The following is a 57,671-nucleotide window of genomic DNA, read 5'->3' as shown; positions in this document are numbered from 1 at the left end:
CGGGGTGCGATTTCCTGCGTGGAACGGTAGATCTGGCTTCGCCGTGCAAGAATTTTCGCGCCGTCACGGTGATTTCGCGATCGCGGGCGCAGTAATCGGCGTTCAAGTCGATGAACAGCACCGGGTATCTCGCTGCGCCATCGGGCTGCTGGGCCTAGGCTCCACACCACGGCGCGCGATGTCAGCCGAATCCGCACTCATCGGCCGCCGGGTTGGCGAGCTGGCCCCGGAAGAGGTCGGCACCGCCGCGATGTCAGGGCTTGACGACATCCCGTCAGACTTGCAGGGGTCGGAGTCCTATCGCACCCAGGTGGGCGCCGTCATGGTGGCGCGAGCCTGGACCCAAGCCGTCCGGGAAGCAAACGCGGGAGCCAACGATGCCTGAACGACCAATCCGTTTGTCGGTCAACGGAAGTGATGTCTGCGCAAGTGCCGAACCGCGCATGACCCTGGCTGATTTCCTGCGCGAACGGTGCAGACTCACCGGTACCCATCTCGGTTGCGAACACGGGGCGTGCGGGGCCTGCACGATTCTGGTGGACGGCGACGCCGTCCGGTCGTGCCTGTTGTTTGCTGTTCAGGCAGACGGTATGGAAGTGACGACGGTTGAGGGCATCGCCTCTCCCGACGGGGAGCTTTCACCGGTGCAGTCCGCCTTGCGCGACTGCCACGGACTGCAGTGCGGCTTTTGCACGCCGGGTTTCGTCGTGTCACTAACCGCGTTCTTACGCGACAACCCATCCCCGACCGATAACCAAATCCGTGAAGGCCTATCCGGAAACTTCTGCCGTTGCACCGGCTACCAGGGCATCGTCGCGGCCGCACGACGGGCCGCGGGACATGACGGGGCACTAACGGCACGATGACGCGCTGATTCCAAGGCGCGTCACTGCGCACACTTGTGTTGCCTCGTGCGTAATCTGAGTCCGAGTATTTCGACTGTTCGGGGAGCAACGCGTGCGGCTATCGCAAAAGGCTCGGTGGGGCCTGTTGGCCCTTTCGGCGGCCGCGGCACTGGTCGCCGGATGTCAAACCACCGTCGACGGCAGGCCGGTGGCCGAACCGGGCTCGGGACCGACCGAGCCTTCTTTCCCGACGCCGCGCACCAGTACTTCACGACCGACCACGACGGCGCCCGCCCAACCCTCCACGCCTAACCCCACCGCGCCGGCCGGTGCCATTCCGCTGCCACCCGACCAGAATGGCTACGTCTTCATCGAGACCAAGTCCGGGCAAACACGCTGCCAGATCAACAAGGACAGCGTCGGCTGCGAGGCGCCGTTCACCAACTCGCCCATCAAGGACGGAGAACACGCCAACGGCGTGCACATCACCGCCGCCGGCGCCGTGCAGTGGGTGCTTGGGAACCTTGGTGCCATACCGACCGTCACCATCGATTACAAGACCTACGATGCGCAGGGCTGGACCATAATCGCCAGCACCGATGGCACTCGCTTCCAGAACAACGGCACCGGACACGGCATGTTCGTCAGCGTCGAGAAGGTGGAAACCTTCTGAACTGATCAGTCCCGCACCATCAGTACCATCGGTTGCGTGGCACGTTATGGCCCACCCGAAGACTTCCACAGCCAGCCGACTCAATATGGCGGCTTCAAGGCGGGTGGGTACCGGCCGCCGGGCGCACCGCCGCCGGGCCCGGCGGGCCCGCCACCTCAGGCCCCACCGGACCTGCCACCGGGCTCATTGCCGCCATCGGGCCAGGTCGAACCACCCGAGCCAGCCGATCCGGAGTCGGAACGCAGGCCCTGGTACCGAAGGCCGGTGACGCTCATCGGCTGGGCGCTAACAGTCGCGATCCTGATCGCATTGATCGTCTACGGCATCGTCGAGTTGATCCGTGATCAGCAGGCCGGCCCGACGACGACAAAAACCCCAGCACCCACCACCACCACAGTTTCACCGACCACGACCGCCACAACAACGCCGCCGCCAACGACAACCACGACTGTTCCACCAGCAGCAACCACCCCCAGAGTCCAACCACCGCCCCCGCAACCCCTGCCCCCAACGCTTCGCCACCCGCATCTACCCCAGATCCCATCAACGATCACCATCCCCGGGATACCGACGACGATCACCCTGCCGCCCCTTCCGTAAAGCTGCTGATTGGTAACGGCTCGCGTGGCTGGGGTTGCCAGGTGGCGGCGACGGGCTAGCATCGGCGGCCGTGGCAAGGTACGACCCGCCGGATTACGGTGCCGAGGACCCATCGGTCTACGGCAACTACGGCTATGGAGACAACCCGGGCGGATACGGACAACAGCCGCACCCTGATCCCACCCCCAACTGGCGCAAGCCACTGGCATTGGTCGGTTGGGGCGTACTGATCGCGGCCCTGATCGCAGTGATCATCTACGGCATCGTCCAGCTCGCCCACGGACGTCCCAATCCCGCCTCGGTGACGACGACCGTTACTGCCACCACCACAAGCACCGCACCAACGACCACCAGCACGACGCCGCCGACCACCACCACGAGAACGACGACCACCACCACACCAACCACAACCACAACCACAACAACGACGACCCCGACCACCACCACCACCACAACGACCTCGACGACGCCCCCGACGAGCTCGGCGACCACGGCACCAACCAGCACAACCACGACCAACTCGGCGGTGCCCGGCGCGTTACCCACATTGCCTGCACAGCTACCGCTGCCGTCAATGCCCACCGTGATCAATCTGCAGCCGGGTCTTTGACCCGAACCCGCCAGAATGTCGGCGGCTATGGTGGGGACGGCCGGTGACCAACGTCGGGTGGCAAAGCAATGGATACAGAGGTAGGGAATATGAGCGAGGCGCTCGGGATGTCGATCGGGGTGGCCAACCTGGTCGCGGCCCGGGTGGGAGGCATCCCGGTGCGACGCGCATCGGTGTTGCAGTTTTCCGCCAGCGGCGCCGCCGAAGTCGGGCTGCCAGAAGAGAACCCGAACCTCTCCACGTCCGGCCTGGTGCTCCGCGGATTCGTGGAGCGCGTCGGAGACCGGGCGCCACTGGTGGCAGCCGACGGGTCGAAGTACCGGGGTGAGACGCTGACGGTCGACGCGCTCAACGCCATGGCGCGCACGGTTGGCTACGGCGCGCCGGTCACTGTCGCCGCTCCCGCATATTGGTCGCAGAACCAATTCGGGGCACTGCGTGAGGCACTACTGACCCAGCCAGCGCTGATACCCAACGGCTTTCCCCCGGCGGTGATCTCAGATGCCACAGCAGCCCTGTCGACGCTGCCCGCGACGCCAGGTTTTCCAACCAGCGGCATCGTCGCAGTATGCGACTTCGGCGCCGGTGGAACCAGCGTCACGCTCGCCAATGCGGGTGCGAGCTTTCAGCAGATCGGCCCGACCATCCGATATCGAGAGTTCTCCGGCGATGAGATCGATCAGCTCATCCTGAGTCACCTTCTCGCGATCACCCCTGGAGTCGACAGCGCCGACACTTCCGGCACCGCAACACGAATGGGCTCTGTGACCCGCCTGCTCCGCGGATGCCAGCTCGCCAAAGAACAACTGTCGACGACAACGGTGACCAGCATTCCGACCGGCCCTGCCGGCCCAGAAACCCGACTGTCTCGCAACGAATTTGAACGAATCATCACCGAACCGCTGGACCGATTCATCGGCTCCGTCGAAGAATTGCTACAGCGCAGCGGAACTAAGCAGAACGACTTGGTGGCCGTCGCGACCGTCGGCGGCGGTGCCGGCATCCCGCTTGTCACCACTCGGCTGTCGGACCGCCTGCAGGCGCCGGTCTTTAGTACGCCGCAACCCATGTTCAGCGCTGCGATTGGCTCGGCACTGCATGGTCAGGAGCAATCGTCGGCAGGCGCCCCGACGGGTGCGGGACCCGCCGTGGACGCCCCGACGAACCTGGTTGGCACTTCCGGTGCTTCGACAGAGGTATCGCCGACGGCGTGGGCAAATCAAGCCGCCGCCGCGGCTGCCAGCGAATCGGCCTCCGACAACGCCAGATCGGCCACATACCGAGCGCTGGCCTGGTCCCAGGACACGGACACGGACAACGAGCCGGTTCCCTACACCGGACCCGACACAACGGGCGAATACGGCAGCGCGGCAGCAACTACGGATTACGCGGCCGGATACGACCCCGGATATGACCAACCCAACCAGGAACGCTACGCCGAAGCCGAACCCCTACCGTGGTACAAACGCGCGGCCGTGGTCTTTAGCTTGGCCGCCGCCGGCTTGGCCATCTTGGTTGCCGTGGTGTTGGGGCTGACGCTGGGGCCTAGTGGCAATAAACCGGTCAACACCACCGAAGTCCCTGCGCCAGAACCGATCACAACAACGGTGATCGGGCCGAACAATAGCCCCACCGTTACGGTCATCACCCCGCCGCCACCCGCCACCACTGCGACAACACCCACGCCCAGCACCACTGCGACAACCACGGCACCAACGACAACGACAACCACGACTTCACCAGCCACGACCACAACGACCACCACGAGTCCCCCACCGACCACGACCACCACCCAACCCACTACCACCACCCGCCCGACCACAACGTCGCAGGTAACGACCACTCCACCACCGACGACCACGCAGCCACCGACGACCACGGCGGCCCCCATCACACCGACCGCCGTGGCCCCGGACGGTTCGACCGGTTAGCGGCGACCCGCGAATTCCGCAACGATCGCCTCGGCACTGCGCACCGCCGCCCGACACGCCCTGGTGGTGAAGGGATCGTTGAGCGGATGCTCGGCGCGACGCCGCCACCGTTGCGCCGCCGCAAACGCCGCACGCGGGACCTCCTGATCATTTTCGGGATCCAGACCCAGCCGGGCGGCAGCACTGGTGCCCGAGCCGCCGACGATGCGGCGCAGCGAAACGATTTCATCCTCATTCAATGTTGTTGCGCAAGAAGCCAATAGACTCAACAGTCGGAGTTCCTCAAACGCGTGCGTGTCGGCCAGCAACGGGTCGATATCGGCAATGACATACGGCGTTGCCATGACCGGGTGCGCCTGCACAAACCTGCGTAACGACACCAGCGCGGTATGCGCCTTGAGCATGTCAGAACGCTGGGTGAACTGCTGATCGATGACCTTGCGCAGCGCCGCCAACCCGCTGCGCTCCAGAAGTTCGGCCGCCAGCCCGGTCGAATCGACGATACCGGCCGCCAGAACGGCAAGGGAGATTCGGATGCCGAACATCCCGAATCGCTCCAGCAATTGTGCGCGGGTGCCGGCATCTATCGGCAACGGAATATCCGGCCGGACAAAACGATCCACGCTCAGCAGGGCCTTGTTGAGTTCGGTACTGTCGGCGCCGGCCAGCTTCTTCAGTGCGATGAACTCACTCTGCCGCAGCGTGCGTGCGGTCAATGCGAGCAACCCGGACACCGGGAGCACGGCCTGGCAAATGCCCGTCTGGGTCATCTCTCGGGTGAATCGCTTGGCCACGTCGCTGGCCGAAAGCATCGCGTCAATGCGGCCCGCGCCGATCTCGTCGGCCCGGGAGGCCACGCCGATGATGCCCAACGCTCCCGCCGAACCTCCCACCAATCCGCCAATCTGTTTGAGCAGCGCGATGTCTGCGGCGTTCAGTGTGCGCAGCAAGAACACCACCGCATCGACACGCGGCACCCCGTCGGCGGGAACCAGCAGCCGCAATGTGCGCTCGGAGGCATCACGGTTCAACGACGATGTCCCCGGCGTATCGATGATCGTGGTGTCAACCAGTTCATCGGCGGGCCATTCGACATCCAGGTCGACGATCTCAGCGGGATTGAGCCGACGCAGGTCAAAGCTCAGCCCGCCCCTATGGGTGATCGGGACATTGCTTCGCCGCCCGCCCCGGTGACTGGCCGTGACCCGCGGAGTGGGACCGTGCCGGAACCAGGTCACGATACGGGTCGCCTCAGTGGCGTCGGTGGGCGCAATGTCGTCGCCCACCAGCGCGTTGACCAAGGTGGATTTACCCGCCTTGAGTGTGCCCGCCAGCGCAATGCGGATCGGCTCGGCCAGACGCGCACCGATGCGGTCCAATTCGTAGAACACGTCTGCTCGTTGGCGGTAGGCGGGCTCACCGCGGTAGGCCTGGATGGTTCCACCCAGAATCGCGCGGACCCTATCGGTGGTGCTCACACTGGCCTCATCGGCGCCTGGGGTGTCAGGCTTGGCCGCAGCTTGTTGAGGTTGTCGATGACCTGGTGCAAGATATCCAGCTGCCGCTCGAGCTCGCGAACTCTGGTGTCCCGCTCGGCTTCTTCCAGGCCCGCGGCGGTAACGGTGGCCTGTAGCGATTCGTTCAACGACCGGGTGAGTTCATTGGCGATGTCGCGGTAATGGTCGCGTAACGTGCGTTGAATCATCTTGAGTCGGTCGCGTGATTCCTTGCTGACCACGAACGAAACCTCATCAACAAAACGTCGCACATTGGTCTTGGCCTCACTGCGCGCACGCAATAGCCGGTTCTCTTTGTCCTCCTTGTAGGCCATGCGGCCCAGAATCAGCCCGGCCCCCACCGAAACGGGGTTGAACAGCCCCAGCCCGGCCACCGACGACAGCATGCCGATCATCACGACGCCGCCGTAGGAACCACGCAAACCGGTGACCACCTTCTGTGCCTTGCCGGCCGGCTTGGATTCGAGCTGAGCCAGGGCTTTGAGTTGCCCGAAATCGGATCCCATCGCACGTTGGCTCAACTCGGCGGATATCACCGCATCCAGCCCGACATCGGAAAACGAGCGAGCGACGTCATCAGCCAATAACTCGGCCCGCTGATATGCCCAGACAAAGTTGTCCCCGACGGCGGTAGCGATCGCGTTCTCCACGTCGGTGCCGATCTCTGCCCAGTGTAACGTCGGGTCACACGAATCGATCTGGCGCTCCGCATCTTCGGTGACCGCACGGAACCGTGCCCGCAGATCATGGTCGACATCCGTGCTCAAGTCGGTGAATCCGTCGTTGAGCACCTGCTGCCACAGCGAGGTCTGTTGCAAGGCATCCTGGGCCTCTCGCTTACGTCGCTCCAAGTCGTCGGCCAGCCGGTCGCGCAGCCCCGGATCGTTGACGACGGACAATTCTGATCCGGCAGTACTCGCGAGTTGTTCTGCCGCTGAACGTATTTCCCGTAGCACCTCATCACGGACCCGGTCGGTCTCGCGGGAAAGCACCTTCTCACTGAGGAACTTGACGATCGCCGGGAAGTTGGACTCCTCGTTGAGTTCTTTGTCGTTCAGCGTGACGGCGTGACTCCGCAACAACGATGAGACCCCAATGATCGGCATCGGCACCCGGGCACGGTGCAGGTGCGCGGCGTTGGTGTTGACGATCTCGCGCCAGTGCGGGTAGAGGTCAATCTTGGTGGCCACCACCACCCCCACCGGGCAGATCTGGTGCGCCTTTTGCACGAACCACATCTCGGGTTCGGTGAATTCCTGGCTGGCGTCACTGACCATCAACACAGCGTCGGCATCCGGTAACAACCCCAATGTCGCCGAAAGGTGGGGCTGCCCGTGACCACCCACACCGGGGGTATCAATGAACACCAACCCGCCTTGCAGTAGCGGGCTGGGCGCTCCAATCTCAACTCGCAGCACTTCGCGGCCCGCCGCCTGCGGCGCTCGGCGCAGATCGGTGTTGATGTCATCGACTGGGACATCGACCGCTGTGGTTTCACCGTTGGGCCCCGCTGACACGACAATGCGGGCCGACGGCTGGGTGCTATAGCTGACGACGGTGATCAGCACGGTGGCTTCGTCGTCACCGACGCGACCTACCGGCAGGTTGAGTAGCGCGTTGAGCAGTTGGCTTTTGCCCTGTTTGAGCTGACCTGCGATCACCACGCGGATCTGTGGATCGGTGATCCGCTCGCGGGAACGCTGGAGCCGCCGCACCAGGTCACCGCGCCCGTTGAGTTCTGCGATCGCGATGGTGTGGTCTATCAGTTCGACGATCACACTGACCCGACGCGGGTCATCGGCTTGAGTCACCGTTGTGCCCCACTTTCTCGATCGCTTTACTGCAACTCACGGTATGCGCACGAACCGGCGGGGACCACGAGGATCCCCGCCGGTTCGCGGTACGGATTCTGCAGAATCAGAACCCGTGCGGGCCGAACGGGCCGTGCGACGGCGGCTCGGTGTGCACCGGCGGCGTGTGTGCCGCTGGCGGCTCATGACCGAACACCGAGGGGCTCGGCGGCTCGTAGTGCGCCGGCGGCTCGGCCGGCGCGTGCTGCGGCGGCGTCATCACCGGCGTGTGCTCCACCGGTGGAGTGTGCGCCGGTAGTGGCGTGGGCATCGGAGCGTGCGGCACCGGCGCATTGATGACCGGCGGGTTTATCCCACCGTGGCCGACGCTGTCGCCCGGGCTCTGGATCACCGGGCCGCTCGACGGCGGACTCACGTGACCACCCGCCCCGGAACCGGCGGCGCCGCCACCCTGGATGACCGGACCCTCGCCAGCGGGGAAACTCGGGCCATGCTCAGCCGGAGTCTCACCACCCGCGGGTGCGCCACCAGCAGAGACGCCACCGCCTCCCAGCGCGGCACCCTCGTACCCGAGAATGTCTCCGTGTGCCCCGGCGCCTCCGCCGGCACTCGTTGCGCCGCCCGTCCCAGCCGAGGTACCGCCGCTGACCCCGGCCGCAGTTCCAGCGTCGAACCCGGCCGACGCGCCACCTCCGGCACCAAAACCGGCTCCGGCGCCCGCGCCGGACTGGGCTGCGACGCCGGCCCCCACCGACTGAGGATTCAGGTGGGCCCCCGGCAGGTTGCTTTCACCGCTCACGGCGCCGCGGCCGCTCGCACCGATACCCAGGCCTGCGCCGCCAGTGACACCGCCCTGACCGCCCACGCCGACTCCTGCTAGGGGACCGGAAATATGCGGAGTTGCCGCGCCGTTGATTGCGGCACCCTCGCTGGCGATCAATCCGGCCTGACCGCTTGCCCCCAGCGATGCATTGCCGCCTATGCCGGTGATGCCGCTGACATTGCCCACACCCGCGAGTCCGCCACCGACCGATCCACCGGCCTGGCCGCTCAACGCGGCCTGACTGCTAATTCCCAGGCCCGCTTGGCTGGCGATACCTGCCGAACCGCCGGCAGCAAGACCCGCTTGGCTAACGATGCCCGCCTGACCAGCAAGACCCGCTTGACTAACGATGCCCGCCTGACCAGCAAGACCGGCCTGACCGGCAACGGCGCCCGCGGCACCAACCGCACCACCTGCCTGGCCGCCGACTCCAACGCCACCTTGGCTGCCAACCCCAAACTGAGCGCCCGCCCCGCCGCCAGCCTGACCACCAACGCTGATTTGGCCGTTTCCGGCTACGCGGCTGCCGATACCAGCGCCAGCACCAATCACACCGCCGGCCTGACCACCAAACCCGGCACCGGCACCAAGACCACCACCGATCGCACCGCCAGCCGGACCACCAACACCCGCACCAGCACCAGCACCAGCACCAGCACCAGCACCAAGGCCACCACCGATCGCACCACCAGCCTGACCACCAAACCCGGCACCAATCACACCGCCAGCCTGACCACCAACACCAACACCAGCATCAAAGCCACCACCGATCGCACCACCGGCCTGACCACCAACACCCGCACCAGCACCAGCACCAGCACCAGCACCAAGGCCACCACCGATCGCACCACCAGCCTGACCACCAAACCCGGCACCAATCACACCGCCAGCCTGACCACCAACACCAACACCAGCATCAAAGCCACCACCGATCGCACCACCGGCCTGACCACCGAAACCAACGCCTGCTTGGCCACCTAATCCGGTAGCCCCGCCGATTCCAGCCAGACCACCCAGACCGGCACTGCCGCCGAAGAGGGCCCCTCCGCCGATCTCGCCACCAATACCGGCCTGACCACCGATACCACCACCGAGGCCCAGGCCAGCACCGCCGCCAACACCCAGCCCAGCACCAACCTGGGCGCCAATTCCAGCTTCAAAACCCGCACCGAAAGCCAGACCGGCCTGAGCACCGACACCCGTCTGAGCTCCTAGGCCAAGACCCAGTCCGGCGCCCAGTTGAGCGTCGAACCCAGCCTCAAAAGCAGCCCCAATACCCAGACCCGCCTGAGCACCCACACCCACCTGGCCGCCAAAGCCACCCGTTGACTCGGCGAACGCAAGACCGGGAATGAATCCACCTGTAGCACCCGTTTGCCAACCAAGCCCGCCCTGGCTCCAAAGCCCGGAACTCAGACCGCTAGTCAGCCCACCGGCCAATCCAGCACCTATATCAGTCGCGACGACATTGGCCATGGAGGCGCCGGCGTCTCCCGCGAACAGGCCCGCACTACTCGCGATGACTCCCGCATCACTTGCGGCAGCTCCGACGTCGCCTGCGATAACACCGGCATCCTGAGCGACAAACGTAGAAGCGCCCGCATCAGAAGCCGGGGCGAAGCCGTACTGATCGGCCACCGCCTGCTGCAAACCGCCGATCGGGTCGCCAGCGCCAAGATTCAGGAAGGGCAGCGCGCTGACCGCAGCAGAAACCTCTGCGGGCGACACATCGATCAACCCGGCATTGGTCATGGCCTGCCCAGGCGCCGACACGAATGACCGTGCCGCATCTTCGCTACGAAACAGGCTCAGGATGTAGTCCACCAGCGAGGTCATTTCATGTCCCTTCAATCGAATCGGTGAAGTTGTTCGCCGAAACGTCCGGCGCTCTGCCATAGACGTTATGGATTCAGCCCACCCCCGAAATCGGGGTCAGATCCCCCAGCCGGTCGAGCACCCACCGGGATCGACCGGGACTCCCCATTAGGGGATTAGGGGAAATCAGGCTTACCCCCAATGCCTGTGTCGAAGCCACCCCCATTAACGGCATCTCTGCACGTCAAAGGCTAATAGCCCGCCACTACAAACCAGTGGTCAGATCAGTTCGGATCGATAACGAAAGGTGAAGTCACCCGTGGATGTCGAACCCGTGGTGATCGGGGTCGACCGGGTGTGGATGACTGACCGAATGGTCCCAGATAGCCGGATCGTCGGCCGGTAAGGCACCATGATCAACGGTCGGGTCAGCGGTCTCAGCACCCGTGAACAGCACTGACGGTTCGTGCGGCTCGATCGCCGCGGGATACCCATCACGGGGCGCCAGGTCAGGCGCGGGGGCAGCCGGTTGGTTGATCACGCTGGTCATCGGTTCCTGATGATGGACCACGTCCGCAGCTTGGTGCGGCGAGAACGCATCCAGGGCAGCTGCCGCCGCGCCACTTGCCCATACGTTGTCGTGGTCAGCAATTTGCCCTCCGCTAGCGGCGCCGGCCGGCCCGGCCATCGACAGCGAATCCGACACCATAGGGATCAGATTGTTCACGTCGGCGCTGGTCACGTTGGCAAGATGAGCATCGGCGATGGCCTGCGCAGGGTCCGCCGCATAGCGCGCCGCGGCCTCCGGGTCACGCACGAGCGCGATGACGAAGTCGAGTAACGAGTTTGCCATCTCGCGCCTCCAAACCGAACATCGCTCGCGTTAGCACGATGCTATCGGTTGTCGCCGGCTCTGCATTCGGTGTCTAACCCGCCCACCCCTCGACCCCATTAGGGGGTGGCCCATTAGGGGAATGGTGGGGTTTCGGGGCAACACCGGATATGGTGAGGAAGCCGCCTTTGACCGCCTGCGGAGCACCCGGGGGGGATGAAATCTGAGCCACTCGCTGGTCGCGCGCAATCTGGCGACGTATCCGTGACCGATTCCCGCACCGAAGTCCCCGGGGCCGTGCGCGACGTCGTCGAGGAACTGGCAAGCACCGGCACGACACCGGTCAAGGTGCTGATCGGCGGAGGCATCGGAACCGGCAAGACGACCATCCTGGCCGTCCTGCGCGACGCCGCGCGCCGAGCAGGACTAACCGTTCTCACCCACCCGGCAGCAGATGGTGATCCCTGCGATGCCGCCCTCGTCATCGACGACGCCCACCTGCTGGCCGACGCCGAATTGCGGCGACTGATCGAGCGGGTTGCCGATCCCCAGGCGACGGTGGTCGTGGCTACCGAAATTCACGAACAACGCTCCGCTCTGCGTGACCTGATGACAGCCATCGAACGAAACCGTCCTCGAATATCGCTTGGACCACTGACGGTGGCCGCGGACCTACGGGACAGCACCGCTGGAGTGCCGTTTTTGGTTCACGCGGTCTCCGAAGCACCGCACCCACCTGCGAAAGCGGCCAAGTTCGCTCTTATCCAGCGGTTGCGCCGACTCGACGAACCAACCCTGGACGCCTTGCTCATCATGTCGCTCACGCACGAACTAGGCGCTGCCGATGTGAGCGCCGCACTTGGGGTGTCCGTACCGGACGCTCGCCAGCTGGTCGATCGCGCGTGGGCCAGCGGGCTCCTTGAGCCGTCGTACAGCTCGGCATTCCGGCAAACCGTTCATGATGCCGTCGCCCAACTCGTGGGCAACGCACATCACCACGAGGTTGAAAGCGCGCTCTTGCGTTGCCAACTCGACATCGCGGCGGTGCCAGAGGATCTGGCGCTACGGCTGGCCGAACACGGGCTGCGTGACGACCGATTGGCGGACATCCTCTCCCACTATGCCGCCGAAGCAAGCGGCGAATCCGCCTACACCGCACGGCTATACGGGGCGGCGGTTGATGCCGGCGCCAAACGGCTGACGTCCCGCTGGGCTGATGCGCTCGCCCTCGCCGGAGATTGCGCAGCGGCGGCAGCACTCGCCGACGATCTACTCGGCTCGCCGGATACCGCCGAACGCGCGGCCGCGGTGCGGATCGCGGCCAGCGTCGCGGTCCATGACGGCAACACCGGCCAGGCGGCGGAGTTGTTCGGTTGGCTGGGCTCACACCCAGACACGGTGGTGGGCTCGGCGGCGGCAATCGCGCTCACCGCCGCGGGCGAGTTGACGGCGGCGCAAAGTGCTCTGCACCCCAAGGACACCAGCCCGCCGACCATGGCGGCGCGCGCCGCACGCAGTCTCGCCGAGGGACTGCTGCTGACCATGGATCAGCCGTACCCAACCGCCATGGCGAAGCTGGGGCAGGCTATCGCGGCGGAACAATCGATCAGGGAAGTCATTCCGGACAGCCCATCGGCACTGGTGACCATGGTCGCGATACACGGCGGCGATCCGGCCCGCGCCCGCAGTGTGATCGGGCGTGCCCTGCGAATCGATGCGGATACCGTGTTCCACAGCCGGCACCTGCTGTTGTCCGGATGGATCAAGATGCATGACGGTCAACTCCCGGCGGCCGCCGCGGATGTCGCCGCCGCCGGCTCCGGCACAGAGCTGCACCGACGAGATGCCTTGTGGGCGGCGGCACTACAAACCGCGCTAGCGCGTCGCAGCGGCGACGCCGGGGCGCTGCAAAAGCATTGGTACGCCGCCATGGAGGTGCTAGCCGAATACTCCGTCGACCTGTTCACACTGCTGCCCCTGGGTGAATTGTGGGTCGCCGCAGCCCGAATGCGTCAGGTGGACCAGCTCGACCACTTCTTGGGGCAGGCGTTCGCGCTCTTGAATTCGCTGGGCAATCCCGCGTTGTGGTCGACCTCGCTGCGTTGGGCTGGGGTACACGCCGGAATCCTTGCCAATTCGCCAGAGTCCGTGGCGCCGCACGGCCAGGCGCTGCGGGCGGCGGCCGCGCATAGCCCCCTCGCGCAGACCCTGTCCGGTGCCGGCAGGACATGGCTGCGGGTGCTCGCCGATCAAGTGGACATCGATGAGGTAACCGTGGCAGCTCGGTCGCTATCGCACGTTGGCCTGACCTCTGACGCGACCCGCCTTGCCGGTCAGGCCGCACTGCAGGCTCCCGATGCCCGGGTCTCGGGAGCCATGTTGCAACTGGCCCGGGATCTCAAGGCGGGCGCTGACATCGGCGAGTCCACCGATGCAGAGCCGGCTACCGCCGCAGCCCCGCTACCCGGGGGGCCGCGGACGGGTTCGCCACTGTCCAATCGCGAACGCGAAGTCGCCGAGTTGCTGGTGCTGGGCATGCCGTACCGCGATATCGGCGGTCAGTTGTTCATTTCGGCAAAAACCGTCGAGCATCACGTCGCGCGCATTCGCCGGCGGCTCGGCGCGGGCTCTCGATCGGAGATGTTGTCGATGCTGCGAACGATGTTGGCACCACCGGAGTGAGCCACACCACGCCTAAGAGAGCCGGCCAGGCCGAGGCGTAGTCGGGTTCGTGTGCGCGCCACGTTATACAGGGATGTCGGCGCACACGACGCAGAGGTGGAAGTGCGGGATCTCGACACGTGTCGGCGAAGCGGTGTCGGATTGCACTTGTCGCGGGCCGTGTCGCGGGGCGCCGCCCGATCGGCCCCTTTAACGTCGACGGCAGTGTGAGTGGGAGGAAACGACGTATGGCCCAGCTACCGGATCCGACCGACCAGCTGGAGGCCGAGGACAAGGCCATCTTCGACCGGATGGCATCGGTACGCGCCCATGCCGAGGGCCGCGCCCGGCTCGGTGAGGTGTACGTACGGATGTTCAATAACCCCGCGTTGGCCGGCAAAGTCGGTGCTCTGGGCGAACACTTGCGCTTCCATGGCACGCTGCCCGATGACATCCGTGAGCTGATAATCCTGCGCTTCGCCACTAGGCAGGGCTCCGGCTACGAATGGAGCCACCACCAGCGCCCCGCTCAACAGGCAGGCGTCTCCGCGGACACGATCGCGGAACTCACCGCCGGCGCGGTGCCAGCCACCCTGCCAAACGCGTCCCAAGCCGTACTGCAGGCAGTCGACGCGGTAACTGCCAAAAGGTCAATCCCGAGCGGCATCCAGGATCGGATCGTGGCTGCCTACGGAGAAGCCGGGGTGGTCGAACTTGTGGTGTTATGCGGGCTGTACGCGACGATGAGCTACATGGTGTTCGCGTTCGACATCCCGATCGAGGACGGCCTGCCGACACCGCCCGATCCACTGCGCTAAGTGCCGCCGGATGCGGATGCCACCGTCAATCGTGTCGAGATCACGCCGATAAGCGATCACCGGCCAGCAATACTGTGAGTCAACTTAGGACAACCTATCTCGCGCGCAAAGCGGTACGGATGTCACGATGGGCAGGTTAACCAGGCAGCAAAGACGCAGCGCCCGTAAACCGACAACGAATGGGCGTGGCTTGGTGAAGCCGGAATGACTACGAATTGGGGTGACCTTCGGTGACCACGCAGATGCTCATCAGGCTGATAGTGGGAATGGGCATGACCGCGTTGGTGGTCGTGTTCGCACTGCGCCGGGTCTGGTGGCTGTACAAGCTGACGATGTCTGGGCAGCCGGCCTCCGGGCGCACCGACAACGTCGGCGCCCGCGTCTGGACGCAAATCAGCGAGGTTTTCGGGCAGCGCCGGCTGCTGAAATGGTCGATCCCGGGTGTCGCGCACTTCTTCACCATGTGGGGCTTCTTCATCCTGCTCACGGTCTACATCGAGGCCTACGGCTTCCTCTTCGAGGAGCAGTTCCACATCCCGATCATCGGTCGGTGGGACGCACTGGGCTTCCTGCAAGACTTCTTTGCCACCGCCGTCTTTCTCGGCATCGCTACCTTCGCCGTCATCCGTATCGTGCGGAACCCCCGCGAGATCGGTCGGAGTTCACGGTTCTACGGCTCACACAATGGCGGCGCATGGCTTGTCCTATTCATGATCTTCAACGTCATCTGGACCTATGTGCTGGTCCGGGGTTCGGCGGTCAACAACGGGACGCTGCCCTACGGCAAAGGCGCTTTCCTTTCCCAACTCTTCGGCGCCATCCTGCGTCCGCTGGGCCAGCCAGCCAACGAGATCATCGAAACCACGGCGCTGCTCCTGCACATCGCCGTCATGCTCGCGTTCTTGATCATCGTGCTGCACTCCAAGCACTTGCACATCTTCCTGGCGCCGATCAACGTCACCTTCAAACGACTGCCCGATGGGCTCGGCCCGTTGCTGCCGGTTGAATCCGACGGCAAGCCGGTCGACTTCGAGAATCCGCCCGATGAAGCGGTTTTCGGCCGCGGGAAGATCGAGGACTTCACCTGGAAGGGCATGCTCGACTTCGCCACCTGCACCGAGTGCGGCCGCTGCCAATCGCAGTGCCCGGCCTGGAACACCGGCAAGCCGCTGTCACCCAAGCTCGTCATCATGGACCTGCGCGACCACTGGATGGCCAAGGCCCCCTACATCCTTGGCGAGAAGACTGCAGATCCGATCGAGGGTCTTGACCTGGAGAGCGCCGCCGAAGAGGGCCACCATGTGCCGGAATCCGGGTTCGGCCGGGTCCCTGGGCACGGACCCGAGCAAGCGGCTCGTCCGCTGGTCGGCACCGCCGAACAGGGCGGTGTCATCGATCCGGACGTGTTGTGGTCGTGCGTGACCTGCGGCGCCTGCGTCGAGCAGTGCCCGGTGGATATTGAACACATCGACCACATCGTCGACATGCGCCGCTACCAGGTGATGATGGAGTCGGAGTTCCCCTCCGAGTTGTCGGTGCTGTTCAAGAACCTGGAAAACAAGGGCAATCCGTGGGGCCAGAATGCCTCGGACCGGACCAACTGGATCGACGAAGTCGATTTCGACGTCCCGGTCTACGGCGAGGATGTCGACAGCTTTGACGGCTACGAGTACCTGTTCTGGGTGGGCTGCGCGGGCGCCTACGACGACAAGGCCAAGAAAACCACCAAGGCCGTCGCCGAGCTGCTCTCCATCGCCGGGGTGAAGTTTTTGGTGCTGGGCAGCGCGGAAACCTGCAACGGCGACTCCGCCCGCCGGTCCGGCAACGAGTTTTTGTTCCAACAGCTGGCCCAGCAGGCCGTCGAGACCCTCGACGGGCTGTTCGAAGGCGTCGAAACGGTCGACCGCAAGATCGTCGTCACCTGCCCACACTGCTTCAACACCCTCGGCAAGGAGTACCGCCAGCTAGGCAGCAACTACACCGTGTTGCACCACACCCAACTACTCAACCGGTTGATCCGGGACCACAGATTGGTCCCTGTGACTCCCGTATCTCAGGACATCACCTACCACGACCCGTGTTATTTGGGCCGACACAACAAGGTCTACGAGGCACCCCGTGAGCTGATCGGCGCCGCGGGGGCGAACCTGACCGAAATGCCGCGCCACGCCCAGCGCAGCTTCTGCTGCGGCGCCGGCGGCGCTCGCATGTGGATGGAAGAACACATCGGCAAGCGGATCAACCACGAACGCGTCGACGAGGCACTGGCCACTAACGCCTCCGCCATCGCTACCGCGTGCCCGTTCTGTCGTGTGATGGTGACCGACGGCGTCAATGACCGGCAGGAAGAGGCCGGTCGCACCGGTGTCGAGGTGCTTGACGTGGCTCAGGTGCTGCTCGGGTCACTCGACCGCGACAAGGTGACGCTGCCGGCGAAGGGCACCGCCGCAAAGGAGGCCGAGAAGCGAGCCGCCAAAGCGGAGAAGGTGGCACCCAAAGCCAGCACGGCAACCGCACCGACTGAGGCAACCGCCGAGGCTCCGACCGAGGCCGAGACACCAGCGTCCGCTGCCCCCGTGGCACCGGTCAAAGGTTTGGGCATAGCGGGTGGCGCCAAGCGCCCTGGCGCCAAGAAAGCCCCGGCACCGGCCAGCTCGGCAGCTGAAGCCAAGACAACCGAAGCCCCGGCGGCACCGGCTAAAGGTCTCGGCCTTGCCGCGGGCGCCAAGAAACCGGGCGCCAAGAAAGCCCCAGCAGCCCCGGCAGCAGAGGCTCAATCCGGCGCGCCGGAAGCACCGGCCGCCCCCGCCGCGCCGGCCAAAGGCCTGGGTATCGCCGCCGGCGCCAAACGGCCAGGCGCCAAGAAGGCTGCACCCCAGGCCGCTGCGGCTCCGGAAACGGCCGATGCAGCGCAGGCAAACGAGGCACCGGTCGAACCGGCCAAACCTGCCGCACCGGTCAAAGGCCTGGGTATCGCCGCCGGCGCCAAGCGACCGGGGGCCAAAAAGACACCTGCCCAAGCAGCACCGGCGGCACCCGCCGAAACGGAACCCGAAGCAAAATCCGAGCCGGAGCCGTCCAAGCAAACCGACGGGGACTCCACCCCATCCGCTCCGCCGACGGCGCCGGTGAAAGGGCTAGGTATGGCGCCCGGCGCGCGTCCACCGGGCAAGCGCTGATCACGGTTTGGCACCCATCAGCAAATATCGGTGGACAGCGATGAGACCATGGTGGACGTGACTACCCACCAGCTGCCCGGGCACGCTTCCAGCCATCAGCGCCAGCGCCCCTTCGCGCAGTCGTCCAAGCTTCAGGACGTCTTGTACGAGATCCGCGGCCCCGTGCACCAGCACGCCGCGCGGCTGGAGGCCGAAGGGCACCGCATCCTCAAGCTCAACATCGGCAATCCGGCGCCGTTTGGCTTCGAGGCTCCCGACGTGATCATGCGCGACATGATCCAGGCGCTACCGTACGCACAGGGCTACTCCGATTCCCAGGGCATCCTGCCTGCCCGGCGCGCCGTCGTAACCCGCTACGAACTCGTCGACGGCTTCCCCCGGTTTGATGTCGACGACGTCTATCTGGGCAACGGGGTATCCGAGCTGATCACCATGACGCTGCAGGCCTTGCTGGACAACGGCGATCAGGTGTTGATCCCGGCGCCGGACTACCCCCTGTGGACGGCGTCGACCTCCCTGGCGGGTGGCACGCCGGTGCACTACCTGTGCGACGAGACGCAGGACTGGCAACCGGATATTGCCGATCTGGAGTCCAAGATCACCGAGCGGACCAAGGCGCTTGTCGTGATCAACCCGAACAACCCCACCGGCGCGGTCTACAGCCGCGAGATCCTTACGCAGATGGTGGAGTTGGCGCGCAAGCACCAACTGCTGCTGCTAGCCGATGAGATCTACGACAAAATCCTCTACGACGATGCCAAGCACATCAGTGTGGCTTCGCTTGCCCCGGATATGTTGTGCCTCACGTTTAATGGCCTGTCCAAAGCCTACCGGGTGGCCGGGTACCGGGCGGGGTGGTTGGCAATCACCGGGCCTAAGGACCATGCCAGCAGCTTCATCGAAGGAATCAACCTGCTGGCCAATATGCGGCTGTGCCCCAATGTGCCGGCGCAGCATGCGATTCAGGTGGCGCTGGGTGGCCACCAAAGCATCGAGGACTTGGTACTTCCTGGGGGCCGCCTACTCGAGCAGCGCGACCTCGCCTGGACCAAACTCAACGAGATTCCCGGAGTGTCATGCGTCAAGCCGACCGGTGCGCTGTATGTGTTTCCGCGGCTGGACCCCGAGGTCTACGACATCACCGACGATGAGCAACTCGTGCTGGAACTGCTGCTGTCGGAGAAGATATTGGTCACGCAGGGCACCGGGTTCAATTGGCCGACACCGGATCACCTGCGCTTGGTGACGTTGCCGTGGTCACGCGAACTTGCCGCCGCGATCGAACGGCTGGGCAACTTCCTGGTCAGCTACCGCCAGTAGACCCGAAATCGGTTGCGTTCCAACAGCAGCGAATAGCCGCCGCCGTATCTGGACATGCGGGCAACCCCGGTTGTCGTCAATCCAACTTATCCGCCGGTGCCACCCACGTTGACGCCGTCGGTGGCGCACCGCCGGCTATACGACGGTGCCGTCCGAGCCGTCCGGGCCGTTCTTACCCATCAATCCGGGGCTACCGCCTTTGCCGCCACCACCGGGGATGGGACTGCCCGCGGAAGCGTGGGCGTTGCCGCCGGCCCCGCCGGCGCCGCCGCTGGCGAACTGTGTCGTACCGTTGCCCCCGCGGCCGCCATCGCCGGCGCTGGCGGTTCCGGTTCCCACGGTCGAGGCATAGCCCCCGACGCCGCCATCTCCGCCAGAGGAACCCCTGGCGGTGCCGCCATCGCCACCGTTCCCACCGATGCCGCCGGTGGCATTGGCAGTCGAGGCGCTATTGACGATGTATGCGCCCCCGCCGCCCCCGCCGGCCCCCCCGACGCCGGTGGTTCCAGCGGTGCCGGCCGCGCCAGCGCTGCCGGTGGCGTCACCGGTTCCGCTGCTGTACGCGGCACCACCTTGGCCACCGTCGCCCCCGACCGCGCCGCTGCCCCCGACACCTGGGGCGCCGCCGATTGCTTTTCCGCTTCCGTTGTTGATCCCGACACCTCCGACGCCGCCGCTGCCACCGTGGCCGGTGCCGCCGTTGCCGCCATCGCCACCGGCGCCGCCGGTGGCGGTGAGCGCTGAGGCGCTGCTGTCGATTTCCGTGAATCCACCGGCACCGCCGGCGCCGCCATCGGTGGCGCCGGCGCCGCCGTGCCCGCCGGCACCGCCCTGCGGGACAACCGTGGAGACGCCATTGTTGATGTCCGCGCCGCCGCCGGAACCGCCGGTACCACCGACTCCGGTGCTGCCGGTGCCGCCATCACCGCCGGCGCCGGCAACGATATTTCCGGTCCCGGAGGTGTAGGCAAAACCGCCGGAACCCGCGTTTCCGCCGTCGGTACCGTCGCCACCGGCACCGCCGCTTCCGCTGGTGGCAGTGGCGGTCGAAGCGCTGTTGAGGACGCTTGCGGCGCCTCCGGTCCCGCCGGCCCCGCCGGCTCCGGTGGTGCCGTTGGTGCCGGCCGCGCCGGCGGCTCCGGTGGCGTTTCCGGTTCCGTAGTTGTACGCGGCACCGCCCCAGCCACCGTTGCCGCCGACGACACCGGCGCCGCCCGTCCCGGCGGCGCCACCGAAGGCGTCGCCGGCTCCGTGGTTGACAGCACTGCCACCGGAACCGCCGCCCCCACCGTGACCGGTACCGCCGATGCCACCGGTCCCGCCGTTGCCGCCGGTGGCGTCGGCCCTGGAGCCAGCGCTATCGATAGATGCGCCGCCGCCGTCGCCACCTGCGCCGCCGTCGGCGGCACCGTCACCGCCGTGGCCGCCGGCGCCACCGACAAGGGAAACCGTAGAGGCATCGTTGTTGATCTCCGCTGCGCCGCCGGCGCCGCCGGTGCCGCCGGTGCCGATGCTGCCGGTGCCGCCGTCGCCGCCGGCGCCGGCGGCGACGTTTCCGGTCCCGTTGGTCGACGCAGCACCGCCCGCCCCGGCGTTGCCACCATCGTTCCCGTCGCCACCGGCCCCACCGGCGCCGCCCGTGGCAGTAGCGGTCGAGGCCCCATTGAGGATGTTTGCGGCGCCGCCCGCGCCCCCGGAACCGCCCACACCCCCGGCGCCCCGGGTGCCGGCGCCGCCCACGCCACCCGCGCCCCCCGCGGCATTTGTGGTTCCGTAGCTGTTCGCGCTGCCGCCGCCGCCGCCGTCACCACCGTTGCTACCGGCGCCACCGTCACCGCCTCGACCGCCAGTGCTACCCATTGCACCGCTATCGCCACCGCCGCCGCCATCGCCACCGGTCCCGCCGCCGGGTGCCGCGTTGCCACCGGCCCCGCCAGCACCGCCGTTGCCATACATGCCGCCAGCGCCGCCCTGTCCACCGTCGCCACCGTCCGCAATGGCTGGGCCGCCACCGCCATCAGCGGCATAGCCGGCCCCGCCGGCCCCGCCATTGCCTCCGTTACCCGCAATGATGGTGCCGGCCACACCGTTGGCGCCGGCAACTGCGCCAACGCCACCTGCCGACCCGCCGCTGCCGCCGGTGCCGGCCGCGCCCGGGTCACCGCCCGTACCGCCCATGCCCCCGGAGGTGGCCGCGTCGGGGCCAACCCCACCGGTGCCGCCGTTGCCGGGTGCCCCCGGATTGCCGCCGGCACCACCCGCCCCGCCGTTGCCGTTGGCGCCAGCCGTGCCAAAGAGCGCCGAACCATGCCCGCCGGCCCCACCCATGCCCCCGTTGCCGCCAGCACCGCCGTTGCCGCTGTCGCCGCCGTCACCACCGGTGGCGCCGGGCACTCCGGCGGCGGTGGCGTCCCAACCGGATCCGCCGGCCCCACCGGTCCCGCCGGCCCCACCGACGCCGCCTTGACCACCGGCGCCCCCGGTCCCGAACACCAGCCCCCCGTTACCACCCGCCCCGCCGTTGCCGGCGTTGCCCCCGTCGCCACCGGGATCGCCGACACCGCCGACCGACATCGACGTCCCCGCGATTCCTGCGGCGCCGACCGCGCCGGCGGCGCCCGCCCCACCCATGCCCCCTGCCCCGCCGTTGCCGAGCAGCACCGCGTCGCCACCAGCTCCGCCGACTCCGCCGCTCACACCGGCTCCGCTGACTCCACCGGACCCGCCGACTCCGCCGTTGCCGTACAACCAGCCACCGGTGCCACCGATCCCGCCGGCCCCACCGCCGGCCCCACCCATGCCCCCTGCACCTCCTGCGCCGATGAGGCCCGCGTCTCCGCCGGCACCGCCGGCCTGCCCCGCCGCGCCAGACCCGCCGTCACCGCCATTGCCCCACAAAATCCCTCCCGGCCCACCGTCGGCCCCGCTTCCGGCCGCCCCGTTGGTGCCGTCACCAATCAACGGACGCCCCAGCAACGCATTTGTGGGTGCATTAATCGCCGCCAGCACCTCCCGCTCCACGGTCTGCAACGGCGAGGCGTTGGCCGCTTCGGAGGCCGTGTAGGCGCCTCCTGCCCCGTTCAACGCCCGCACAAACTGGTCATGAAACGCCGCCGCCCGAGCACTGAGCGCCTGATAGGCCTGGCCGTAGCCAGAAAACAGCGCCGCAATCGCCTCCGACACCTCATCACCGGCAGCGGCCACCACCCCGGTCGTCGACCCGACGGCCGCGACGTTGGCCGCGCCTACCGAGGAGCCAATGCCCGCCACGTCCGCCGCCGCCACTGCCAACGTCTCCGGCGCTGCCATCACATACGACATCACAAGCCTCCCAGCCGATTAGCCCCGCGACCACCAGCGACACACCCAGAACACGCAAATCGTATCCATAGCAAAACCACATGATTGGCTACTCAGGTTCTTCTACGCGTTCACACAGGTACCACGCAGAAACACGGCAGCACGTCGGCGATAGCAGCAAGTTCTATGTGCAAAGCCTTAGAACCACTGCGAAGGCGGTCCAGGGCCCCGCCCACGCGAGGACGATAGATTCCGCTCCCACCGATTGATGGTTGAGCGGCGATCGTTGGGCGGCATCGACAGTGCATCGTTGGTCGCTACGTATTGGTTAGGTATCGAAATGTCTTTTGTGATCACAGCGCCGGAGTCGCTGGCATCGGCAGCCAGCAATCTCACCAGCCTCGGGTCTGCGATCGACGCGGCAAACACGGCCGCCGCGGCACACACCACCACCGTGCTTGCCGCGGGTGCCGACGAGGTGTCGGCGGCCGTCGCGGCGTTGTTCGGCGCGCAGGGCCGCATCTACCAGGCGATAAGCGTGCAAGCAACAGCGTTTCATGAGCGGTTTGTGCAGGCCTTGACCGCCGGTGGGGCCTCGTACGCGGCGGCCGAAGCCGCTGCCGCATCGCCGCTGCTCGATGCGATCAACGCCCCTATCCTGGCCGCTACCGGTCGTCCATTGATCGGGAACGGCGCCAACGGCGCCCCAGGGACGGGGGCGGACGGCGGGGCCGCCGGTTGGTTGATCGGCAACGGCGGGGCCGGTGGGTCCGGAGCTCCCGGGCTGCCCGGTGACAGCGGGGGCAATGGCGGCAATGGCGGCGCCGGCGGACTGTTGTTCGGCACCGGCGGAGCCGGCGGGGCCGGCGGGAGCTCATCGAGCATCGTCGATCCGGTGCCGGGCGGGAACGGCGGGGACGGCGGGGCCGGTGGGCTGTTGTTCGGCCGCGGCGGAGCCGGTGGTGCCGGCGGATTCGGCAACAGCTCCACCGGCGGGGACGGCGGGCTCGGCGGCGCCGGTGGACTGTTCGGCACCGGCGGCGCCGGGGGGATCGGCGGGTTCGGCACCTTTGGTGGTGCGGGCGGGCCCGGCGGCACTGGCCTGCTCGCCGCCGGCGGAGCCGGCGGCACCGGGGGATCGGGCATGACGACCGGCGGCAACGGCGGGGCGGGCGGGGCCGCCGTTGGGATCTTCGGCGCCGGCGGTGTCGGCGGCAGCGGTGGGGAGGGCGGCCTCTTCGGCGGGAACGGCGGGGTAGGCGGAAATGGCGGTCTGCTCTCCGGTAGTGGCGGGACCGGCGGCGACGGTGGGCCGGCCACCATCGGCAACGAGGCCGGGGCTGGCGGAGCGGGCGGCAACGCCGGCATGCTCTTCGGTGCGGGCGGGGCCGGCGGGGACGGCGGATTCGGCCTCAGCGCGGCCGACGGCGGGGCCGGCGGGAACGGCGGCAACGCCGGCATGCTCTTCGGTGCGGGCGGGGCCGGCGGGGCCGGCGGGGACAGCGTCGGCGGCGCCATCGGCGGAGCCGGCGGGAACGGCGGCAAGGCTGGACTGATCGGCCAGGGTGGTGACGGCGGCGCCGGCGGGAGTAACAACACGGCACCGGGCACCGGCGGTGTGGGCGGTAAGGGCGGCGACGCCGTGCTGATCGGGAACGGCGGTAATGGCGGCAACGCCGGGATCGGCAAGGCGGGGCCGGGCAGCGCCGGCGCCGGCGGTATCGGCGGGCTACTGATCGGCGAGGACGGGCTGGCCGGCCAGGTGCCGTAGTCGTCGGTCCGGTCCGAAGACGGCTCCGGGCGGGCACGGGGTGTGGCGGCGGTGCGCCCACACAGTCTCGCGTGCACGCCGCAAGTTGCTTCTCGGATGGTGTACGACGACACCAAGGACATCGGCCTGGCCAGCCGTAGCGCGCCCAACCGTTGCTGGCCTGGCGAAAAAATGCGGTCTTGCCGGATACCCGGCCTGTTGGCTGGCAATCGCCGGACGGCGCCGGCCGCTCGAGCAACGCGACGCCGATTCTGGTCGCCCACGGTGCCGGGTTCCATGGACCAACACCGGATATCGTGCGCCTGGGGCCCAAGAAATGGCAGGTGACTCGTACCGTCGACGGTCGGGCACAAGCGCGCTGAATTTATCGCGAAAACCCCGCAATTTCGCTGCGCAGCGAGCGAAGATGTGTTTCTGCCGATCGCTCGGTGGTGACGGGGCGATCACCGGTCTCATGACGTCATGGTCATGACGCATTTGTGAGGTGCCACATGTCGTTTGTGATCGCAGTGCCGGACAACCTCGTTACGGCAGCTTCAGATTTGACCGGTATCGGATCGGCGCTCAGCGCTGCCAACGCAGCCGCGGCCACCCGGACAACCGGGCTGCTGGCCGCGGCCGAAGACGAGGTGTCGTCGGCCATCGCGGCGCTCCTTTCTGCGCACGGCCAAAGTTTTCAAGCCTTCAGCTCCCAAGCGGCGGCGTTTCACGCCCAATTCGTGCAGTCTTTGACCGCGAGTGCGGGCACATATGCCAGTGCCGAGGCCACCGCAGCCTCACAGTTACAGGGCGTGCTGGATCTGCTCAACGCGCCGACCCAGGCGCTGCTGGGACGCCCGCTGATCGGCAACGGCACCAACGGGGCCCCGGGAACCGGGGCCAACGGCGGCGACGGCGGGATCCTGTTCGGCAACGGAGGTGCCGGCGGCTCCGGAGGGGCCGGCCAGCCCGGCGGCAAGGGCGGCGCTGCGGGAATATTCGGCAACGGCGGAGCCGGTGGCACCGGCGGGAAGGGCGGAGTCGTCGGCGCGAACGGCGGTGCCGGCGGGAGCGGAGGGCTGTTCGGTACCGGTGGAGCCGGCGGTACCGGCGGGACCGGCACCAACGCCGGCGGGCTCGGCGGCGACGGCGGCACCGGCCTCTTCGCTCCCGGCGGGGCGGGAGGCACCGGCGGGGAGGGCGGCACCAGCGGTGGCGACGGCGGGATGGGTGGCACCGGGCTCTTCGCACCCGGCGGCACCGGCGGGACCGGTGGCAATGGCGGTACTGCCGGCGGTGTTGGCGGGGCCGGCGGCACCGGAGTGTTTGCCCCCGGCGGCGCCGGCGGCACCGGCGGGCACGGCAATACCAGCGCGGGACCAGGCGGCACCGGCGGTACTGGGGTGTTCGGCGCCGGCGGAGCCGGCGGCGCCGGCGGGGCGGGCGGAGCCTTCGGCGGAAACGGCGGCGAGGGCGGCACCGGGATGTTTGCGGCCGGCGGTGCTGGCGGCATCGGCGGGGCGGGCACTACCGGCGGCGGCGAGGGCGGGGCCGGCGGGAGCGCCGGCATGCTTTACGGTGCCGGCGGCAATGGTGGCGACGGCGGGTACGGCGGCGTATTCGGCGGGAAGGGCGGGAACGGCGGTACCGGACTGTTCGCTACCGCCGGCGCCGGGGGGACCGGCGGCGCGACCGGTCCCGCCGGGACCGTCGGCGGGACCGGCGGAAACGGCGGCAACGCGGGCCTGTTCTTCGGCAACGCCGGCGCCGGTGGCGCCGGCGGGTTCGGCAAAGCCGGCGGCGCCGGCGGGGCAGGTGGGACCGGCGGCACGCTCATCGGCGCGGGTGGTAACGGTGGCGCCGGCGGCGCCGGCACCACCGCGGCGGGCGGGGCCGGCGGGGCCGGTGGTGCCGCCGGCCAGATTGGCAACGGCGGCAACGGCGGTACCGGTGGCACCGGTACGACTGGGGGCACTGGCGGTAACGGCGGCAAGGCCGTGCTGATCGGCAATGGCGGCAACGGTGGCAGCGGCGGCGGGCCGGCCGGAACCGCAGGCACCGGAGGCACCGGCGGGCAATTGCTCGGCCAGGACGGCCTGCCGGGTTGATGCCGTAACCGCGGCAACCAACACCAAACCCTCTCCTGCATCGGTCGAATACGCCTCGGCAATTTGAGGCCGATGCCTCATGCGATGCAATCGGTTTAGCGGCGACCATTTCTCCCACGCTTATCGATTGGAGATGTCAGATGTCGTTTGTGATCGCTACTCAGGAGATGTTGTTAGCGGCGGCTTCAGACTTGGGCGGTGTCGGGTCGGCTCTTAGTGCGGCCAACGCGACCGCGGCCGCTCGGACGACGGCCCTGCTGGCAGCGGGCGCCGATGAGGTTTCGGGGGCCATCGCGGCACTGTTTTCCGGGTACGCCCAGGATTATCAGGCATTGGGCGCACAGGTAGCGGTGTTCCACGAAGACTTTGTCCGGACGTTGCGCACGGGTGCGGGTTCATATGCCAGCACCGAGGCCGCCGCTGTCACGGCCTTGCAGGATCCGCTCAGCTCGGTCAACGCGCCCTTCCAGAGGTTGTTCGGCCGCCCGCTGATCGGCGACGGCACCGACGGGGCTGCGGGGACCGGCGCCAACGGCGGGGCCGGTGGACTCCTGATCGGCAACGGCGGAGCCGGCGGATCGGGAGGGCCGGGCCTGCCGGGCGGCAATGGCGGGGCGGCCGGGCTATTCGGCAACGGTGGCGCCGGCGGCGCGGGTGGAGACCTAGCCAACGGCAACGCCGGAGCAGGCGGCACCGGCGGCGCCGGTGGCCTGCTATTCGGTAACGGCGGGGCCGGCGGTGCCGGCGGGAACTCAACGACCGGCATCTACGCCGGCAATGGCGGGATCGGCGGGGCCGCTGGTCTCTTCGGGGACGGCGGCACCGGCGGGGCCGGCGGCAAAACCGGCGGCACCGTTGGGGGTGACGGCGGGGCCGGCGGGACCGGCGGCATGTTCCTCGGCTCCGGCGGGGACGGCGGCACCGGCGGGTACGGCACTATCGCCGGCGGGTCCGGCGGCGACGGCGGCAACTCCAGGGCGCTCTACGGCTCCGCGGGCGCCGGCGGCACCGGAGGATTCGGCACTTTCGCCGGCGGGTCCGGTGGGGCCGGCGGCACTGCCACCGGCTTCCTGGGTGGCGGGGGTACCGGCGGAGCCGGAGGATTCAGCGGCACCACTGACAGTGCCAACGGTGGTGCCGGCGGCGCCGGCGGTGATGGCGGATTGCTCTTCGGGGCCGGCGGCGATGGCGGTGTCGGCGGAAGCTCAGCCGGTAAGGGCGGGATCGGTGGCGCCGGCGGCACCGCTGGCCTGCTCTGGGGCGACGGCGGGGACGGCGGCCTCGGCGGGTCCGGCTACTTCTGGGGCGGCGCCGAGGGGGGCGACGGCGGCAAGGCCGGAGCCATTGGCAACGGAGGTGCGGGCGGCGATGGCGGCAGCGCCGGCGCCGCCTCGACCAGCGGCGGCAAGGGCGGCGATGGCGGCGCGGCCAGGCTGGTAGGCAATGGCGGTGACGGTGGCAACGGCGGAACCGGGCCGTACCCCGGCCAGGCCGGGGACGGCGGCACCGGCGGACGGCTCCTCGGCCTAACCGGCGCCAAAGGGTTACCGTAGTCGCGAAATCACTTGCGCTCCAACAATTCCAGCAGGTAACTACCGTACCCGGACTTGACCAGGCTGTGGGCGCGCTGGGCCAGCTGATCGTCGTCGATCCAGCCCAGCCGCCAGGCCACTTCTTCGGGAATGCTGACCTTGAGACCCTGCCGGCGTTCCAGCGTCCGAACGAAATCGGCGGCGTCCAGCAAAGAGTCGAATGTTCCGGTGTCCAGCCACGCGGTCCCGCGCGCTAGGACCTCCACCGCAAGGCGACCCTGGTTCAGATAGACCTGATTTACTTCGGTGATCTCGTACTCACCACGTGCGGATTTCTTTAGCCCTTTGGCGATCTCGATCACGTCGTTGTCGTAGAAATACAGACCGGGCACGGCGTACTGAGACTTTGGCGTGGCCGGCTTCTCCTCGAGCGACAGCGCCATGCCGTCAGCACCGAACTCGACAACACCGTACGCCGACGGGTTAGCCACCCAGTACGCGAATATTGCCCCGCCGCTGACGGATTGAAACCTCCTCAAACTGGTTCCCAGGCCCGGGCCATAGAAGATGTTGTCCCCCAACACCAATGCCACCGGATCATTGCCAATGTGATTGGCGCCGATGACGAATGCCTGCGCCAGTCCGTCAGGCCGATCCTGGGTTGCGTAGCTGATATTCACGCCGAGGTGCTGCCCATCACCGAGGAGGCGGTGGAAGCCCGGCGCGTCGTGTGGCGTGGTGATCAACTGAATATCACGGATACCGGCCATCATTAGCGTGGTCAGCGGGTAGTAGATCATCGGTTTGTCATAGACCGGCAGCAGCTGCTTGCTGATACCCATGGTGATCGGGTACAGGCGAGTACCCGAACCGCCGGCCAAGATAATCCCGCGCATGAGTGACTCCCGATTGCCTTTAGCCGACCTCAATCGACCGCGTCGGCCTGGGTCAAATCCGTGGCGGCCAGCGCCGACGCCAGGTCGTGATGGCGGAACACCGAGGTGACATGGTCGCGGACCACCCGGAATGCCGCGGCGCCGGTGGTAACCGCACCGGGATCCTCGCGGCTGATGATCTTCTGTTCGACAACGACGACACCGTCGTGCACGTACATCCGGCCCAGTTCTGCCGTCGTTGCCAGCGAACTGGCCCACCTGCGCAGCGCTTCGTGCCCCTGGACAGCTCCATGCGCGTCACCGACATCAATGTCGTCGCTGGACAGGCTGACCAGGGTCTCAAGGTCGGCAGAGTTGAGAGCGTCGGTCCAGGCCAGCACGGTGGCGATCTCCGATGTGGTCATGGTCTGCAAATTACCGTGTACCCCGGCTGGTCCCAAGATTAGAGGGGCGTGCGGTCCAGCCACTTCTGGAATACCGCGTCGTCACCGAACAGTTCGATAGCGGTGTCGGCGAGCGCGACTCGGCGAACCATGGCCAGCAAAAGCTCGGTTGCGCTCCCCCGGAGCGCCACCGCACCCTTGTCGTGCTCGTGTGACCAGGTGATCCTGCCGTCGGCGGCACGAATCGTCCATTCGCCGGCCGAACCGAGCCCGGGATCGTTGGCGTGCAGATGTATATGGTCGCCGCCTTCGAGCGGTAACGCGGCGCCCTCATTCCCGGCCTGCACCGCTATCCGCTCCAGAAACTCGCTGATACCGTCGGCTGCGACGTCGGGGTCGAGCGTGAATTCGCTGCCGGTGGCGATCGCGGCATCGGCCCGATGCACCACCACCTCGTGCAGGCGGCGGCGAATCCACCAGTATGCCGGGCGCGACCCGAGGAACGTCCAGACCGGCGTTTCCATCCCGGTGCGCTCGACGGCGTCCACCAACCGTTGTGCGCCACCGCGCAGCCAAGAGATCACGCCGTCGGAGTCCACCGGCGGCTTTCCCCCCTCGACGGTGCGCGGATCGAGGAACTGATCGGCGCACTCGATGATGAGCTGCGCCGCCCAAAGATCACCCCGCCCCACGTGCCGGACCAGTTGCTTAACCGTCCAGCCTGGGCAGGTCGGCACGGATACGGACGGATCGGCATCGCGGATCAGCTCGGCAAACGCGCGGTTCTCCTCGAGAAATGCCGCCGTATGGTCCACGCCGACAGGCTACGCCCCGGCACAGCACGGTTGACGGCCAGTGGACTATCACCGGCGCCCGGCAATGAAGCCGCAGCCGGCCGACGCGACCGCCGCCGCGTCCTGCCACGCCGTGTCGATCACTAGGTTGCGCGCGGTCGCCCCGGCGAGCAGCGCCGCGACGGTGGCGTCCCCGTAACCCGTCGAACATCGCCGTGCCGTGCGCCTGCGCCGACGCAAGACACAGCGCGGCCAGGGCCGCTGCCATCCCGCCGAATTAACACTCGTTGCAAGCCCACGCGTTCCGGCTTGGTCGTCAGCGCCGGACCCAACATCGCATTTCCATTCACCAATGAGCCACACCGCCTGCGCATTCCCCAGCCGGACAAGCGAACACGACCAACCCGGGCTCTAGCCGGCGCGCTCGACCGTCGAGTCACCGGCCACTACGGCGCCGATGTCGGCAAGCGCCTGAAGAACCTCGGCCGATCGCGGGGTGGCCGATGGGTCGGCGATCCACTGCATCATCAGGCCATCGATGACAGCCATGAGCACCGAAACCATGGTCGGGAGGCGTTCCGGCGGTTCCCTGTCAGTGCCGGCCAGCGCGGCACGGACCAGATCGACCGAATGTTGGCGCACGTCGGCGTAGCCCGCGGCGAGCCGTTCCCGTAGCGCCTCCGACCGCAGCGCCGGAGCGTAGGACTCCACGCATGCGTAGACGGCGGGCCGGATCTGCTCAAACGAATCGACGGTGGCTTCGAGAACAGCCCGAATCTGTCCGACGGGACTGGTGCAGGCGGACTGATTGAACGCCTCTTGGACGCGCTCGTTCCAGGTTGCGAAACACCGGCTGAGCACATCGTCGAGCAGCGCGTCCTTGCTGCCGAAGTGGTAGTTGATCGACGCGACGTTCACCCCGGCAGCGCGTGCGATGTCGCGCGAGCTGGTGTTGCGATAACCGCGCTCCGTTAAGCAAAGGAGCGCACCGTTGAGCAGTTTGTCTCGGTTCGTGTGCGGCTGTTGCACAGCTGCATCTTAACGTGATAAACAATCGTTTACATCAAACATTTGTTTGCGATTTTGGGGAGCGGCATGGCAAACAGGGTGGTGCGGCTCATCGGGGTCTTCAACGCCGACGGCGGCTGGCGCAATCACCACACCACAGTTCGGCGAGGCGGCGCGGTGACTTCCACCTTGCCACCCGGACCGCGGCTACCCCGCTACCTACAAAGCGTGCTGTACCTGAAGTTTCGTGACAGATTCCTGCCGGCGGTACAACGTAGGTACGGCGACGTGTTCTCGCTGCACGTGCCCCCGCACGCGGACAACCTTGTGGTCTTCACCCGTCCGGAACACATCAAAGAGATCTTCGCGGCCGATCCGACGCTGCTGCACGGGGGCGAAGGAAACCAGATCCTCAGCGTCGTCATGGGCGAACACTCCGTCCTTACCACCGACGAAGCCGAGCATGCGCGGATGCGATCACTACTCATGCCCGCGTTCACCCGCGCGGCGCTGCACGGCTACCGCGACATGATCGCTTCAGTCGCACGCGAGCACATCGCACGATGGCCGGTCGGCACCAGCGTCCCCGCCCTGGATCGCATGAACGCGCTCACCCTGGACATCATTTTGCGGGTGGTTTTCGGGGTCACTGATCCCCAGGTGACATCCGAGTTGACCGATCGCTTGCAGGGCATCATCACCGCCCATCCCCTGATCCTTGCCGGCAGCCCATACCCGCTGCTGAAACGGGTGAACCCATGGAAGCGATTCTTCGACAACAAACACCAGATCGATGCGATCCTTTATCGCGAAATCGCGGCCCGACGCGCGTCCTCGGACCTACACAGCCGCACCGACGTGTTGTCCCGGCTGTTACAGGTCGAAGACACTTCCGCCGAACCCCTCACCGATGGCGAGCTTCGCGACCAGCTCATCACGTTGTTGCTGGCCGGCCATGAGACCACCGCTGCGGCGCTGTCATGGACGTTATGGGAACTCGCCAACGCCCCCGAAATCCAGAACCAAGCCATTGCGGCGGCCGTGGCCGGCGATGACGGATTCCTCGAGGCGGTCCTGAAAGAAGGGCTACGCCGGCACACGGTAATTGCGTCCACCGTTCGCAAGGCCACCGCGCCCGTCGAGATCGGCGGCTGGCAATTGCCCGCGGGGACGGTGGTCAATACGTCCATTCTGCTCGCACACGCCAACCAGGTCACCCACCCCGAGCCGGCAGAGTTTCGTCCCGGTCGGTATCTCGACGGCACCGTGGCCCCCAACACTTGGCTCCCATTCGGCGGCGGGGTGCGCCGCTGCCTGGGCTTCGGGTTCGCGCTCACCGAGGGCGTCGTCATCCTGCGAGAAATTTTCCGCCAGTTTGACGTCACGGTCGCCGAGGCGTCCAAGGGTGAGGTCCCGCGGGTCCGCAATATCACCTCCGTTCCCAAACATGGTGCACGACTGAGGTTTAACACACAGCGCGACAGGGTTTCGGTCTGACTACCGGGCCAGCTGAGGAGTGCCACCCGCCAACGGGGCTGGCCGCCAGGGACATCGCGACAGTCCCCGCCATCGACGAGGACTGGGATCGAGCATGGTCAGCGAACACGTCGGGGTCATCGAACCCCACTCGACGTTGGCCGCAGCTGCGGCCGGGGGCGAAACGTGAATGCCCCGTCTTGTCATCCCCTATCGTTTAGCTGTGCCTGAGTCTTCGATTCCCGCTGTGCTGCGGGAGCGTGCCAGCCTGCGGCCCACCGAGACAGCGTTCACCTATATCGAATACGAGCAGGATTGGGCGGGCGTCGCGGAAAGCCTGACGTGGTCCCAGCTGCATCGGCGGACCCAGAACGTCGCACGAGAGCTCAAGGCTTGCGGGTCAACCGGTGATCGCGCGGTGATATTGGCGCCGCAGGGACTTGACTACATCGTTGGGTTTCTCGGCGCCCTGGAGGCCGGTCAGATCGCGGTCCCGCTGTCGGTTCCCCTGGGCGGGGCCAGCGATGAGCGCGCCACCGCGGTGCTGCGCGACGCGTCACCGTCGGCGGTTCTCACGACGCGCTCGGTCGCCGGCGGCGTCGCCGAGTGCATCGAGTCGACGTCCGGGGAGCGCGCGCCCTCCCTGATCGAGATCGACTTGCTGGACTTGGACTCTGAGCAAGGACCCGCCGCCGATATGGGCCAGCTGCCCGACGTTGCGTATTTGCAGTACACCTCCGGGTCGACCCGTACGCCGGCCGGCGTGGTGATCTCGCACAAAAATATGGTGACCAATGTCGAACAGGGCATGTGCGCCTACTTCGAGGACCAGGGGCGAAGCGCTCCGCCGGACACGACCGTGGTGTCATGGCTGCCGTTTTTTCACGACTTGGGTTTGGTGTTCGGCATTATCATGCCGATTCTGCAGGGATTTCACGGTGTGCTCACCAGCCCGGTGTCCTTTCTGCAGCGGCCGGCGCGCTGGATGCAGTTGTTGGCAACCAACAGCCAAGCATTTACCGCCGGGCCCAATATCGCTTTCGAATTGGCGGCCCGGAAAACGTCGGACGACGATCTGGCGGGGCTTGACCTCGGCGGCGTGCGCCACATCCTCAGTGGCGCCGAGCGGGTGCAACCCGCGACGCTGCAGCGTTTCACCGAACGGTTCGCCCGCTTCAATCTCGACCCCAAGGCGCTGCGGCCGTCATATGGGCTCGCCGAAGCCACGGTGTTCGTGGCGACCCTCGAATTGGGTCAACCACCGCGGACCGTGTTTTTCGAATCGGACAAGCTGGTCGATGGCCAGGCGATACGGTGCGCAACCGGGGACGGTACTCCGCTGATCAGCTACGGCGCACCGCAGTCTCCGTTGGTGCGGATCGTCGATCCGGAGACCAGCACCGAGTGTCCAGCGGGAACCGTCGGTGAGATCTGGGTGCACGGCGACAATGTCGCTGCCGGCTATTGGCAAAAACCGCAGGAGACCGAACGTACCTTCGGCGCAACGCTTATCGGCCCATCAGCCGGTGCACCCGAGGCTCCTTGGCTACGAACCGGAGATTTGGGCGTCCTTTCCGAAGGCGAGTTGTTCATCATCGGCCGTATCAAGGATCTGCTGATCATCTACGGGCGCAACCACTCTCCCGACGACCTCGAGGCAACGATCCAGGAGATCACCCGAGGCCGTTGTGTGGCGATAGCGGTTCCCGACGAAGGCGGCGTTGAAAAGCTAGTTGTCATAGTCGAATTCAGGACGCGAGAAAAGTCCGAAGAGGCCGCCGCGCATCGGATGGGCGCCGTCCGGCGTGAGGTCATTGCGGCGATATCGAAGTCGCACGGACTGAACGTGGCGGATCTCGTTCTGGTGCCCGGCGGCTCGATTCCGCTCACCACCAGCGGCAAGGTCAGACGACGGGAGTGTCTGCAGCGCTATCTGCACGATGAGTTCACCCGCGTGGACGGCATGGTGCCCGAGCCGGAGCCACGCAAAATTGACGACGCCGGTGCGGGCGGGGCCGACTCGGGAGTGGTCCAACGACTGCGCTCGCTGCGCCAGCAGCAACACGATCTCCTGGTGGGGATGGTGTGCGCGCAGGCGGCAGCGGTGTTGGACTATCCCAGCCCCAACGACATCGACCCCGAGTGTGCGTTTCAGGACCTGGGGTTCGACTCGGTGAAAGCTACTGAGCTACTGGACCGGCTCAACACCGCTACCGAGCTGGCTTTGCCACCCACACTGGCCTTCGACTACCCCACGCCCGCCGAGTTGGCCACCCACCTGGGCGAGCTACTGGGCGGAGGGGTTGCCGCGGCGCAACCGGTGGGGTCGCGGGTCGGAACAGACGATCCGGTGGCGGTCGTGGGGATGGCCTGCCGGTTTCCCGGTGGGGTGGATTCGGCGGCAGCGTTGTGGGATCTGGTCGCCAACGGCACCGACGCGGTGGGGGAGTTTCCGGCCGACCGTGGCTGGAATCTGGCGGAGTTGTTCGATCTCGATCCTGACGCGGCGGGCAAGACCTACACGCGCACTGGGGGGTTCCTGGCGGAGGCGGCCCAGTTCGACGCGGAGTTCTTCGGGATCTCGGCGCGGGAGGCCCAGACCATGGACCCTCAGCAGCGGATGCTGCTGGAGGTGTGCTGGGAAGCCTTGGAAACCGCGCAAATTGATCCCGCCGGGTTGGTGCGCTCGGAGACGGGGGTGTTCGTCGGAGCGTGGTCCCAGCAATACGGCGCGGGCGGCTCTGACGGAGTGGAAGGATACGGCCTCACCGGCCTGTCCACCAGCGTGGCCTCCGGACGTGTCGCTTACGCGCTGGGTTTGCAGGGCCCCGCCATCACCGTCGACACCGCGTGCTCGTCGTCGCTGGTGGCCACCCACTTGGCCTGTCAGTCGCTACGCAACGGCGAGTCGGTCCTGGCTCTTGCCGGTGGCGTCACGGTGATGACCACACCAACGATGTTCACCGAGTTCGCCCGGCAACGCGGGCTAGCCGCCGATGGACGGTGTAAAGCGTTTTCCGCAAACGCCGACGGCACCGGCTGGGGGGAAGGGGCCGCCGTTTTGGTCCTGGAACGGCTCAGCGATGCCCACCGCAACAATCACCCGGTGTTGGCGGTCATAGCGGGATCGGCGATCAACCAAGATGGTGCCTCGAATGGTTTGACCGCCCCCAACGGGCCAGCTCAGCAGCGCGTTATTACCCAAGCGGCGGCCAACGCCGGCATCGGGCTTGATCAGGTTGACGTCGTCGAGGCCCACGGCACCGGCACCACCCTGGGCGACCCGATCGAGGCCGGCGCCCTGATTGCCACCTACGGCGCCGCGCGTACCGCAGCGCATCCGCTGTGGCTGGGATCGATCAAATCGAACATCGGTCACACCCAGGCCGCCGCCGGGGTGGCCGGGATGATCAAGATGATCGGGGCCCTCAACCACGACCGTTTGCCCCCGACCCTGCACGCCGATCTGCCCAGCCCGCACATCGACTGGTCGGCCGGCACCGTTCGGCTGCTCACCGAGCCGGTGCCGTGGCCGGTCACCGATCACCCCCGCACCGCGGCGGTGTCCTCGTTCGGGATCAGCGGCACCAACGCGCACCTAATCCTGCAGCAGGCCCCCACCCCGCTGGCCGAACCGGCCGACCCGCGGACTCCGACCGAGCAAACCGATCGCGGTGTTGAAGTCGGGCTGCCAGTAGGACCGATGTGGCCGGTTTCGGCGCGCACCCCCGCGGCCCTGTGCGCGCAAGCCGATCGGCTGCACCAACACCTGGTCCGCCATCCCGACCTGGCCGTCACCGACGTGGCCTACAGCCTGGGCTGCACCCGCACCCATCACCCCTATCGGGCAGTGATCACCGCACCGGTGGCCGCCGCCGATCCCCGCGAAGACCTGCTGGAGGCCCTGGATGCCCTGCGCGCCGGTCGCGCACACCCGCAACTGACGCAACATCATTACCTGGCCCACCTGCGCGGGAAGACCGTGTTCGTCCTACCCGGCCAGGGCGGCCAGTACCCCGGCATGGGTCGGGAGCTCTACGAAAACCATCGCGTCTTCGCCGACACCGTCGACGATTGCGACCAGGCGCTGCGCCCCTTCACGGACTGGTCAGTGCGCGCGGTCTTGCGTCAGGACCCGACGGCCCCGGCGCTGGACCGAGTCGACGTGGTCCAGCCGGTGCTGTTCACGATGATGGTTTCGCTGGCCGAGGTGTTGGCCCACCACGGCATTGTCCCCGACGCCGTGATCGGCCACTCGCAAGGAGAGATCGCCGCGGCCTATATCGCCGGGGTACTTCCCCTGCCCGAGGCCGCCAAAGTAGTCGCGCGGCGCAGTCAAGCGCTCAGCGCCCTGCGCGGCTCCGGGGCCATGGCGTCGGTCCTGCTGAGTGTCAATGAACTGCAACCACGCCTACATCCCTGGGGTGATGCGCTAAGCATCGCCACGATGAACGGGCCCACACACACCATCATCAGCGGCGAACCCGCCGCCTTGGAGGAATTCACCGCGGCCTGCGATCGTGACGGCATCCACATCCGGGCCATCGCCGTCGACTACGCCTCGCATTCCGCTCAGGTCGAACCGTTACGTGAGCGCCTCCTGAGCGAGCTGGCCGAGCTGGCGCCGGCCCCCGCCCGTATTCCGCTGTACTCCACAGTGGGACAAGCCCTTTCCTCCGGTCCTCTCGACACCACCACGATGGACGCCGACTATTGGTACCGAAACCTGCGCGAGCCGGTCGGATTCCATGACAGAGTGGTCGAACTGTTGGCCGGCGGTCAACGCACGTTTGTGGAGTTGTCGCCGCACCCGGTGCTGGCCCCGGCGATCACCGACACGTTGGCCCAGACCGCGGGGCGGACCCAGTCCGCGGTGATCACCACCCTGCACCGCGACCGGCCCGACCGCGACAGCCTGGCCACCGCGCTGGCCCAGCTGCACACACACAACCACAGCCCGTCGTGGCGCCGCCTATATCCCGACGCGAACATAGTCGCTCTCCCCAACTACCCCTTCCAACACCGCTCTTACTGGCTGGCCCCCGCCCCTGCCGCCGAGGTCGGCGCCGCCGGACTGGGCCAACCCGACCATCCACTGCTGGGTGCGGTGATCGACCTTGCCGACCAGGACCAGGTGGTGTTGACCGGGCGACTGTCAACGGCCGCCCAGTGCTGGCTATCCGGCCACCAGGTCAACGAGACGGTGCTCTTCCCCGCAACCGGATTCATCGATCTGGTGTTGCAGGCCGGTGAATACGCCGGTTGCCCGGTCATCGACGAGCTGGTTCTGCATACTCCCCTGCTGCTGCACGACCAGGCCCCAACTGATCTGCAGATCTCCGTGCATCCTGCCGAGGACACCGACCGGCGCCCGTTTAGCGTGCACTCCCGAACCGGCGGCGAGCACGCCCAGCAAGCCTGGACATTGCACGCCAGCGGCGTGTTCAGCACCGAGCAGCGGCCGGTGCCGGTCGTTGCGCCGGGGCCGGCCACCGACACCACCGATCAGGACAGCTTCTATCAGGAGCTGGCTGAGCATGGTTACCACTACGACGGCCCGTTCCGCTCGCTCCGCAGTATCGGACACGACCCCGCCCGGCCCGAGGTCGTCTATGCCGAGATCGAACTTCCCGCCGACACCGACACCACCGGCTACGGCATCCACCCCGCGCTGCTCGATGCCGCCCTGCACCCCTTGGCCGCCGCGTTTTGCCGCACGGCTGCCGACGATGACGCTGCCGCGCCTCGGCTTCCCTTCGCGTTCACCGCAATCACCCTGCACGCCACCGCGGCGAGCCGGCTGCGAGTCCAACTCACGGCCACCGGCCCGGACAGCTTCACGCTGCACGCCGCCGACCCGACCGGTGCGCCGGTAATCACCATCGGGACGATTACGCTGCGCGAACTGCCGGCCGCCAACGGGCAGCCGGCCGCTGTGCCCGGACTGCAGGACAGCGTGTTCCAACTCAGCTGGCCGCCCCTGCTGGACGGAGCCTCGCCGACCGCGGCCGCCGGCACCGGGTGGGCGGTCTGCACCGATCAACCCGATCGACTTCCGGCTGGGCTGCGAAACGGCCCGATCCACCATGACCTGGCCACCTTGACCCCCGCGCCGGAATTGGTGATCTGGCCGATGCCGCTGCCCGATCCCGGCGAAGACGCCCATCCCGTCGACCGGCTCCACGTGCTGACTCGCCGCACGCTTGCCCAACTGCAGGACTGGCTGGCCCGCACCGACGTCCTGGGCACCCACCTGGTGATCGTCACTCGGCACGCGGTCAGCGTCAGCGCCCATGACGACGTTCCGGATCTGGCGCACGCCGCGGTTTGGGCGCTGATACACACCGCCCAAAACGAGCACCCACATCGCATCACCCTGCTCGACACCGACGCCACCCTCGCCACCGAGGACAACCTGCTCGCCATCGCCTCGACGCGGCCAGCCAACGAGCCGCAGCTGGCGCTGCGCAACGGTGCGGCCCGCATGCCCCGTCTGGCCCGCTCCTCCACCCTGACCGAACCGGATGCCACCGACTGGCAGTTGATCACCACCGGTAAAGGTGACATCAACCACCTTACCCTGATCCCTACCAGTCCGCCCAGCACACTGGGCCCGGGTCAGATTCGGGTTCAGGTACGAGCCGCGGGGCTGAACTTCCATGACGTGGTGGTGGCCCTGGGTGCCATCACCGATGAAGGACTCGGCGCCGAAGCCGCCGGGGTGGTCATCGAAACCGGTCCCGATGTGGCATCCCTGAGCCCGGGCGATGCGGTGATGGGCCTGTTCCCCACCAACGCGTTCGCGCCGACCGCCTGCACCGATGAGCGCATGGTGGTGCCCATCCCCGCCGGCTGGTCGTTTACCGAGGCCGCGTCGGTTCCGATCGCCTATTTGACCGCCTATATCGCGTTGGTCGGGATCGCGCGGCTATCGGCCGAGCAGCGGGTGCTCATCCACGCCGGCGCCGGAGGTCTCGGTCAGGCCGCCATCCAGATCGCCCACCACCTTGGCGCTGAGGTTTTCACCACCGCCCACCCGAACAAGCATCACGTGCTCAACGATCTTGGGATCGACTCCGGACACATCGCCTCGTCCCGCACGCTGGACTTCGCCGACACCTTCCGCGACGCCACCGCGCGGCAGGGCATGGATGTGGTGCTCAACAGCCTCAGCGGAGATTTCGTCGATGCGTCGCTGCAACTGCTGCCACGCGGGGGCAGCTTCATCGAAGTCGGAAAGACCGACATCCGCGCGGCATCCGACATCGCCGACGGCCACCCCGGCGTCGACTATCAGACCCTCGACCTGGCCAGCGTTTCCGCCGAATCCCTCCAGCCGGCGTGGACCGCCCTGACCGAGTTGTTCGCCGCAGGCACCCTCAAGCCCCTGCCCACGACCAGCTATGGACTGCTGAACGCACCCCAAGCCTTCCGCGACATGAGCCAGGGACTGCACACCGGAAAGATCGTGCTGATCCCCCCGCCGAGGTGGGATCCCCAAGGCACGGTGCTGATCACCGGTGGCACCGGCATGCTGGGCGCGATTTTCGCCGAACACCTGGTCAGCCGTTACGGAATCGAACATCTGCTGCTGCTGTCTCGCGGCGGTCCGGCCGCCGCCGGCGCGGCCGAACTGGAGGAGCGACTGACCCGGCTGGGCGCCCAGGTCACGATCACGGCCTGCGACACCGCCGACGCCGCCGATCTGGCCGCGGTGTTTGACAGCATTCCCGCTCAGCATCCGTTGACCGCGGTCATCCACGCCGCGGGCGTGCTCGACGACGCGGTGCTGGCCGACATGACCGCAGAACAACTCGACGCAGTCTTGGCCGCCAAGGCCGATGCTGCCTGGCATCTAGACCAACTCACCCGCGACCGCGACCTGGCCGCGTTTGTGTTGTTCTCCTCGGCGGCGGGAACGCTAGGCAGCCCGGGGCAGGCCAACTACGCCGCTGCCAACGCTTTCCTCGACGCGCTGGCCCAGCAGCGTCACCGTTATCACCGCCCGGCAACCAGTTTGGCTTGGGGATATTGGCAGACCCCTTCCGGGATGACCGCGCACCTGACGTCCACCGACCAGGCCCGCCTGACGCGCAACAGTTTCATCCCCATCAGCAGCGAACACGGCCTTGCCCTGTTCGACGCCACACTGCCCCAACAGCTGCCCGCCCTAGTGGTTAGCCCGTTCCCCACCCGCGCGCTGGCCCGGCTAGCGCGGCAAAACGCGCTACCCCCGATCCTGTCGGCACTGACTACCAGCCGCCCGCGTGCCAGCGCGACCAGCGTCGAGAGCCTGCAGACGAGACTTGCGTCGCAAACTCCCGAGCAGCGACGGCGGACGCTGAGCGCGCTGGTAACCACCGCTACCGCCAACGTCCTGGCTCATCCCGACCCGGCCACGCTCGATCCTGACCGTCCGTTCAAGGACCTCGGCATCGACTCACTGACCGCTCTAGAACTACGCAACGCACTGAACCAGCAGACCGGCCTCACCCTGCCGGCGACCCTGATCTTCGACCACCCCACCCCCGCCACCATCGCCGCCCACCTGGCCGACCTATTCACCGACACCGCTGAGCCGCCGGCGTTGGCGACTCGGGTCAGCGTGGGTCGCGATGCGCCAGTGGACAACCGGCTCGCGGACTTGGATCAAACCGCGTTTCTCGCGCTGCGCGCGATGCACGGCACGCTGCTTCAGGCCACCTGGATATACGACCGCGCGGTCAATGTTGACGGGCTGCGCCGCTTTCACCGAAATTTGGGACACGGGTTGTTGGGCCGCCGCATCGAACGGTCCCCGGTGCCGTTCGCGCGCGATCACTGGGTGATGTCTCCGGTGTCGGCGGAGATCGATATCGCCACCACACCGCGGCCGCGCTCCGAGGTGAGTGCATGGACCGACAAGCGGGCCCGCTTACCGATCGATCCGGAGTGGGGACCCGGCTGGCATCTCGGCGTGTTGCCGCTCGAGGACGGCGGTACCGCAGTCACCCTGGTGGCGTCGCATGCGATCGTTGACGCCATCGCTTTCGGTCAGGCGATAGCCGAGGCCGCGGAGGGCAGGGCGCACGATCTGGGCTATCCGCAGCCGAAGGCACGCACCCGCCGGCGGGCATTGCGTGAGGACCTCCGGCAATCCATCAAAGAACTGCCCGACGTAGCGCATGCGGTGGCCGCGGTGGCGCGACGGGCCCGGCGTGATCGCAAAGAACTGAACTCTTCGATCAAAGCGGCGCCACGTCCTCCGAGAACGGCCGGCGACGACCGCACGGTGGAGGTGCCCGCCGTGACCGCATTCGTCGACCTGACGGAATGGGATGGCCGTGCGAAAAGCATTGGCGGAAACAGCAACTCGCTCGTGGCGGGACTGGCTTGCCGGCTCGCGGTAGGGATGGGGCGGGTGCTCGACGACGGCACAGTCACGCTGCGGTTTCCGGTATCGCTGCGGACCGATGGCGACACCCGCGGCAATGCGCTCACAGCGGTGGACGTCAATGTCGACCCGACGCACGCGGCAAAAAACCTCGGGGACATCCACGTCGAGATCACCCAGGCAATCCTCTCCACGATGGAGAACCCCGACGACGAGACTTTGGCGCCACTCCCCTTGGCGCCGCTGACACCGAGGTGGGTGGCCAGAAAGCTAGCGGCGATGGCGTCGGGTGGCGGCACTTTGCCGATCACTTGCTCCAATATCGGTGACGCGCCACCGTCGACGAATCGGCCCGACGGCACCGATGCCGACTATGTCTACATGAGGTCGGTGGAGCCGGATATCACGAAGAGCGCGCTCGAGGGCATGGGTGGATACGTGCTATTGGCTTCCGGCCGGTTCCGCGGGAAGATCTCCATCCGGATCTCCGCGTACCTTCCCGGGTGGTCAAACACCAAAGATGCGCTGCGAGAACTGGTATCGCGCACCTTCGCCGAGTTTGATCTGACTGCAGAGATCGACTACTAGCTCGCCGCGGAGGTCGTCGGCGGCCACATCGCCGGGTGGCGCCTACGACGCCGTTCGCATCCCCGCGCCGAGGCGATACACCCGCCAGCCCGCCCTTTTCCAGCGGTATACATCAAGGCAGTTGCGTCCGTCGACAATGACCCGGGAGCGGACGCGGTCGGCCAGTGCGTCGGGGTCGAGCTCGACGAACTCTCGCCATTCGGTGAGCACCAGCACGGCGTCGGCGCGCTCGCAGGCCTCCGCAACCGAAACCGCGTAGTTCAGCGTGGGAAATAGCCGGTTTGCGTTGTCCAGCGCTTTGGGGTCGTACACATTGACCACCGCGCCGTTGAGCTGCAGCTGGCCCGCGACATTGAGTGCCGGCGAGTCACGTACATCGTCGGATTCGGGTTTGAACGCCGCGCCGAGTACCGCGATGTTGGCGCCCAGCAGGGAACCACCGCACGCGGCGGTGGCCAGTTCAACCATGCGGGTGCGCCGGCGCATGTTGATGCTGTCCACTTCGCGCAGAAATGTCAGTGCCTGGTTAGCGCCCAGCTCACCGGCGCGGGCCATAAACGCGCGGATGTCTTTGGGCAGGCATCCGCCCCCGAAACCCAATCCGGCGTTGAGACATTGGCGACCAATACGAGGGTCGTATCCCAGCGCATCGGACAATAGGCTGACATCCGCGCCCGCCGCCTCACACACTTCGGAGATGGCGTTGATGAACGAAATCTTGGTTGCGAGAAACGCATTGGCAGAAACCTTGACCAGCTCCGCGGTCTGCAGATCCGTCACCAAGAACGGCACCCCGGCGGCCAGCAGTGGACCGTACAGCTCGCGCGCTGCCTGCTCGGCGCGTGTTGAACCGTCTTGCACCCCAAGCACAATGCGATCTGGATGCAAGGTGTCATGGACAGCAAATCCCTCCCGCAGGAACTCCGGATTCCAGGCGATTTCGACGTCGACTCCGCCGGCTACCAGCGCAGCGGCCCGCTGACCCAGCTCGGCCGCGGTGCCCACCGGCACGGTCGACTTGCCGATGAGCACCGACGCCCTGGTCAGACGTGGTACCAAGCCGTCGATGACGGCATGGACATGGCGCAGATCAGCGCCGTATTCGCCCTTCTTTTGCGGTGTGCCGACGCCCAGAAAATGCACGTCGGCGAATTCGGCGGCCAAGTCGTAGTCGGTGGTGAAGTGCAACCGGCCCGCAGCAATGTTGTCGGTCAATAGCTTTCGCAGGCCGGGTTCGTAGAAGGGGATATCACCGCCGGCCAGTTTGGCTACCTTGCCTGGATCGATGTCGACCCCGACGACCTCATGTCCCAGTTCCGCCATTCCTACGGCGTGGGTGGCACCCAGATATCCGGTGCCAAAGACGGTGCATCGCATACCACCGTGTGTAGGTGGTCGCGATGAGCGAACTGCATCGCGACGCTTAACGGCAGATGACGGCTACCCGGCGAGATTAGATGCCGGGGATAAACGGAATGTTGAACCCACCGCGATGTCCACCACCATGACCGCCGCCGTGGCCGCCCCCGTGCCGGCCGCCGCGACCGCCGCCACGGTTGCCGTCATCGCCACCTGGGAATCCTCCCCCACCGCCCGGACTAAAGATCGGGGGCAACGGTATCTGTATCGGAACAGGTACCGGAACGGGCGCGGGCGCCGGAGCCTGCGGGATCGGAGCTGGGGCCTGCGGGACCGGCGCGGGTACCTGGGGCTGGGGCACCGAAACCGGGGCATGCCGCGGAGCCGGGGCCGGTGCCTGTGGGACCGGCGTGGGCGCCTGCGGCGCGGGAGCCGGCGCCTGCGGTGCAGGGGCTTTGGGGGTGGGAACTTGGGCCACCGGCGCCGGCGCGGTGGGCGCGACGTTGTGGGCCGGGTTCGGTCTGGTCCCTGGCGCCGACCGGATGCTCACCGCCAGCGATATGGCTAGTGCCCCAACACCGATGACAAAGATCGCTGCCAGGATGCTCGCGACCAGCCCGAACGGACTTCGCTCTGGCTGATCGTCGGTGACAGCGCTGTAGGCCAGGGCGCCCTTGCCGGTTTCGATGCCGTCGGAGACGTCGTCGAAGTAGGCCGCATCTAGTCCGTATGGGTGGATCGCGCCGCTACCGGGATCCTGCGCGTAGGCCTGAGCCGCCGTGGAAGACACCAGCAGCGGGGTGTTGGCCGCGGCCAGGGCTGCACCGCGGGCGAGCGCCGTCTCCGGTTCTGCGGCCGCCGTAACCGGCAGCGTCGTCGCGGCCTGTAGGGCCGGCTTGATCAGCGGCAGATCGATTCCGGAGCCAACCGTAAATATCGCATCCGGCTGGGCCTCCAGGTGATCGGCCATCGAGGCCAGTTCGGTCAGCTGGGCCACCGCGGTGTCATCGTCCTCGGACAGGGCCACTCGATGGATGTCGGTGATCGAACCATCTGCGCTGTCGACGACCGCAAGGGTGGCCATGTCCGGTTCGATGAAAAGCAACGCGGTGTGGGCATAGTTGGTCTCGTTTCCGACGGCGTGCGCAAGGGCAGCTGCGGCCAAAAACGCCGAGACCAGTACGACGTTCTCGATCTTGCGGGCGGCCAGCGCGTCGCGCAGGGCCGCGGCCTGGGCGGGGGTTCGCCAGGTCACACCTGTCGACCTCAGCTGGTAGCCGCCCTCGCATGCGCCCTCCCGGGTCCCCAGGATCGCCGAGATGACCTGTTCGGCCGCGCTGGCCGTTGCGGCACCACCATCGGTATCGACGTCAAATCCGTCTTGGTCGACAAGTGCTCCGTCGCCGTTTTCGCCCTCGACCAGCACCATCCGGACAGCCGCTGGCGCCAACGACACACCAAGAACCGTGTCCATAGCCCCCCAAATTTTTGCCGTCGTCGCAGAAACCTGATGCGAGACGTGCCTGGGTCCCCAACCCGTATCGCGATTCTACGCACCAGATGGGCACCCTCCGCGGTGTCTCGTTTGCCAGAGGAGCCGCAGATGGCGGCGTCAACGCCGCACAGCGAACAGGAAAGCCTTGTGCAAAATTAGCTAGTGTCGCCCGTGGCCGCCGCCGAAGCCGCCGCCGTGCCCCCCGCCAAAGCCACCGCCGTGGCCCCCGCCGAAGCCGCCGTGACCGCCACCACCAAACGGCCCACCGTGGCCACCGCCCCCGAACAGGCCGCCTGGGCCATGGCCACCCCGACCACCGCCGGCGACCCGCCCAGGTTTGGGTGATGACCCCCGACCGGGTGGCGTCTGGCCTATCGGCCCCCGGGGAATTGGGTTCACGATTCGCGGTGGTGATACCGGGACCTGCACGCGAGGTTTCGGCAGCCGGGGTTGCTGGCGGGGCACCAGGGTCGGAGCCTTGGGCACCGCGGGACTCACCGCGTTGGGCACACGCACCGGCGGGACCACAATCGGCACCAGCGGCGGAATGGCGACAATCGGATCCGGCGCCCGCGGCGCCGGCACCACCGGAGCGGCCGGCATACCGAATATCGGTTCGGCCGCGGCCGGCAGATCCGGCGCCTCCGGAGCTGGCGGAATCGAGGCCGCCGGCAACGGCGCCGGCAGTTGCGGGACCCCGGACGACGGCTGTGGCACGTTGATCCGCGGAGCCGGAGCCGCGACCTGAGTGGGCACTTCAGCCGGCTCCGCCGGCGCTACCAGGTGGTTTTCGTTGGGTCTGGGCTGCAGCGCGACCGTGGGCCGAATGTCCATCGCCAGGGCAACTTCCAGCGCAACCACCGCAGCGGTGGCGACCACCGCCAGCCCGCTGCCCACCAACAGTCCTGACCTGCGCCCGGCCGAGTCCTCCTCGACCACGTCGTGATAGCCGAGCTCATCCTGATCGAAGAAGTCGGGCGTACGCACGTCCTGCGCGTACGCCAGGGCCGCCGTGCTGGATGCGAACAACGGCGCATTGCCCGAAGCCAGTGCCGCGCCTCTGGCCAGGGCCATCTCGTGTTCCTCGGGGACGTTGACCGTCAGCGACGTGGAGGCATCAAGCACCGGTTTGATCATGGCGACATCCACGCCCGTGCCCACCACGTACAAACCGTCCGGGCGAGCGGGCATGGACTCGGCCGCCGCGACCAGGGCGACCACCTCGGCCACGGCGGTGTCATCGTCTGCGGACAACAGCTGCTGGCGCACATCGCTGACCGAACCGTCCGAGGTATCCACCACGGCCAACGTCACCGTATCGGGCTCGATGAACAGCACGGCGGTCCGGTCATATCCGACCGCACCCCCGACCGTCTGCCCCAGCGCGGCCGCAGCCAAGAATCCGGAGACCAGCATGACGTTCTCAATCTTGCGCACGGCCAAGGCGTCACGCAGCGCGGCGGCCTGCAAGTGATCGGTCCAGCTCACGCCGATGGCGGAAAGCTGCAAACCGGCCTCGGCCGCACCCTCTCGGGTGCCCAGAATCGCGTCGATCACCTGATCGGTTGCGCTGCGAATGGTCGAATCCCCGCCAACCGGAAAACTGTCCTCTTCGACGATCAGGCCGTTACCGTCTTGACCCTCCACCAGCGCCATCCGGACCGCGGCCGGCGCCAACGAAACCCCCAGTACAACGTCCACAACCCCTCCCAAGGCCTTGCAACCCACGGTCGATGCGGAGGAGAACACAGCGCGGATCGCCAGATCCCAATGACTATCTATTCTCGCCGCCGAAGCTCGGCCGCACCACAATCCCCAGCTATGTGGACCGTATGAAATTCAGGTATGACCGAGACGGTGTGGGCCCCCGCTGACCCTGGTATTTCGACCCTACTCCCGAACTGCCGTAAGGGTGCTGCGTCGGACTGGTCAATCGAAAGATGCACAGTTGGCCGATCTTCATGCCCGGCCACAGGGTGATCGGTAGGTTGGCGACGTTGGACAGCTCCAAGGTGATGTGACCGCTAAATCCGGGATCGATGAAACCGGCCGTGGAGTGGGTTAGCAATCCCAGCCGACCCAGCGAGGATTTGCCTTCCAGACGTCCCGCGAGATCGTCGGGCAAGGTGCAGATCTCCAGCGTCGAGCCGAGCACGAACTCACCCGGGTGCAGCACAAACGGTTCACCCTTGGTCGGCTCCACCAGGCTGGTCAGCTCGTCCTGCTGCTGCGCGGGGTCAATGTGGGTGTATCGGGTGTTGTTGAAGACCCGGAACATGCAGTCCAGTCGCACATCGACGCTGGACGGCTGAACCAGGCTGTCGTCGAAGGGATCGATGCCCACCCGCCCGGCGGATATTTCGGCTCTGAGGTCACGATCAGAGAGCAGCACCCGACGAGCGTAGCTGCTGCTGGTTCGTGGCGTGCTGCGCCGGGTCAGCGCAGGTACATTTCCCCGCCGGTGGGGTAGCCGCCCCCGGTCGTGGTGATGTGGACGTGGTCGTAGTGGCCGGCCCCGCTGCGGCGCGCGCTGGTCGGCGTGTAATAGACGCCGCGCCAGATGGCGTCTTGCATCCCAAACCGAGCCGAGTTCCGCAGCATATACGCGACAATCTCGTTGCCCAGCTCGATGCCCTCGGCACTGCCGGGGTTGGGAATCATCACATCCAGCGCCAGACCGTTGGGATGCCATGGCAGCGCGTCGGCTCGCACTCCGCCGATTTCATGAATCTCGGGGAAAGCCGCGCTGATGCTGCGCGCCACCAAGATCGTCTTGACTTGTAGGCCCCGTTCCGGGGCCACCCCCGCGGGCAAGAATCGGGGCTGCACTCGCAACCTTGATGCGGAGGCAAACTGGCGGGCCGCGAATCCCCTCCCGACAGCGCCGCTCATGGTTTGCGACGACACTTCGATGGGCGCTGCGGACACGATCTCCACGCAACAGGGCCCGTCCTCGACCGCGGGCCCGGCGGCATCGCGGTCGGTGGCGAGTGCGACATCTCCGGCCCCCGCGAAGAAGGCGGCGGCGGGGGCAATGACGGCAGCCAGCAATACCGACGGCTTTCGCCGTTTCCTAGCTAACTCGTGCCGACCCACGGGTAGCAGATTACGACATGATAACGAAATAATAAACACCCCCATTTTGTGAAAATGCTATGCCGCGGATCACGGGTTCCGCGCTCCCGCGGCTGGTAATACCGACCGGCCCTGGTGTGCACTATCTAGGCAGGTCAGGAGGGGGTTTGTCGGGTCGGCCGTCAAGTAATGGCGGTGCGACCAAAAGACGGGTGCCTCAGATCTGCAATCGGGACAAGACCGGTTCGCTGATATCGGCCTCTTGCTGTACGGCAACTTCGATGCCGGCCCTTAATCCCACTACCGCGGTTTCCACCGACATGCTCGGCACGCCCAGGTTGCGATCTAGCGCGGCAATGCTGGGCAGGCATGGCAGATGGATCCAGCCGGCGCGAATGGGCAGCTTGTGCCGCGCGATGTGGTGCAGCACGCCATACATCAGGTGGTTGCAGACATAGGTGCCCGCGGCGTCCGAGACATCGGCCGGTACACCGGCCTTGCGCATGGCCAGCACCATCGCGTGAATCGGTACGGTCGCGTGGTAGGCCACCGGGCCGGCGGGATCCGTGGGCTCACCGACCAGAACCGTCCCGTCGCCGTCGGCGAGGCCGTACCGTCCGCAGTCGTTGACGTTTTGCGCGATCCGCTCCACGGTGAGCATGCTCCGTCCCGGATATTCGCCCAACATGATCACCACATCCGGGCCGACCTCGGCGATGGCCTGCTGGGCGGCCGCCACCGAATGGAAGTAGGTGTTGGGCATTATCCGCGAGACCACCGTCGCACCGGCGATGGTGCAACCATCCACGGCCTCGGCGGTGAACTGTGCGGGGTTGACGGGTGTGTTGCCGTACGGTCCGAAACCAGTGACCAATACCTTCGGCATGACGCTCCCTTCTAATGCGGGCATTTCCAGTGCGGGCGTTCGATCATGGGTATCACCCGGGGGTCCTCCAGCATCGCGAACCGTGCGGAAGAGCGGCCTGCACGTCGGCACTGGCCAGCAACGCAACGAAAAGCCTCGATGGAGGGATACCGCACAAACTGAATAACATCCCAGCGCTCCTCGGGGTCCGATCAAGCAGGATCGACCGCCGGCCACGAAGCCGCGCTCGGCGCCAACCTTGGCCGCCACCGGTTCCATGCCAGCGGCGTAGCGATCGAAGAGTTCGCGACCACTGACCGGGGTGGCGGGTGAAAGTTCCGGTGTGGCCGAACACTCGGCGACGTCGTGAAGGCGGAAAAGGTCAACACCACCAACGGGCCGGGCGGCATTCGGCTCAGCATCGCCTCTGCCGCTTGGGGCGTCGGAACGATGTACACGATTGATCGGTCTCCTGGACGTTTGAGTGTTTCGCTATCCGATTCTTGTCTATCGGGTCGCGTCACCCCGCTGGTCGCCAAACGAGGCTATGTTCAAGCAGGTTCAGGCGGGTTCAAACAACGCGCCAAGAAGTTCGACCCAACCCGGGAGGTTGACATCAGCAGCGTGACCACGGCCACTTCGTTGGTCGCCTTCCCCGTCCTTGCCGGAATCATCGGCGGTGTCATCGCGCTGGTGCGTAAGCCGTCAGCGGCACTAGTCAGCGGCGTGCAACATTTCGCCGCCGGTGTCGTGATGGCCGCCGTGGCCGGAGAGGTGCTGCCCGATCTGCGCGCGCGAGGTCCGCTGTGGCTGATCGTGGTTGGCTTTAGTGCGGGGGTTGCGGTATTGGTCTGGTTTCGTCAATTCGAAGACCATGGGGACCACGGCGAAGGCGACGAGCACGATCACGCCGAGACGGCCGCCGGGGGGCAGCTGCCCCTCGGGTTCCTGGCGGTGGTCGCCGTTGACCTCTTCATCGACGGGCTGCTGGTCGCGACCGGCGCGACGGTATCCAACCGCACCGCGGTCATCATCACCATCGCTCTGACGGTTGAGGTTCTGTTCCTGGGCCTGGCAGTAGCACTGCGCCTCGCGGGCTCCGGCATCCCCAAGGTCCGGGCCGCACTGATCACCAGCGGAGTCAGCCTGGCTACCGCGGTAGGGGCCGTGCTGGGTGCAGTGGTGCTCGCCGGAGCCGGAAGCGCCGTGGTGACCCTGGTCTTGGCCTTCGCCGCGGCCGCACTGCTGTGGCTGGTCGTCGAGGAACTGCTCGTCGAAGCACACGAGGTGGACGAGCGGCCATGGATGGCGGTGATGTTCTTTGCCGGGTTCCTGCTCCTCTACAGCCTGGGAGTGATGGAATGACCCGGTTCCGGCTGAACGGCCCACGCGCTGGGTGCTAGCCTTTCGGAGCAACCGCGCCGATGTAGTTCAATGGCAGAACATCAGCTTCCCAAGCTGAATACGCGGGTTCGATTCCCGTCATCGGCTCCATACCTCACCTGCAGCAACACCATTCGCACGTCGGCGGCTGAGCGCTCAGTATCACGTGCGTATCACAACTCGATCGAAAGTCGCCCCCGCAGCCTTCAACGCATCGTCCTGCGAGTGGGCATACAGCCGCATCGTCAGGCTGGCGTCCTTATGACCAATCCACGCCGCGATCACTGCCACTGGGATGCCCTGCAGGTGCATCGCGGTGGCCGCGGTGTGCCGCGCGGCGTGCAGTTTGATCGGCCGCAGCCCGGCGGCCTTGACCGCGTCTTGCCAGTACCGCGACAACACCTGCGGGTGATACGGGTCGCCCACCTCGTTGCTGACGACGTAGGCGCCTGATCGGTACGACGAGCCGACCGCCAGCCGTTCGGCGGCCTGGCGGGCTCTCGCGGCCCGCAGCACAGTCACTAGACGGTCGGGCAGCGGCAGGGTGCGCCTCGACATCGCCGACTTCGGATCGTTCTCGACCGCCTTGCCGCCCGCGTCGACCCGGTTATTGGCGATCGACAGCGTTCGGCCGTCGAGGTCGACCTCGGACCACCGGAGTCCCGCGATCTCACCGCGCCGCAGCCCGCACAACGCCAACTCCCACGCGTGCCCGAGCCGGTCGTTAACGAGCGACCGGAGAAGCGTCTGCACTTCGGCCTCCGTGTAGGTGTCGACGGTTTTGTGTCCGGCGGCAACCGGGTCGACGTGCTCGGCGGCGTTGCGGGCAACGAGGCCCTGGCGCTGCGCGTCGGCCAACACCATCGCGACCGATTGAACGAACTTGTTGACCGCGATCGCGCCCCACGGCCGCCGTGTGCGGCCCTTGGCCGTTTTGGTGCCCCCGGCGATCAGATCAGCCACCCGCACAGAGTCCGGCGTCGAGCGGTGACAGAAATGGTTGAAGGGCTACCTCACCCTGCACGGCGAATCGACGAGCACCGACGTATTCGCGGCGGGCGCCGAATTCGGCTCCTCGCTGCGAATGATCCAACGGTGCGCCCCGAAGCTGGACGTAGCCGTGCAGCGAACCCGCGAGATGCCGTCGCGCACACTGTGGTCGCTTCCGGCCGCACCCGAAACGGGGGCCACCGCGTGAGTCAGCAACCCAGTCGTGCCACCACTCGCGCCAAATACACAGACATGTCGCGACTGGCACGTCTAATTGCAACATCTAGGTCATTACTGCACTTCAAGCCCAGTTGCGCCACTCGCGACACTCGCGCCATGTATGACCGTCTGCCTGACACCTTGTCGCGACTGGCACCCCGACGGCAGACAGCGGCCCCTGCCCGCGTAACGACCAGCCCAGCCAGCAAACAAGTCCCCGACCGAGAGGAACGCATGAGCACCACCCGGCGCGACCCAACACCGACGGAACCCGGCGGCCCCCAGCAGCCCCGCTGCGGACGCACACGCCTCAACGGCTCCGTCTGCCAATCGCCGGTGGCCCGTCCTGGCGTCGCCTGCACGTGGCACGCCCACCAAACACTGCACGCCGCTGCGGTGGCCCCCCGATGACCGGGGTCGAACTGTGGGAGCCGCTGCCAGGCGGCTGGCCGTACCAGCGCAGTAACCGCGGCCGGGTGCGGTCCCTTGATCGGCTGACGCACGGCGGCCGCCGCACTTGGCGCGGCCGCATCCTCAAAGTGCAGCACCCCAGCGGCGGCCGCCGTGCCGGGGGAGGCGGCCCGCGCGTCACCCTGTCCGACGGAAACCGCCGGGCCACGTACTACGTGCGCACGGGCCGACTGTCCTGCTGGCGCGACCACCCCCGGCCTGCCGCTGAGAGCCGCTCTAACGCATCGGAGACTTCCGCATGACCAACGACGCCGCCAACCCCGAGCCCGCCGCGGAGACGCCCACCCAGGCCACCGCGCGACACCTCGCCCACTCCGGTGTCGTCGGCCTCATCGACCGCAGTAGTCGAGTCGAGCACCTGCAGCAGCGCCGCGACATCGACCGCGCCCGCTGGCTGGGCGTCGCCTGCTTCCGCAGGCCGCCGACACCCGCCGAAGAAGCGGTGATTACACCGCATTGCCAACAGCCGCAACGTGTTTCGACATATGTCGACGTATCCGGTCACGGGGCCGCGCGTTGGCGGCGCCGCTGGCCCGAGCTGGCCGCCAACACCGACACCGCCCGCTACGCCTTCGCCCAGGCGCCCGCCGGGCGCAGCAGAAAGCCAATCGACCAGTGACCGCCGAACTGTCACCCGACGAGATCCGCGCCGCCCTCTACGGGCTCGGCGAGTTCCGCGACCGCCGCGCCATCATGGGCCGCCCTGTGCCACCGTCGATTACGGCGCTGCTGTCCCGCCTCGAAACGATCCACCGCTGCCCAATGGCCGACGTGATGGCCGACGTGTCGCGCACGCGACACGTGTCGCCGGGTGATGCAACAAACTCGGGTGAGTGGATCGGAACCAAGGAAGCCGCGCGGATGCTCGGCTGGCACCCCCGCAAGGTCCAGCGCCACGCCGCCGACCTCGACGGCAAGCACCTCGGCGGCCGCCTGTGGTTCCAGACCCGCACCGTCCGCGAATACATGAAAGATGCTGAGAGACAACAGAAATAGCTGAACAACTAGACCCACACGTCGAGCAGCAGTTGCGCGACATGCCCGCCGACGAGTTCGACACCCTCCTGGCCCGCGTGCGGCCACCCGAAGAACCCGCCGACCCGATGGAACGGGCCGCCGCCGCAATGCGCCGATCACGCGGCCTGGACCGCCCCCGCAAGGCGACCAAAGAACAGGCCGCAGCCGCCCTACGCCAATACCACGACTAACCCGAAAACCGTTAGGAAACAACACAAATGCAACCCTGGAAGAACAGCCGAAACAACGCACTATTTCAATCCCACGGCCTGCTCGATCAGCTCGCCGACCGCAAAATCGTCTTGCCCAAGCCGGTGGCCACCGCCGTCGACACCCTCACCCGCATCGAGGACACCGCACCGAAGCCGCCCGCCCAGAACGCCATCCGCGAGGCCATCCTCGCCGACCGCGACGCCGACCACATCAACGGCCTGCTGCTCGCCGAGCTGGCCCACCAGCGCCACGCCGCCGAACACCAAAACACCAAGGTAGACGCCGCCCTGGCCGTCCTGGCCGCCGTCATCGACACCCACGACGACATCTATCCGCAGCTCAAAGCGCAGGCAGATAAGGCCATCGAGCACCTGACCGCGGCCGCGAAGCTGCCCAGCCAAGACGTGATGCAGCTCGTCCGCGACGGCGACCACAAAGGCGCGCAGCTCGTCGCCGAGGTCGACACCGTGGCCGCCGAACTGGACACCCTCTACAGCCTGCGCGACGGCTACCTGTACCGCGGCGGCTACGAGTCGCTGCGCGTCGGGCCGGTCGACGCCTCCCGCTGGAAGAACCCCGACAAGCCCGGCCGCGGTCCCAGCGTCGCCGCGCAGTTCCTCGACGGGATCAGCCGCAAGAACACGTTGTGGTTCCCCACGCAGGCCGAAGCTGTCGAGGCCGCCCAACCCGCCTACCAACGCGAGAAGGCCGAAGCCGAGCAGCGCGAACACATCCGGCGGGAGCAGAACGCCAACGCCCGCGCGTTCGCCGGATAGACCGCGGCCGGTGAGCGCCATCACCCGTGGCCTTTCGGCTCCTTTCTCCCGCGCGGGAAGCTCACCGGGAACCGCACCCAGGTAGGCCCGGCCGTGCCGACGTTGGCGCGTGAACACGGCCGGGCCACCTGGCCCACCAACATGACGACGAGCACCAGGGCGACGAGGTAGCCCACACGATGACACCACCACGATCACACCCACGACAGCCGAGCAAACCGCCGGCGTCGACTGGTCTACACCCATCGCCGCAGGCCAGCAAGGGGGTGGGGGGTGACCCCGCAACGCACCCGGCCGCCTCCCGTGGCGTAGGCGGGTTTCTACCCCCGAGATCCTTGAAAATACGGGCCTTGGGGGTGCCTGATGGCGAATAGACCCCGCGGCCTGAGCACACCCGGCCGCCGCCTGTGGGACGCGGTGACCGGCGAATACGAGCTGGACGCGCCCGAACTGGCGCTGTTGGAGGAAGCCTGCAAGATCCGCGATTTTCTGGCCGATCTGCGGGCAAAAGTCGCCGAAAGCGGCGCGGTAATTGACTCTGCGCAGGGCCCGCGTGTGCACCCGGCGGCCGTCCAGGGCCGGCAACAGACCCTCGCCCTGGCGAAGGTGGTCGGCGCGCTGGGCCTGCCGAAGGGCGCCCTCGACGACATCGACGGGAGCTGACCCGGTGGGCTATCGACGCAAACGACGGACCCCGGCAGGCCCGACGAAACCGGTGGCTGAGCCGCCCGGCTGGCTGAGCGTGTACGACCCGGCCGACTGGCTGCCCGCCTCTGTGCCCCCGGTGGGCTCGACTGACTGGGAAGCGACGTACTGGGCCGCCTACGCCGACTGGCAGGCCGCCGGGCGGGAGTGGCTCGACAAGCACGACACACCGGGCCTTGAGGCCGCTATGGCGATGCCCGATGAGCCGTTCGACCCGGCCGCCGAGGGACTCGTCTCAATCGGCCGCCGCACCGACACCAGGGAGGCATAGGCGCGGCCGACGAATGACCCGATCACGGCGGCGGCGGCACACCGCGCCCAACTACCTAGATCCGCAGCTTTCCTGTGGGAACCTGTCGGAGTGCCGCGCCAAAGTGTCGAGATGACCTCAACCGATATCGTCGCGAAGGCCCAGCGATTCCCGCGGCTCCGTTACATGGGCTCCAAATACAGGCTGTTGCCGCACCTAGAACGAGTATTCGCCGAGATCGGCGGGACTACGGCGGTCGATGCCTTTTCGGGCTCTGGCGTCGTGTCATACCTCCTCAAAGCCCAGGGGTACGCGGTCACTGCAAACGACTTCCTGAACTTCCCGTCGGTCATCGCATCGGCAACCGTTCAGAACTCGGCTGTTCGACTCGAACCGGAACTCATTGACCAGATTTGCGGGCCGCCAGCCGATGATCGCGATTTCATCCAAACGAAGTTTGATGGGTTGTACTTCACCGCCGAAGATCGCCAATTCCTCGACTCGGCGTGGTCCCACATCGACACGCTTACCGGCCACCGCAGAGACCTCGCTCTCGCCGCTCTGATCCTCTCAGCGGCTCGCAAACAGCCCCGAGGAGTGTTCACCTTCACCGACGGCACCCGCTATGCCGACGGTCGCCGCGACCTGCGAATGACGCTGCGCGAACACTTCCGCGAGCGCGCCGCCGATTACAACGCAACAGTGTTCAGCAACGGTAGGCGCAGCCGAGCGCGTCGCGGGGACGTGTTCGAGATCCCCGAATCAACAGCAGATCTGGTCTATCTTGATCCTCCCTACGCGCCGCCAAGCGACGACAACGATTACATCAAGCGCTATCACTTCCTTGAGGGTCTGAGCGTGTATTGGCGTGGCGTCACCATCATGGAGCACACCAAAACAAAGAAGCTGGAGAAGCGCTTCACTCCATTCGCGTATAAGCGCACCATTGAAGATGCCCTGTTGCGCTCGTTCGAGCATTTCGAGCACGCAGGAGCAATCGTGCTTTCCTACTCGTCGAATGCAATCCCGGACGCCGACAGAATCCGCGACCTCCTTGGCAAGGTCAAGCCATCGGTGGAAACCATCGCGGTGGACCATAAGTACAGTTTTGGCACGCACGTGGCCGCCGCGCGCCGCGACGTAAGCGAATATATTTTCATCGGACGGGACTAGTAAGTGAGCGACGCGGTTTCGTTTGAGAGCTATCTGGCGTCACTGGGGCGGCTAACAGCCCACGTGGACCCAACCGCGTCGACACCGGAAGCAGAGAACATCCGCGAGGCCGTCGCAAGCCTTACCTCAATCCAGACTGTCGAAACCACTGCTCTGGCGGATTGGGTTGCGGCCCATCCTGATTGGGTGGCGGTGCTCGGCCTGGTGGTCGGCCTGTCGCAGGAGAAACTCAAGAACGCGCTGCGCGACAAGCTGGACACGTCCGGTTTTGTCACGCTGGCCCGCACGCGCGCCACAGACTTGATCACCGTGCTCGACGAAGACTTCGACCTACTCCGGCTGCTGCGCACGCAGATTGTCCGCGAGTACGGTTTCGCCGATGTGCTCATTGCACGTGCCGGGCCGCGCGTCACTGCGTTTGGTGGTCAAGCGTCAGGACGCAAGGTCGAGGACGAGATCGCCGCTATCGCCGAGGATCTCGGGCTGTCGTGGGTCGCCCGGTCGCGTTACACAGGCCGCAATAATCGGACCGCGCCCGCAGATTTGATCGTCCCTGACGACAAGAACGCACTCATCGTGGTTGCCGCAAAAGGGTTTGACTCTACCGGCAGCAAGCTCACTGACGCCGTTCGTGAGATTGAGGAAATGGCGGAGGTCCGCCTTCCAACACAATTTGTTTTTGCTGTGATCGACGGTATTGGCTGGAAATCACGGCAGGCGGATTTGAAACGCATTCATGCCCTCTGGGCGAATAAGCAAATCGACGGCATGTATACCCTCGCAAGTCTCGATAAATTTCGAGACGATCTCGAAGCCGCGGCGCACCGACTCAAGCTCGTTTGACCCCGCGGCGCTCTTACGCGCCGAGCCGCCGCAGCCGTTCGGCCGCCTGCTGACATGCGACGGCCAGGCGCTGCAGCCCTTCGGTGTCGAGCATTACCTCGCCGTCACAGTCGATGAATGCTGCTGGGGCGCCGGGTGCCTCTGGGTCGACATCGACGTCAAGCTGGTGGCCGCTGGTCGGGCCGCCGCCTTTT

Annotated in this window: 41 protein-coding genes, 1 tRNA gene and 1 pseudogene (1 of these 43 only partly in view); 26 read left to right on the top strand and 17 right to left on the bottom strand. The window is 66.8% G+C overall.

Annotated features, from left to right (window positions below; translation table 11 throughout):
- The 4 genes from MB901379_RS02550 to MB901379_RS02535 all read left to right on the top strand — a co-directional run.
- Positions 1 to 385 carry the final stretch of an FAD binding domain-containing protein gene (locus MB901379_RS02550; protein ID WP_158015222.1) on the top strand. 503 nt of this gene lie to the left of the window's left edge, so only the last 385 of its 888 coding nucleotides appear in the window; its start codon lies off the left edge, out of view; it ends in the stop codon at positions 383 to 385.
- The gene (locus tag MB901379_RS02545) at positions 378 to 866 is read left to right on the top strand and encodes a (2Fe-2S)-binding protein (RefSeq protein ID WP_158015221.1); all 489 of its coding nucleotides are present in this window, start codon (positions 378 to 380) and stop codon (positions 864 to 866) included. Before MB901379_RS02550 ends, MB901379_RS02545 begins: the two co-directional genes overlap by 8 nt.
- A 91-nt stretch (positions 867 to 957) precedes the next feature.
- Positions 958 to 1,518: a hypothetical protein gene (locus MB901379_RS02540; protein ID WP_158015220.1), complete on the top strand. Its 561-nt coding sequence runs from the start codon at positions 958 to 960 to the stop codon at positions 1,516 to 1,518.
- 36 nt (positions 1,519 to 1,554) lie between these two features.
- The gene (locus tag MB901379_RS02535) at positions 1,555 to 2,118 is read left to right on the top strand and encodes a hypothetical protein (RefSeq protein ID WP_158015219.1); all 564 of its coding nucleotides are present in this window, start codon (positions 1,555 to 1,557) and stop codon (positions 2,116 to 2,118) included.
- A 255-nt stretch (positions 2,119 to 2,373) separates the two neighbouring features.
- Here MB901379_RS02535 and MB901379_RS25145 read toward each other — a convergent pair whose 3' ends face one another.
- A complete protein-coding gene (locus MB901379_RS25145) occupies positions 2,374 to 2,700 on the bottom strand; it encodes a hypothetical protein (protein WP_174236964.1) in 327 nt (108 codons plus the stop codon).
- Between the two features lie 117 nt (positions 2,701 to 2,817).
- On the opposite strand from MB901379_RS25145, the gene MB901379_RS02525 reads away from it, so the two are divergent.
- A complete protein-coding gene (locus tag MB901379_RS02525; RefSeq protein ID WP_158015218.1) occupies positions 2,818 to 4,659 on the top strand; it encodes an Hsp70 family protein in 1,842 nt (613 codons plus the stop codon).
- On the opposite strand, the gene iniC is transcribed toward MB901379_RS02525, so the two are convergent.
- The 4 genes from iniC to MB901379_RS02505 form a co-directional block, all read right to left on the bottom strand.
- Positions 4,656 to 6,137: an isoniazid-induced dynamin-like GTPase IniC gene (gene iniC, locus MB901379_RS02520; RefSeq protein ID WP_158015217.1), complete on the bottom strand. Its 1,482-nt coding sequence runs from the start codon at positions 6,135 to 6,137 to the stop codon at positions 4,656 to 4,658. The two genes, MB901379_RS02525 and iniC, sit on opposite strands and share 4 nt — an antisense overlap.
- A complete protein-coding gene (gene iniA / locus MB901379_RS02515) occupies positions 6,134 to 7,987 on the bottom strand; it encodes an isoniazid-induced dynamin-like GTPase IniA (RefSeq protein WP_158015216.1) in 1,854 nt (617 codons plus the stop codon). Before iniA ends, iniC begins: the two co-directional genes overlap by 4 nt.
- Before the next feature lie 106 nt (positions 7,988 to 8,093).
- The gene (locus MB901379_RS24940) at positions 8,094 to 10,646 is read right to left on the bottom strand and encodes an IniB N-terminal domain-containing protein (RefSeq protein WP_158015215.1); all 2,553 of its coding nucleotides are present in this window, start codon (positions 10,644 to 10,646) and stop codon (positions 8,094 to 8,096) included.
- Between the two features lie 292 nt (positions 10,647 to 10,938).
- Positions 10,939 to 11,478 carry an Rv0340 family IniB-related protein gene (locus MB901379_RS02505; protein ID WP_158015214.1) on the bottom strand — a complete coding sequence of 180 codons (540 nt, stop codon included), beginning with the start codon at positions 11,476 to 11,478 and terminating at the stop codon, positions 10,939 to 10,941.
- A 195-nt stretch (positions 11,479 to 11,673) separates the two neighbouring features.
- On the opposite strand from MB901379_RS02505, the gene iniR reads away from it, so the two are divergent.
- From iniR to MB901379_RS02485, 4 genes are all read left to right on the top strand, one after another.
- Positions 11,674 to 14,139 carry an isoniazid response ATPase/transcriptional regulator IniR gene (gene iniR / locus MB901379_RS02500; protein ID WP_158015213.1) on the top strand — a complete coding sequence of 822 codons (2,466 nt, stop codon included), beginning with the start codon at positions 11,674 to 11,676 and terminating at the stop codon, positions 14,137 to 14,139.
- 227 nt (positions 14,140 to 14,366) lie between these two features.
- Positions 14,367 to 14,936: a carboxymuconolactone decarboxylase family protein gene (locus MB901379_RS02495; protein WP_158015212.1), complete on the top strand. Its 570-nt coding sequence runs from the start codon at positions 14,367 to 14,369 to the stop codon at positions 14,934 to 14,936.
- 230 nt (positions 14,937 to 15,166) lie between these two features.
- Positions 15,167 to 18,115 carry a (Fe-S)-binding protein gene (locus tag MB901379_RS02490; protein WP_158015211.1) on the top strand — a complete coding sequence of 983 codons (2,949 nt, stop codon included), beginning with the start codon at positions 15,167 to 15,169 and terminating at the stop codon, positions 18,113 to 18,115.
- Between the two features lie 30 nt (positions 18,116 to 18,145).
- Positions 18,146 to 19,435, top strand: a complete 1,290-nt coding sequence (locus MB901379_RS02485; RefSeq protein WP_158015210.1) for a pyridoxal phosphate-dependent aminotransferase — start codon at positions 18,146 to 18,148, stop codon at positions 19,433 to 19,435.
- A 135-nt stretch (positions 19,436 to 19,570) separates the two neighbouring features.
- Here MB901379_RS02485 and MB901379_RS24935 read toward each other — a convergent pair whose 3' ends face one another.
- Positions 19,571 to 22,756, bottom strand: a complete 3,186-nt coding sequence (locus MB901379_RS24935; RefSeq protein ID WP_158015209.1) for a PE family protein — start codon at positions 22,754 to 22,756, stop codon at positions 19,571 to 19,573.
- A gap of 319 nt (positions 22,757 to 23,075) precedes the next feature.
- Here MB901379_RS24935 and MB901379_RS02475 point away from each other — a divergent pair, with 319 nt between their 5' ends.
- The 3 genes and pseudogenes from MB901379_RS02475 to MB901379_RS02465 all read left to right on the top strand — a co-directional run.
- Positions 23,076 to 24,506, top strand: a complete 1,431-nt coding sequence (locus tag MB901379_RS02475; protein ID WP_158015208.1) for a PE family protein — start codon at positions 23,076 to 23,078, stop codon at positions 24,504 to 24,506.
- A gap of 491 nt (positions 24,507 to 24,997) precedes the next feature.
- A complete protein-coding gene (locus tag MB901379_RS02470; RefSeq protein ID WP_158015207.1) occupies positions 24,998 to 26,593 on the top strand; it encodes a PE family protein in 1,596 nt (531 codons plus the stop codon).
- A gap of 140 nt (positions 26,594 to 26,733) precedes the next feature.
- A pseudogene (locus MB901379_RS02465) lies at positions 26,734 to 28,107 on the top strand (PE family protein); the annotation flags it as partial.
- Positions 28,108 to 28,154: 47 nt separating this feature from the next.
- Here the strand turns inward: MB901379_RS02465 and rfbA are convergent.
- The 4 genes from rfbA to MB901379_RS02445 all read right to left on the bottom strand — a co-directional run bounded on the left by rfbA (position 28,155) and on the right by MB901379_RS02445 (position 31,227).
- On the bottom strand, positions 28,155 to 29,021 hold the full coding sequence (gene rfbA, locus MB901379_RS02460) for a glucose-1-phosphate thymidylyltransferase RfbA (protein ID WP_158015205.1): 867 nt from the start codon (positions 29,019 to 29,021) through the stop codon (positions 28,155 to 28,157).
- A gap of 29 nt (positions 29,022 to 29,050) precedes the next feature.
- Positions 29,051 to 29,425: a nuclear transport factor 2 family protein gene (locus MB901379_RS02455; RefSeq protein WP_158015204.1), complete on the bottom strand. Its 375-nt coding sequence runs from the start codon at positions 29,423 to 29,425 to the stop codon at positions 29,051 to 29,053.
- Between the two features lie 38 nt (positions 29,426 to 29,463).
- A complete protein-coding gene (locus MB901379_RS02450; protein WP_158015203.1) occupies positions 29,464 to 30,219 on the bottom strand; it encodes a maleylpyruvate isomerase family mycothiol-dependent enzyme in 756 nt (251 codons plus the stop codon).
- A 390-nt stretch (positions 30,220 to 30,609) separates the two neighbouring features.
- Positions 30,610 to 31,227, bottom strand: a complete 618-nt coding sequence (locus MB901379_RS02445) for a TetR/AcrR family transcriptional regulator (protein WP_158015202.1) — start codon at positions 31,225 to 31,227, stop codon at positions 30,610 to 30,612.
- A 66-nt stretch (positions 31,228 to 31,293) separates the two neighbouring features.
- Between MB901379_RS02445 and MB901379_RS02440 the strand changes: the two genes are divergently transcribed.
- On the top strand, positions 31,294 to 32,703 hold the full coding sequence (locus MB901379_RS02440; RefSeq protein ID WP_158015201.1) for a cytochrome P450: 1,410 nt from the start codon (positions 31,294 to 31,296) through the stop codon (positions 32,701 to 32,703).
- Positions 32,704 to 32,905: 202 nt separating this feature from the next.
- Positions 32,906 to 42,643 (top strand): type I polyketide synthase, encoded by a 9,738-nt coding sequence (locus tag MB901379_RS02435; protein ID WP_158015200.1) that lies wholly within the window; start codon positions 32,906 to 32,908, stop codon positions 42,641 to 42,643.
- A 42-nt stretch (positions 42,644 to 42,685) separates the two neighbouring features.
- On the opposite strand, the gene MB901379_RS02430 is transcribed toward MB901379_RS02435, so the two are convergent.
- The 6 genes from MB901379_RS02430 to pcp form a co-directional block, all read right to left on the bottom strand.
- Entirely contained in the window at positions 42,686 to 44,020 is a 1,335-nt protein-coding gene (locus MB901379_RS02430) for a UDP-glucose dehydrogenase family protein (protein WP_158015199.1), read from the bottom strand.
- Between the two features lie 76 nt (positions 44,021 to 44,096).
- Positions 44,097 to 45,476, bottom strand: a complete 1,380-nt coding sequence (locus tag MB901379_RS02425; protein WP_158015198.1) for a DUF7159 family protein — start codon at positions 45,474 to 45,476, stop codon at positions 44,097 to 44,099.
- Positions 45,477 to 45,656: 180 nt separating this feature from the next.
- Positions 45,657 to 47,153 carry a DUF7159 family protein gene (locus tag MB901379_RS02420; protein ID WP_408632351.1) on the bottom strand — a complete coding sequence of 499 codons (1,497 nt, stop codon included), beginning with the start codon at positions 47,151 to 47,153 and terminating at the stop codon, positions 45,657 to 45,659.
- Positions 47,154 to 47,316: 163 nt separating this feature from the next.
- Entirely contained in the window at positions 47,317 to 47,889 is a 573-nt protein-coding gene (gene dcd, locus MB901379_RS02415) for a dCTP deaminase (RefSeq protein WP_158015196.1), read from the bottom strand.
- A gap of 44 nt (positions 47,890 to 47,933) precedes the next feature.
- Entirely contained in the window at positions 47,934 to 48,593 is a 660-nt protein-coding gene (locus MB901379_RS02410) for a hypothetical protein (RefSeq protein ID WP_158015195.1), read from the bottom strand.
- A 196-nt stretch (positions 48,594 to 48,789) separates the two neighbouring features.
- A complete protein-coding gene (gene pcp, locus MB901379_RS02405) occupies positions 48,790 to 49,458 on the bottom strand; it encodes a pyroglutamyl-peptidase I (RefSeq protein WP_158015194.1) in 669 nt (222 codons plus the stop codon).
- Between the two features lie 507 nt (positions 49,459 to 49,965).
- Here pcp and MB901379_RS02400 point away from each other — a divergent pair.
- A complete protein-coding gene (locus tag MB901379_RS02400) occupies positions 49,966 to 50,802 on the top strand; it encodes a ZIP family metal transporter (protein ID WP_232022067.1) in 837 nt (278 codons plus the stop codon).
- 55 nt (positions 50,803 to 50,857) lie between these two features.
- Positions 50,858 to 50,931 (top strand) — tRNA-Gly (locus tag MB901379_RS02395).
- 51 nt (positions 50,932 to 50,982) lie between these two features.
- Here MB901379_RS02395 and MB901379_RS02390 read toward each other — a convergent pair.
- A complete protein-coding gene (locus MB901379_RS02390; protein WP_232021967.1) occupies positions 50,983 to 51,783 on the bottom strand; it encodes a tyrosine-type recombinase/integrase in 801 nt (266 codons plus the stop codon).
- Between the two features lie 37 nt (positions 51,784 to 51,820).
- Here MB901379_RS02390 and MB901379_RS02385 point away from each other — a divergent pair, with 37 nt between their 5' ends.
- From MB901379_RS02385 to MB901379_RS02340, 10 genes are all read left to right on the top strand, one after another.
- On the top strand, positions 51,821 to 52,018 hold the full coding sequence (locus MB901379_RS02385) for a hypothetical protein (protein WP_158015193.1): 198 nt from the start codon (positions 51,821 to 51,823) through the stop codon (positions 52,016 to 52,018).
- A gap of 418 nt (positions 52,019 to 52,436) precedes the next feature.
- Positions 52,437 to 52,742, top strand: coding sequence for an NUMOD4 domain-containing protein (locus MB901379_RS25240; protein ID WP_408632350.1), 306 nt, complete (start codon positions 52,437 to 52,439; stop codon positions 52,740 to 52,742).
- Positions 52,739 to 53,119 carry a hypothetical protein gene (locus tag MB901379_RS02375; protein ID WP_158015191.1) on the top strand — a complete coding sequence of 127 codons (381 nt, stop codon included), beginning with the start codon at positions 52,739 to 52,741 and terminating at the stop codon, positions 53,117 to 53,119. Before MB901379_RS25240 ends, MB901379_RS02375 begins: the two co-directional genes overlap by 4 nt.
- On the top strand, positions 53,116 to 53,496 hold the full coding sequence (locus MB901379_RS02370; protein WP_158015190.1) for a hypothetical protein: 381 nt from the start codon (positions 53,116 to 53,118) through the stop codon (positions 53,494 to 53,496). The genes MB901379_RS02375 and MB901379_RS02370 overlap by 4 nt, the downstream gene beginning before the upstream one ends.
- A 41-nt stretch (positions 53,497 to 53,537) precedes the next feature.
- The gene (locus tag MB901379_RS02365) at positions 53,538 to 53,708 is read left to right on the top strand and encodes a hypothetical protein (protein ID WP_158015189.1); all 171 of its coding nucleotides are present in this window, start codon (positions 53,538 to 53,540) and stop codon (positions 53,706 to 53,708) included.
- A gap of 27 nt (positions 53,709 to 53,735) precedes the next feature.
- Positions 53,736 to 54,506, top strand: coding sequence for a hypothetical protein (locus tag MB901379_RS02360; RefSeq protein WP_158015188.1), 771 nt, complete (start codon positions 53,736 to 53,738; stop codon positions 54,504 to 54,506).
- 363 nt (positions 54,507 to 54,869) lie between these two features.
- Positions 54,870 to 55,169 carry a hypothetical protein gene (locus MB901379_RS02355; RefSeq protein WP_158015187.1) on the top strand — a complete coding sequence of 100 codons (300 nt, stop codon included), beginning with the start codon at positions 54,870 to 54,872 and terminating at the stop codon, positions 55,167 to 55,169.
- 121 nt (positions 55,170 to 55,290) lie between these two features.
- Entirely contained in the window at positions 55,291 to 55,482 is a 192-nt protein-coding gene (locus MB901379_RS02350) for a hypothetical protein (protein ID WP_158015186.1), read from the top strand.
- Positions 55,483 to 55,593: 111 nt separating this feature from the next.
- A complete protein-coding gene (locus tag MB901379_RS02345) occupies positions 55,594 to 56,634 on the top strand; it encodes a DNA adenine methylase (RefSeq protein WP_232021966.1) in 1,041 nt (346 codons plus the stop codon).
- A gap of 3 nt (positions 56,635 to 56,637) precedes the next feature.
- Complete coding sequence (locus MB901379_RS02340; protein WP_158015185.1) at positions 56,638 to 57,477, top strand: DpnII family type II restriction endonuclease; 840 nt, start codon at positions 56,638 to 56,640, stop codon at positions 57,475 to 57,477.
- Positions 57,478 to 57,671: the final 194 nt, after the last annotated feature.

Source organism: Mycobacterium basiliense (genome assembly GCF_900292015.1).
Classification (GTDB): Bacteria; Actinomycetota; Actinomycetes; order Mycobacteriales; family Mycobacteriaceae; genus Mycobacterium; species Mycobacterium basiliense.
Note: the sequence above shows the minus strand (reverse complement) of the source record. Positions and strands in the feature narration are given on the sequence as shown.

Bases quoted from the DNA above. Each gene is read 5' to 3' on its own strand.
- rfbA (WP_158015205.1), bottom strand. From the start codon at position 29,021: ATGCGCGGGATTATCTTGGCCGGCGGTTCGGGTACTCGCCTGTACCCG.
- MB901379_RS02420 (WP_408632351.1), bottom strand. From the start codon at position 47,153: ATGGCGCTGGTGGAGGGTCAAGACGGTAACGGCCTGATCGTCGAAGAG.
- MB901379_RS02495 (WP_158015212.1), top strand. From the start codon at position 14,367: ATGGCCCAGCTACCGGATCCGACCGACCAGCTGGAGGCCGAGGACAAG.
- MB901379_RS02525 (WP_158015218.1), top strand. From the start codon at position 2,818: ATGAGCGAGGCGCTCGGGATGTCGATCGGGGTGGCCAACCTGGTCGCG.
- MB901379_RS02425 (WP_158015198.1), bottom strand. From the start codon at position 45,476: ATGGACACGGTTCTTGGTGTGTCGTTGGCGCCAGCGGCTGTCCGGATG.
- MB901379_RS02345 (WP_232021966.1), top strand. From the start codon at position 55,594: ATGACCTCAACCGATATCGTCGCGAAGGCCCAGCGATTCCCGCGGCTC.
- MB901379_RS02440 (WP_158015201.1), top strand. From the start codon at position 31,294: ATGGCAAACAGGGTGGTGCGGCTCATCGGGGTCTTCAACGCCGACGGC.
- MB901379_RS02430 (WP_158015199.1), bottom strand. From the start codon at position 44,020: ATGCGATGCACCGTCTTTGGCACCGGATATCTGGGTGCCACCCACGCC.
- pcp (WP_158015194.1), bottom strand. From the start codon at position 49,458: ATGCCGAAGGTATTGGTCACTGGTTTCGGACCGTACGGCAACACACCC.
- MB901379_RS24935 (WP_158015209.1), bottom strand. From the start codon at position 22,756: ATGTCGTATGTGATGGCAGCGCCGGAGACGTTGGCAGTGGCGGCGGCG.
- MB901379_RS02375 (WP_158015191.1), top strand. From the start codon at position 52,739: ATGACCAACGACGCCGCCAACCCCGAGCCCGCCGCGGAGACGCCCACC.
- MB901379_RS02360 (WP_158015188.1), top strand. From the start codon at position 53,736: ATGCAACCCTGGAAGAACAGCCGAAACAACGCACTATTTCAATCCCAC.
- MB901379_RS02545 (WP_158015221.1), top strand. From the start codon at position 378: ATGCCTGAACGACCAATCCGTTTGTCGGTCAACGGAAGTGATGTCTGC.
- MB901379_RS25240 (WP_408632350.1), top strand. From the start codon at position 52,437: ATGACCGGGGTCGAACTGTGGGAGCCGCTGCCAGGCGGCTGGCCGTAC.
- MB901379_RS02470 (WP_158015207.1), top strand. From the start codon at position 24,998: ATGTCGTTTGTGATCGCAGTGCCGGACAACCTCGTTACGGCAGCTTCA.
- MB901379_RS02475 (WP_158015208.1), top strand. From the start codon at position 23,076: ATGTCTTTTGTGATCACAGCGCCGGAGTCGCTGGCATCGGCAGCCAGC.
- MB901379_RS02455 (WP_158015204.1), bottom strand. From the start codon at position 29,425: ATGACCACATCGGAGATCGCCACCGTGCTGGCCTGGACCGACGCTCTC.
- MB901379_RS02365 (WP_158015189.1), top strand. From the start codon at position 53,538: ATGCCCGCCGACGAGTTCGACACCCTCCTGGCCCGCGTGCGGCCACCC.
- MB901379_RS02355 (WP_158015187.1), top strand. From the start codon at position 54,870: ATGGCGAATAGACCCCGCGGCCTGAGCACACCCGGCCGCCGCCTGTGG.
- MB901379_RS02505 (WP_158015214.1), bottom strand. From the start codon at position 11,478: ATGGCAAACTCGTTACTCGACTTCGTCATCGCGCTCGTGCGTGACCCG.
- iniR (WP_158015213.1), top strand. From the start codon at position 11,674: ATGAAATCTGAGCCACTCGCTGGTCGCGCGCAATCTGGCGACGTATCC.
- MB901379_RS24940 (WP_158015215.1), bottom strand. From the start codon at position 10,646: ATGACCTCGCTGGTGGACTACATCCTGAGCCTGTTTCGTAGCGAAGAT.